Source organism: Maridesulfovibrio sp., assembly GCF_963677005.1.
Classification (GTDB): Bacteria; Desulfobacterota; Desulfovibrionia; order Desulfovibrionales; family Desulfovibrionaceae; genus Maridesulfovibrio.
In genome coordinates this window covers 1720339-1772500 of the sequence record NZ_OY781616.1, presented here as the reverse complement: position 1 = coordinate 1772500, position 52162 = coordinate 1720339, and the positions used below count along the sequence as shown (strand labels likewise).

The following is a 52162-nucleotide window of genomic DNA, read 5'->3' as shown; positions in this document are numbered from 1 at the left end:
ACATAGGTCTCTGCTAAGTCGTAAGACGATGTATAGGGACTGACGCCTGCCCGGTGCTGGAAGGTTAAGAGGAGGTGTTAGACTTGTTCGAAGCTCCGAATCGAAGCCCCAGTAAACGGCGGCCGTAACTATAACGGTCCTAAGGTAGCGAAATTCCTTGTCGGGTAAGTTCCGACCTGCACGAATGGCGTAACGATCTCCCCACTGTCTCAACCAGAGACTCAGTGAAATTGAATTACCGGTGAAAATGCCGGTTACCCGCGGTAAGACGGAAAGACCCTGTGCACCTTTACTATAGCTTGACATTGGGTTTAGGGCTATCATGTGTAGGATAGGTGGGAGGCTTTGAAGCGGGCACGCCAGTGTCTGTGGAGCCATCCTTGAAATACCACCCTTGATATTCTTGAATTCTAATCCAACGCCGTTATCCGGCTTGGAGACAGTGTCTGGTGGGTAGTTTGACTGGGGCGGTCGCCTCCCAAAGAGTAACGGAGGCTTGCAAAGGTTCCCTCAGGCTGATTGGAAACCAGCCGTCGAGTGCAAAGGCATAAGGGAGCTTGACTGTAAGACAGACATGTCGAGCAGGAACGAAAGTTGGTCTTAGTGATCCGGTGGTCCCGCATGGAAGGGCCATCGCTCATAGGATAAAAGGTACGCCGGGGATAACAGGCTGATCGCATCCAAGAGTTCACATCGACGATGCGGTTTGGCACCTCGATGTCGGCTCATCACATCCTGGGGCTGAAGCAGGTCCCAAGGGTTCGGCTGTTCGCCGATTAAAGTGGTACGCGAGCTGGGTTTAAAACGTCGTGAGACAGTTTGGTCCCTATCTACCGTGGGCGTAGGAGAATTGAAAAGGGTCTGTCCCTAGTACGAGAGGACCGGGGTGGACGAACCTATGGTGTTCCTGTTGTCGCGCCAGCGGCATTGCAGGGTAGCTAAGTTCGGAAGGGATAACCGCTGAAAGCATCTAAGCGGGAAGCCTGCCTTGAGATTAGTTCTCCCTATGCTTAACGCATCTGAAGATTCCAGGTAGACCACCTGGTTGATAGGCCGGAAGTGTAAGTGTGGTGACACATTCAGCTGACCGGTACTAATAAATCGTGCGACTTATCTTTCTTCTCTTCCCTATAACTTTAATTTCGCGTATTGCACGCCATCTGCGAATTTTTAAATTCAAGATCGACTGCTCGTGTATTAAGGATACACTTCGCATCCGGTCTCGAATCGAAAAATCCACATCTGACGCACACTACGCAAAATTAAGGAAGTAGGTTCTCTATTCGACATATATTTCGATCCTTACGGATCAACATATTTGTCCTTGCGACCATTGAGGAGGGGCCACACCCGACCCCATTCCGAACTCGGAAGTTAAGCCCTCCTTCGCCGATGATACTGCCAGGTAGCTGGTGGGAAAGTAGGTCGTCGCAAGGACTTTTTTGTTTCTGCAAAAGCCCGCACTACGAAAGTTGTGCGGGCTTTTCGGCGTTTGGAGCATGGGGGGCAGTTGACAACCCATTAATATAAGGATTAAAAATTTAACTTCATGTGAAACTGATTTGCGTTTTCATATACGTTCATGCCTGTCACTATCTATATAAATTTTAACCTTGTACTGATGCTTGATAAAGTAGTATAAGCTCTTTTCTGATAGAAAATTAGTATAAAAAAGAGCCCACACGGGCGTTTTAGTTATATATATGATTGAAAAGATAACAGATTGCCTTGTGCAGCCGCTGAAAGTTCTTATTGTTGAGGACAGTCTTACATTTTCCGGGATTCTCAAAAGAAGGGTACAGGATACTCTGGATATTGAGTCTGTAGTGTTTGCCAGTTATGCAGAAGCAGAAAAGTATCTTGAGGTTGCCCGGTGCGAGTTTTTTGCTGCCCTGCTTGATCTTAACCTGCCTGATGCTCCGAATGGTGAAATTGTCGATCTCGTTGTCTCTCATCACATTCCCTCCATAGTTTTTACCGGAGAGATGAGCGATGACCTTCGTGATATCATGTGGGCCAAGCGTATAGTGGATTATGTCCCTAAGGATAACCTTGGAAACATAGACCATGTCGTCAATCTTGTGGACCGGTTGCGCAAAAATATTTCAACAAAAGTGCTGGTTGTCGATGATTCCAGCACCAGCAGAAATCTCTGCCGCAGTCTGCTTGAAGTCTGGAATTTTAAGGTTGTGGAGGCCAAAGACGGGTTTGAAGCGCTCCAAATTATACAGAATGATGATAACATCAGCCTTGTCATTGTAGACCATTACATGCCCGGCATGGATGGACTCACCCTCGTGAAGGAACTGCGGCGTAATTATTCGAAGTCCAGATTGCCTATAATCGGCCTTTCCGGTGTCGGCGGGGCTACGACTTCCGCCTATTTCCTTAAGGCCGGAGCAAATGACTATATCCACAAGCCTTTTCTCACAGAAGAATTTTACTGCCGAGTGACCCATAACATTGAGAATGCCGAATACATAAGCATGATCAAGACCCTATCCGATAGGGATTACCTCACCGGCATCTATAACAGGCGTTCCTTTTTCCAGTATGGGGAAAAGCTTTTTGCGCAGCAGAAACGTTCCGGTTCCGATATGGTTTTGGCAATGATCGATATTGACCATTTCAAACGCTGTAACGATTCTTTCGGCCATGATGTCGGTGATGAAGTAATCCAGAAGGTTGCCCGTTCCCTTGCCAAGCGTTTTCGAAAATCGGATATAGTATGCCGATACGGCGGTGAAGAATTCTGCATTCTGTGCGCAGATATAAATCTCTGCGAGGTTCAGGGCGTTTTTGATCTCATCCGCGAAGAGATAGGACAGTCGCCTATTTATGTCGGTAAGAAAGAGATAAGCATAACCATAAGCATCGGGTTGTGCGGTACTCAGGCTGCATCCTTGAATGAGATGATATCAATCGCCGATGATATGCTCTACCGGGCCAAAAAGAGCGGACGCAACAAAGTCTGCTTTTCCGGGACTGAGTTGAATTGAGATAGTCTTTACTCACCCTATTGAATTCTAATTTTCCCCTACACATTACGTATTATGAAAACAGATCTTAAAATTCCCATTATTCCTCACGTTGCTTTTTGTCGGACTCCTGAACAGGAGGAAATTGATACGCTTGCTGCCGGGCTGGCCGCTCCTGAAAACAGGATGGTCGAAATTGTGGGTGCGCTTATAAATGTTCATAAGAACGATGTGCACCATACTCGCGAAATCAGGGATAAATTCTCTGATATGCAAATTGAACTCGCTCAGACCAACGGTTCTTTATCCCTGAAGTGCAGTCGTGTACCTATGGATTGCCTTTATGATGGCCGCAATGTCATCTGGCAGTCGGTGGAGCACGTGTCCTCCGTTATACGCGATGTGATTTTCGCTCCCGAAATCCCGGAAACAAATGGAATCTGTCCTTCCTCATACGTCAAGAAATTCGTGGAACATTCGGGATTGATGTATAGAGGTGAACGCGGATTGGTCATGTTCACATGGGGCGGACATCGTGTCCCCCATGATGAATACAGCTTCGCAAAGGAGCTCGGATACTGGACCGCGCTGTTCGTGCCGGATATGGAAAACATAACCGGTTGCGGTGTCGGGATCATGAAAGCCCCGTTCAAGGGAGCACAGGTTGCCTACGGCAAACAGTGTACGTATGAGCGGTTCGGACGTCGCGATTTCATCGGTTTTTCGGAAAAGCAGATTCTTGCGGCAGAAGCCCCGAACGAACTTGTTACCAGACTGCTAACATTTCCCACTATTGAAGAGCGCATGGAAGCTTTCATCAGGGCTTCTCATCGCGGCAAGGTTCATCCCGGAGGACCCGGAACAATCGAAGAGATAATGACCATGCTAGCTCTGCTGTCTACCCCGGAGAATAAGGATATACCTTATTCCTTTGATCTGGTTGAAAAGGGCGGAGGTGTATATTTCAAGGAGTTGGTGGAATATCTTAACATCTGCTTCGGGGATGCTCTGGATGGTCTTTATAATGTTCATGTGGGTACGGCGCGCACTTATGCCAATTTTCTGGCCCACGATATTCAGAAACTGAACACCCGCTATCTCTGGAACGATGATCTGACTTTTGATCCGCGTATGCAGGAAGCCTTTGAGGTTACCTTTGAGTCAATGGAGGAACTGGACCTTTCGCGTGATCAGGAGGTGTTTTCCCTGCTGATCAATTTGCGGCGCTTTTTTTCCTCTGTCGTGCATCTCACAGTCAAGGACCCGGATTTGCTCGATTCATGGGGAGACGACCGTCCGCTGGTGCGCGGTGACAGTGATATTGTGCGGGCAACCGACGAATTCGTGCGTAAGCTGGTCCGTCAGGGCAGGATTCACCCCGGAAAGAACACCTCGCCGGTCTATAGAATAGAGTAATTCTGCAGGGGCGGTTTATCGTTCGGCTGGTAGCATAAGGGTCAGTTCATTCCTGCCCTTATCAGGCGCAGTGTTTCAAATGAGTAGTTGCCGAAAAGCGCGTTATGGACAGGGCTCAACTGAAGAAGTCCCTCTTCCTTGAAAAAATGAAGTGTATCCAGAATACATTCTATCTCGTCCGGCTCGTAATCCAGAACATCGGTCAATTCCAGTTTTCCGGCCTGCACACAGGAAGTCAGATGGGAGTATATCGTGGTTGTCTTGACTCCCCTTGTTTCGGCTACTTTTTCAATGTCCTGCAGGTCTTCGAAAAGAGCCAGTGTTTCCAGAGCCGAAGCCGAAACGGCAGAGGGAGCGTTGCTGGACAGTTTCTGCGGTGGGGTCTTGATTTTGTCGTCAGGAATGGGGAAGAGATCGTCCGGTCTGCCGTGTTTTCCCTGATGGTCGATCAGCACATCTATGATCGCCGTTCCGTAACGGAATATTTTCTGGTCGCCAAGCCCGCTGACTGCGTACAGTTCCCCGGTTGACTGCGGACGGTAGCAGGCGAGTTCAAGCAGCGTCTTGTCCGGAAAAATTGCATATGCCGGGACCTGCTGTTCCTTTGCCAGTGTATTCCGCAGCCCGCGCAGTGAATCAAGAAGTTCCTGTGCGTCCGGTGAAGTCAGGGAAGGACAGTTCTCATCTCCCATGACCAGCTTGCGTTCCCGGCGCGGTCTCTGTGATTTTGCCAGTACCGGATCCTTGCGGAACGCCACTGTGCGCTCCTTGCGCAGTACCTGCCAGCTTCCACCGTTCAGCTTCAGCGAACCGTAGCCTTCCATATCAACATCAAGAAGACCCTGCGAGACCAACTGCCGGTGTATGGAAAGCCATTCGTCAGCCGTGAACTCTCCGCCTATGCCGTAGGTCGAGAGTTCATTGTGCCTGAAGTCGGAAATACGTTTATTTTCCCTGCCGGTAAGGATGTCCACCAGATAGTTGGCGCCGAACATTTCGCCGGTCCGGTAGACGTTGGACAGGGCCTTCTGGGCTGCAACAGTTCCATCGAAAGTGGAGGGGGGATTGATGCAGGTGAAGCAGTTGCCGCAAGGTTCTTTCAGTTCCTCGCCGAAATACGAAAGCAGGGATCTGCGCAGGCATCCTGGTGATTCGCAATAGGCCAGCAGGGCGTTAAGTTTGCGCAGTTCAAGCCTTTTGCGCTCGTCAGGAGCGTTCCCGGACATGATCATGCGTTTGAGCGCCCCGATATCCTGAATGCCGACAGCCATCCATGCCTCGGCCGGAAGTCCGTCCCTGCCTGCTCGGCCGGTCTCCTGATAATATGCTTCGATGGTCTTCGGAAGGTCCAGATGCGCCACGTAGCGCACGTCCGGCTTGTCGATCCCCATGCCGAAGGCAATGGTCGCCACCATTACCAGACCGTCCTCAGCCATGAATCTGGCCTGGTTGGCCTCGCGGGTGGCTGCGTCCAGCCCTGCGTGGTAGGGCAGGGCGTTAATCCCGTTTTTGCACAGCCATTCGGCGGTGGTTTCAACTTTTTTCCTGCTCATGCGGTAGACGATACCGCATTCGGCAAAGTGCTCGTGTTTAATGAAGTCCAGCAACTGGCGCTTTTCGCGGTCCTTGGGGACTACCGTGTAGCGGATGTTGGGCCGGTCGAAGCCGGTGGCGAAGATATCTTCCCGGCTGAATCCAAGCCGGTGCAGGATTTCCTTGCGGGTGGGACCGTCAGCCGTGGCGGTCAGCGCAAGTCTGGGAACCTGAGGAAACCGCTCGGCAAATTCGGAAAGCCTCAGGTAATCCGGCCGGAAATCGTGGCCCCACTGGGATACGCAATGCGCCTCGTCGATGGCGATGAGCGCTACGGCCAACCCCGAAAGCATGTCCATGAATCCGGGCTGGGCCAGCCGCTCCGGGGCCACGTAAAGCAGGTCCATATCACCGGCGTATAATTCGTGGATGATATGGTTTGCCTCGGAAGGCTGCACAGTGGAATTCAGGCAGGCCGCACGCACCCCCATCTGCCGCAGGGCGGCAACCTGGTCGCGCATGAGTGCTATGAGCGGGGATATGACAATCCCGACTCCCTTGCGCAGAATGGCGGGAATCTGGTAGCAGGCCGATTTCCCGCCCCCGGTGGGCATGAACACCACGGCATTGCCGCCGCCCATGACGCGATCTACAACCTGTTCCTGAATTCCCTTGAAATACTCGTAACCGTATGTCTGCCTGAGAACATCAAGCGGGGTGCGCGGGCTGTCCGGCATGGCTGCCGGATTTGTCTCGCAGGGTATGCTCATGATCAGGCTACATGGCCCAGCCTTCTCCGTTCGGTCCGCAGGTAAGCACCTGCGCTCCGGAAGCGGTAACGGCGATTGTATGTTCGAAATGGGCGGAGGGTTTGCGGTCCTTGGTTACAACTGTCCAGTGATCGGCCAGTGTTTCCGTGTTTTTGACCCCGGCATTGATCATCGGTTCCACAGCAATGACAAGCCCCTGTTTAAGCTTGAAATCCCTAAGTACCCTGCTGTTGTAGTTGGGAACCTGCGGATCTTCCCAGAGTTCTTCCCCGATACCGTGTCCGACGAGATTTTCAACAACGGAAAAACCTTCGTTGCGTGCGTATGTGGCCATTTTCTTGGCAATCTTGCTCCACTTTACACCCGGTTTGATTTCGCGGATGGCCATACGCAGGCATTCTTCGGTCACGTCCATGAGGTGCACTTTTTCTTCATCAACGGAGCCTACGGCGTGGGTGCAGGCGCAGTCCGAGCACCAGCCGTTGAGTTTTACGCCGATGTCTATGCTCAGGATGTCACCGTTTTCCAGTTTGCGCCCCGAAGGGAAGCCGTGCACGATTTCCTCGTTTACGGACATGCAGCAGGCTGCCGGAAAAGGAACCTTGCCTGGAACACCCTTGAACAGCGGAATGGCATTGTTAAGGGCTATGAATTTTTCAACTTCGGCATTGATGTCATGTGTGGTGACCCCTGCTTCAACCATACCGGCTGCAAGCATGTGCACCCGGTGCAGCATGAGGCCGGCTTCGCGCATAAGGTCGATCTGCTTTTTATTTTTGAGAATCATATGAATTGTCTCCGGAAATGTTGTCGTAAAAAAATAGGGATACTCTTTACCTTGTGCTTGTCAACCCGGATAGGCGGTTTGGCAGGCAGGGTATTGGTGAGTGGGAGAAAAAAACTACAGTTTTCCCCGTCATATTACGCAGAGCTGTTCAGAGGGTGAAAAAATGCGTTTAATTCAAAAATTCTGGACTTCATCTGCCGTTTCCGTATTCTATAGGAGGTATAAGGATTCCAATTGCCTGATTGTTTTCAATTTGAGGTTGGTGCCGTGGTTTCAGCAGACAGCAAATATGCCGGAGAGGTCGTTTCCGTTCGTGGCAGCGTGGTCGATGTTCGTTTTCCCGAAGTCGTGCCTCCTCTGCAGGCCGTGATGTATTCACAGACGGCCCGCCGTGTGGTGCTTGAGGTCGCGGATCATCTCGATTTGAACACTGTCCGGGCCATAGCCATGACCCCTACCGGTGGACTGGCCCGTGGAGATACGGTTGTATCCGAAGGAGAGCCGCTGACAGCTCCGGTTGGCGAGGAACTCCTGGGGCGGGTACTGAATGTCTTCGGTGAACCCGTGGACGGTCGTGATCTGTCCGAGGGCATCGAACAGCGTTCCATACATAATCCCCCCATCGCACTTTCCCGGAGGGTTGTTTCCGAGGAAATATTCATGACCGGTATCAAGGTCATCGACCTGCTGATGCCGCTTGAAAAAGGAGGCAAGGCCGGGTTATTCGGCGGAGCAGGCGTTGGCAAGACTGTGCTCATCACCGAACTGATAAACAACATGGTCGGAGCCCACAGCGGAATCAGCATCTTCTGCGGCATCGGGGAACGCTGTCGCGAAGGGGAGGAACTGTACCGGGAGATGGGAGATGCCGGGGTTCTGGATAATACCGTCATGGTCTTCGGCCAGATGAACGAGCCGCCGGGTGCCCGTTTCCGCACCGGCCACACCGCGCTTACAATTGCCGAGTATTTCCGTGACGACTGCGGCAAGGACGTGCTGCTGCTGATCGACAACATCTTCCGTTTCATACAGGCCGGGATGGAACTTTCCGGACTGCTGGGCCGGTTGCCTTCCCGCATGGGCTACCAGCCGACACTTGGTTCGGACCTTGCGGAACTGCAGGAGCGCATTTCCTCAAGCCGTTCCGGGGCCATCACTTCCATTCAGGCGGTCTACGTCCCGGCCGATGACCTGACCGACCCTGCCGCCACGCACACTTTTTCACACCTATCTTCTTCCATCGTTCTTTCCCGCAAGCGTGCCGGGGAAGGATTCTATCCTGCCGTGGACCCGTTGGAATCCCGGTCCATGATGCTTTCCCCTGATATTGTCGGGCGCAGGCATTACGAAGTTGCGCGCGAGGTGCGCCGCACGCTGGCCCAGTATGAAGACCTCAAGGATATCATAGCCATGCTGGGGCTGGAGGAACTGGCCCGTGAGGACCGGCTGATTGTTTCCAGAGCCCGCAGACTGGAGCGGTTCATGACCCAGCCGTTCAACACCACCCGGCATTTCACGGGCATGGATGGGCGCGTGGTTTCCCTTGAAGATACTGTGGAAGGGTGTGAGCGCATTCTGAATGATGAATTTCCGGATGCGTCCGAGAGGGACTTTTATATGATAGGTTCCATTACGGAGGTCGGTTCATGAGGCTGAAGATTATTTTACCTTCGGGAATCTTTCTGGACCGCCGGGTGGACAGGATAAGGGCCGAGAGCAGCCGGGGCGGATTCTGCCTGCTGCCGCGGCATATCGATATCGCTTCGGCGCTGGTTCCGGGAATACTGACCTATTTCGAGAATGGAAAGCCGGTCCATCTTGCGGTGGACAGCGGTCTGCTGGTCAAGCAGGGAGATTTGGTGCGGGTTTCCGCGCGGGCGGCCGTGGCCGGGGAACTAGGTGAATTGCAGCTTGAGGTGGAGCGGATGCAGACGGATGCGTCCGAAGCCGAGAAATCCGCCCGGAGCGCTGTGGCAAAACTTGAGGCCGGTTTTGTGCGCGGTCTCATTGAGGTGGAGACTAGGTAATGCACGCTCAGGGACAGCGCAAACCTAAATCCGAAGAATTCCGCTGCCGGGTCGGGAGCAGTGAACGGCGCAGGATTCTGGCGGAAAAACAGGGTGCCGTAGGCATCTGGACCGCGTTCGGCTCCATGGGGGCCGTTGGCTGGTTTGTGGCCCTGCCTGCAGTGCTCGGCTGTCTCCTTGGCGTATGGATTGATCATGTCTGGAATTCGCCCATAAACTGGACACTGACCATGCTGGGCGCGGGATTGTTTTTCGGCTGCGTGCTTGCCGGAATATGGATGAACAGGGAGAGGAATCGCATCATCCGGGAGCGGGAAGAATTATGTATCAGGGAATCAGATTCGAAAGGAGACAGTGATGCAGCCGGTGAGTAGCCTGATGATAACCTTTGCCGCTTTCGGAATAGGGCTGCTGATAGCGGCCTTTCATTTCGGCGGACTCTGGTTGACTCTGCGCATGCTGCCCGTCTGTGCCAGACCGCGCATCTTTTTCTGGTCCAGCTATCTGGCCCGGTACGCTGTCACGCTGTGGGGATTCGCGCAGGTCATGGCTTTCGGAGGCTATGCCTGGATTGCGTCTTTTCTGGGGTTCTACCTTATGCGGGCATTCATGCTTTCCCGCGCCAGTTGCACCGGATTCCATGAATTCTTTGTTTTCAAGAGGCCGTCATGGAAATAAGCCCCGACCATATCGTTTACCTCCGCTTCGGGAATTTCAATCTGAACGCGACCATCGTGTTCACATGGCTGGTTATGGCTTTGCTGGTCTGTTTTGCGTGGCAGGTCACGCGCAGGATATCGTCTTCATCGCGGGTCACGGTGCGACAGAATCTGCTGGAAGTGCTTGTCGGCGGGCTTCTTGCCCAGATTCGGGATGCCACTTCCCGGAAGCCGGAAGAGTTTCTGCCGCTGCTTGGAACCCTGTTCATATTTATCCTGACTTCAAATCTGCTTTCGGCTGTTCCCGGTTTTCAGCCGCCCACAGGATCTCTTTCAACCACCACGGCACTCAGTCTGATCGTGTTTTTAGCTGTTCCGTACTACGGCATAAGGGAGAACGGACTGCTCAATTATCTGAAAAGTTATATTCAACCCTCGCCGTTCATGCTGCCGTTCAACGTGATCGGTGAGATCAGCCGCACCTTCGCCCTTGCCGTGAGGCTGTTCGGCAATATTTTAAGCGGAACCATGATGGGGGCCATCCTGCTGGTCATCATGCCGCTGTTCATCCCGGTCATCATGCAACTTCTCGGTCTGCTGATCGGCGTGGTGCAGGCTTATATTTTCACGGTTCTGGCCGCGGTATTCATCGCTGCCGGGCTTGAGGCGCATTCATAACCCGAAAAGGGGGAAAAGTATGGAGACGTTAGGTTGGATTGCTTTCGGTTCGATTATCGCGGCCGGACTCTGCATGGGAATTGGGGCAATCGGTCCCGCTATCGGTGAGGGCATGGCCCTGTCGCGGGCGCTCAGTTCCATTGCCCAGCAGCCGGACGAGACCAACACCATTGTGAAGTTCCTGTTCGTGGGCATGGCCATGGTGGAATCAACGGCCATTTATTGCTTTGTGCTGGCCATGATCCTGCTCTTCGCCAACCCGTTCTGGTCCTATTTTCTTGAGAAGGCCGGGGGCTGATAATGCTTCTGGACTGGTTCACGGTCCTTGCGCAGGTCCTGAATTTTTTTGTTCTGCTGGTTCTGCTGCGTGTTTTTCTGTACGGCCCGGTGGTTCGGGCCATGGAAGAACGCAGGCAGCGGGTGGCGGAGGAGATGGATCAGGCCCGTAAAGCCCGTGCCGAGGCTGAAAAAGCAGCTACGGACCTTGCCGCCCGGCGCGAGGAGCTGGACAGGGAGACTGCGGAAGCAATGGCGCAGGTGCATGCCGAGGCCGAGAATTGGCGGCGGCAGATAATGGAATCCGCAAGCGAGGAGGTCGAGACCCTGCGCGGAGAGTGGCTGGCCGCGCTCGACCGTGAAAAGGAGGCCGTGTCCCTTGAATTCCGCAAACGGTTGACGCATGAACTGGCTGAATCCGCCGCGCGCATGGTCCGGGACCTTGCCGACAGCGATATTGAAGATATGGCCCTGTCCGGATTCCTTAATCGTATCGCTGATGAAGCCGGCGATGTGGATTGCGGAAACAGCGATATTGTTGTCCGTACCGGATTCGGGCAGAGCGCCGCACAGCAGGAAAAGCTGGACCGAGTTCTGAAAGGGCTGTTTCCGGGAGCAGGGAACCTCGTTTACATGCAGGTCCCGGAGCTGGGGCTGGGTATTGAACTTGTTGCCGGGGACCGCAAATGGGAATGGAATCTTTCTTCCTATGTGAACGAGCTTGAGCAGAAAATATGGGCCGGTCTGGGTGAATAGGGAGCATCTATGGGCTTTCTTTCTGAAAATATGGAAAAAGCGTTCGACGCTTATGAAAATGGCCGTGAAAACATGGAATACAACCCCGAATCGCGTGAAGTGGGGCGGGTGATTTCGGTGGCGCGCGGCGTGGCCCGTGTTGAGGGGCTGGGGTCGGTGCGCTCGGAAGAACTGATTATGCTCGGAACCGGTGTACCGGGAATGGCGCTGGACCTGTTGCCTGATTCCATCGGCGTGGCCCTGCTGGGCGCAGGAACGGAACTTCGGGCCGGGGACGAGGCGGTTCCGTCCGGAAAGGTGCTCAGTGTGCCGGTCGGGGATGCTCTTCTCGGACGTATTGTCGATCCGCTGGGCAATCCTCTGGATGAAGGGGCCAAACCGGAAACATTTGAAACCAGAGCCGTGGAGTCCGATGCCCCGCAGATTCTGATGCGTGCCCCGGTTGATACTCCCATGGCCAGCGGCATCAAGGTTGTTGACGCGCTGATTCCCATCGGCCGAGGACAGCGGGAACTGATCCTCGGCGACAGGCAGACCGGGAAGACCTCCATCGCTCTGGACATTATCCTCAATCAGCAGGACCGGGATGTAATCTGCGTCTATTGCGCCATCGGCCAGCGCAGCACTTCCGTGGCCAGAGTGATAGACACCCTGCGCAGCCGCGGGGCCATGGCCTATACCTTTGCCGTTGTGGTCGAGGGGGACGCTCCTTCCGGAATGCAGTACATAGCTCCTTACGCGGCAACGAGCATGGCGGAATATTTTATGGAACGCGGACGGGATGTGCTCATTGTCTACGATGATCTGACCCGGCATGCGCAGGCCTACCGGCAGTTGAGCCTTCTTCTGCGCCGCCCGCCGGGACGTGAAGCCTTTCCCGGTGATATCTTTTATATCCACTCCAGGCTGCTGGAGCGGTCCACAAGGCTTAAGCCGGAACACGGAGGTGGCACTCTTACCGCCCTGCCCGTGGTGGAAACCGAAGCCCAGAACATCTCGGCCTATATTCCGACCAACCTTATTTCCATAACCGACGGGCAGATTTATCTTTCCCCGGTCCTGTTTCAGAAGGGAATGCTTCCGGCCATAGATGTGGGCCGGTCCGTTTCCCGCGTGGGCGGCCGGGCTCAGCCTGCGGCCTACCGCAAGGTTTCCGGCGACCTGCGGCTGACCTATTCGCAGTTTCAGGAACTGGAGGCGTTTGCCCGTTTCGGCACCCGGCTGGACGCGGATACCCGTAAGCGGATCGAACACGGTCTGCGGGTGAGGGAGCTTTTCAAGCAGGGCCGCTTTTCGCCTCTTTCTGCCGCCGAACAACTGGTCATACTTTACACCGTCTCCATCGGTCTTCTGGATGAAATTGAGCTTGAGCGTATTGCCGAAGTTCAGGACTTTCTGCTGGCGCGGATGAACGAAAGTTTCGAAGGCATGGCTGTCCTTCCGCAGGCCGGACCGGATGACGGTATCTGGACCGAGCTGGAAAAGACAGTTGCCGCCCATGTGGCCGCATGGAGGGAGTTGGGTGCAACAGCTTGAGGCCGTAAGACGCAAGATATCCACGACATCGGACCTGCTTTCGGTGGTCAAGACCATGAAGGCCATGGCTGCGGTAAACATCCGTCATTTCGAAGATGCCGCCGAGTCCGTGGGAGAGTATGCCGATGTGGTGGAGCAGGGCTGGGCCGTGTTCTTCCGCAATGCCGGAATCCTGCCCCGTGTTCCGCACGGCGGGTCGGCTGTGGTCCTGTGCATGGGGTCCGATCAGGGCATGTGCGGTCAATTCAATGAAATGGCCGGTGCGAGGACCGTGCGCACGGTTGAAAAACTGGGCAGCGAAGGGCTGAAGGTTTCCTGCTGGACCTGCGGGGAACGGGTCAAGGGCGTGCTGGAAGATTCCGGCATCGCGGTGGACCGTAACTTCCGTGTGCCCGGAAGCATGCGCGGCGTTAATTCTGTAGTGGAAGAGATAGAGCTTGATCTGGAGGACTGGAAGGACAATCGCGGAATGAGCCGGTTCAGCGTGGTAGGTAATCTGCATTCCGGAGAAGGCGAAAGAGTGGCGGTAAATCACGTTCTGCCGCTGGGCAGGAACGGCGGGAGGTTGGCAAAGCCCGAAGGGCGTTGTCTGCCCATGGTCAATGTTCCGGTAGAGGATCTTTTTTCGACTCTGTTTCATGAACATCTCTATATCGCGGTATACGGAGCCATCCTGCAATCGCTCGCGGCTGAAAACAGCTCGCGTCTTGCAGCCATGCAGGTTGCGGAGAAGAACATCATTGAACACATTGATGTGCTTGAGTCCGAATTCCGCACCACGCGGCAGGGAAACATCACCGGGGAACTGCTGGATATTGTCTCCGGAGTCGAAGCGGTTTTCGGGGGAGAATAAAGTCAAAGCCCGCCTGCTTGCGCAGACGGGCTTTTCAGGGTGTGGTATGTGATTCTTCGTGAGGAAGACTTTTAGCGAATTTCCTGAGCAGCCTTGGGCTGCACGAACTTCACGAGGAAGACGACCATGGCGGCAATTGCGGCTGCCACACCGATCAGGATGGAGATGTTCATATCCAGTCCGAAACCGATCTTGGCCTGGCTGATGAAGGTTACTACAACAGCGGTCATGAAGGTTGCGGGGATGGATGCGATCCAGTGCAGCTTTGCGCGCTGGGCGAGGTATACTGCAGAGGTCCAGAGAACCAGCATGGACAGGCACTGGTTTGAGAATCCGAAGTATCTCCAGATGGCGGAGAAGTTCTGGGTGGAGATGATGTATCCGAGAACGAACAGGGGAACGGCGATCAGCAGACGCTTGATTGCGGGGCCCTGATCCATCTTGAAGGTTTCTGCAACTATGAGTCTGGTGCTGCGGAATGCGGTATCACCACTGGTGATGGGCAGGATTACAACTGCGATGATGGCGAATACTCCGCCGATGGGGCCGAGCAGAGAGTTGGCAACCTGAGAAACAACCGCAGAGGGGGAACCTGCAGCGATAACGGAGTTGAGCGCTTCGGGGGAATCGTAGAAGGAAAGTCCGAGAGTACACCAGATAAGCCCGATGATACCTTCGATGATCATTGCGCCGTAGAATACCGGGCGGCCTTCTTTTTCATTTTTCACGCAGCGGGCCATGAGCGGGGACTGTGTTGCGTGGAAACCGCTTATGGCGCCGCAGGACAGGGTGATGAAGAGCAGGGGCCATATGGGTTTGCCGGTGGGGCTGGTATTTACTGCGAAATCGAGGTTGGGGAGAATGGTATGCCCGCTGAACATGAGGGCCACTGCCAGCGAAATGGTCATTACCAGCAGAAGCACTCCGAACAGGGGGTAGAGCTTGCCGATGAGTTTATCGATGGGCAGGATGGTTGCAAGGAAATAGTAGCCGAAAATACAGGCCACGAGGATGCCGGTGTTGATTCCGGTAAGTTCAGTCAAGAGCTTTGCGGGTGAAAGGACGAATACGACTCCGACCAGCATGAGCAGGACGAAGGCGAATACGCGCATGACCTGGCGGGCGCTCATGCCGAGGTATTCACCGACAAGTTCGGGAACGGATGCTCCGTTGTTGCGGATGGAAAGCATGCCGCTGAAATAGTCGTGCACAGCCCCGGCGAAGATACAGCCGAAAACTATCCAGAGCAGGGCCACGGGGCCGTAGAGAGCGCCGAGAATGGGGCCGAAGATGGGGCCGATTCCGGCAATATCCAGCACCTGGATGAACATGAGTTTCCACATGGGCATGGGCATGAAGTCCACATCGTCACGCAGTGCGTATGCGGGAGTGGTCTGCTTTTCGTCCGGCGCGAACACCGTGTCCACAAATTTACCGTAAATCATGTAGCCCACGATAAGGGCTGCAACACAGGCAAAGAAGAATAGCATTGTAAGGTCCTCCGTCCTTTGAGCTTTTAAAAAAGATGCTCTCTTCTGACATGGAGGAAGGATTAAGTTCTACACTTTGTGTCTGAATTGACTTTTTCGATGTCTCAAATGACCTTGCGATGTGTGACAATGCTTCAGTTGCGGCTTTTCAGTTCTTCCACGACTTCATCAACAGCCCTGCTGAACAGTTTCATCACCTGACCTTCGGTCTGCGGACGTCCCTTCTTGAAGATGTAGATCGGGACGGCCTTGTCCTTTTTTTCCGAGTAGAAGTAGAACAGCCGCAACCCCTTGCGGGCAGAGATGCGCAGCATGGAGATTGCTACCCTTACCTTGCGCAGCGCCAGTGTGTTCAGCCCCCGGTAGACGACCCCCCGGTCAGGTCTTCTGAGAATCTGCTTTTTTGCTTTGGTGATGTCCTTTTCGGCCTGGGGGTATTTTTTCAGCAGGTTCTTTTCGTAGCGAAGGTAGGCGGATGTTTCCTGAAGCCTGGTCACGGCTAGAGAACCTCCTCAAGTTCCGAAAGGGAATTCTGTATCTCCGGACTGAAGGCAATGGACAGGTCCACGACAAGGTCATTCCAGTCCAGCACCGGCCCGGTCAATCTTCGCCCGGCCCATCTGGCAAAAGGAGAGGGTAGCGTGCACAGGGTTGCGTGGGCGGAAACAAGACGGTCCTTCAGGGCTACGGCCTTGCCGAGAACATCAGCGCATTCCGATCCGGCACTTATGTGGCAGGATGCGTTATACCAGTCGCTGGAAAAATTTCTGATCACCAGTCTGCTGAGGCCTTTGATGGCAAAAATGGTCCTGATGGTGGAAAGCAGGTGAATTCCGGACGGCGATGCTGAATTAACTGTGTCTGCCAGTGTATCGATACGTTCAGCGAACGAATCCAGAAGACGGGTGTGGCAAAAATTTCTGCATCTGCTCATGGCTGAACTCTCCGGAAGAGGTTTAACTTTAAGATTTAATCAATCTTATCTTACAGTACCTTTTCAGTTATTAAAACTACTTGTTAAAGCTCATCGTTTTAATTAGGTGGCAGCCTCCTGCATCTGAATTCCCTCCCTGAGCTTGGGAACCCGGAAGTATATTTCCGTCCCTGTGCCCGGCTCACTTGTTATCTCCATGGAATACTGCGGGCCGTATATCTGCTCCAGCCTGCGGATGCAGTTGCGCACACCTATTCCTTTTCCTCGTGAATCTATTTTCTGGCGTTCATAAATCTGTGCCAGACGGGAGCTGTCCATGCCGACACCGTCATCAGATATGTTGATGTGCATTTCGTTTTCTTCGCAGCGGATTCTGATTGATACGGTTCCGCCTTCTTCCTTGCCGAGGATTCCGTGTTTCACGCTGTTTTCGACCAGCGGCTGTATGATCAGCGGCGGTATGGGCCATTCCCTGCAGCTTTCCTGAACGTTGAGATCCACCCGGATGCGGTCCCCGAAACGGGCCTGTTCAATAGCCAGATAGCTGCGCAGTTGTTCAAGCTCTTCATGCAGGGGAACATAACCTCTGCTGCTGTCGAGGTTTCTACGCATGTAGCGGGACAGTTCCTGCAGAAGTTCGCGGGCCCGGTCCGGGTTTGTCCGGCAGAAGGACGTGACAGTGTTCAGGGAATTGAAGAGAAAGTGCGGATTTATCTGGGCCTGCAGGCGGCGTATTTCAGCATGGGCCAGCATCTGTTCCTTGATCTGGATTTCTTCCAGCTCAAGCTGGGTGGAGCAGAGATTGGCCAGCCCCTTTGCCATTTCAAAGGAGAGAAGGTCGAGCTGGTTCTTGCGCGTACCGTAGAGCTTGAGGGTCCCGATAACCTGTCCGCTTTTATGCAGCGGAACCACTGCGGCGGAGGTGAACGGGCAGCTTTTGTGGTTGCAGCCGATTTTTTTTCCGGAATCAAGGAAGATCGGTTCCCCTTCGGACAGGACCCGGAGGGTGGATTCGGTCATTATTTCCCTGCCTGCCAGATGATGGTCCGAACCTGCTCCCACATGGGCAAGGACGTTTACCGTGTCTGTAATTGCCACCGCCGCAACGGACAGATGAGCGTGTATTATCTTGGCCGTTTCCTGGGCCGAATCCATTGTAAGCCCGGAACGGAGGTGACTGACTGTCAGGTTGGCGACGTCCAGAACGTGCTGGGCTTTTACCGAGTCCTGCTTGGTGCCGTAGCGAAAGACCATGTTAATGACCTGCGCGAATATTGCAGCACCGAAGGTGTTTAGAATTATCATGGGCATGGCGATGAGTTTGACCAGTTTCATGGCCTCGTCGTACGGGTGCGAAAGGTAGAGGACCATCACCATGTGGATTATTTCGCCCATGAAGGCCAGTCCGGCGGCGGCACGCCAGTCCATCCTGTGAGTAAGTTTAAGAGAAATCAGTCCGGCGGCCAGTCCTTCCAGCATGGTTGCCAGCCCGCAGGGGATGGCGCTGAATCCGCCGAAATCAATAAGGATACGGTGCCCACCGGCGATAAGACCTGCTCCGAGGCCGACCAGAGGGCCTCCGAAAAGTCCGCCGGTAATGACGGCCATGGCCCGCAGGTTGGCCACAGACTGGAAGACGAAGTTTCCGCCATATGTACCGAGGATTCCGAATACTCCGAAAATGAGTATCTGGATGATCAGGTTGCTTTTTCCGTACTGCTTTCCCAGACCTATGCGGTGAAAAGGGGTGATGGTCAGCAGCAGGAACGAACCTGCTATGATGAGGCCGAATCTTTCGGCAAGTGTTATGATCAGTGTTTCTGGGTTCATGTTTATTCTTGTTTGCGTGAGTAGTTATGCCAGCCCCAGCCTTTCCCGGAAGGCTTTTACCCGTCCCTTGCTGATTATGATTTCCTCTTCCCCGATATGTTTCATGGTCAGTACGTATTTTCCGTTGAACCACGGGGCAAAGTCCCGCACATGTGACAGGTTGACCATTTCTCCCCGGCTGGTGCGGAAAAAAGGTTCTCCTGCCAGACGCTCCTCAAGTTTGTCCAGAGTTTTGTCGCCGTGGCAGGTAAAGACTCCCTTGGCTGTGTGGACCATGATTTTACGGTCCTCCATGCGGCAGAGTATCACATCATCCGGTTCCAGAAGCATTATTCTGCCGCCGTGTTCCACGGAAATGCGCAGCACCTTCCTGCAGATTCCCATGCTGTCGAGCAGGGATTCCATGTCCGGGCGTTCAACCTTTTCCTCGCAGTTGGCGTTGATCAGGCAACGTGCCCGGTCAATGCTTTTTCCCAGACGTTCGGCCGAAAGAGGTTTCAAGATGTAGTCTACCGCATTCTCCTCAAAGGCGCGCAGGGCGTATTCATCATAGGCTGTGGCAAAAACTATCAGGGGCGGTTCAGGATTTTCCATTATCTCCTGCAGAACATGAAAACCGTTTTTTCCGGGCATCTGGATATCCAGAAACACAAGGTCCGGTGTTTTTTCCTGCACCAGAGCGATACCCGAGCTGGCGGATGTAGCAGTGCCTACTATCTCAACATCGTCGAAATCCGAAAGCAGAAAGGCCAGTTCATCAATGGCGGGTAGTTCATCATCTATAAGTACACATCGTATTTTATCTGGAGAGTTCATCGCTGCGGTCCTTTGCAAGTGGAATCTTCGTCATTCATCAGGCAGTTCTACTCCGTGATTGAGGTGATCGGTCTACCATTTTTCATTATGCGGTTTCCGGGGTTTTGCGTTTTTTTCTTTTTCCGCCTCATTCCCTTTCCCTTTTTGGGTGTCCCCGCTTCGCAATGTTGTTCCCTGGGTTTCGTCAAGATCGTATCTTGGGGAAAAGATGTTCAGTTTGTCATAGACGTTCTGCCAGAACCCGGGTTCATCATCCTGCTGACGGCAATAGACCCGCGTGGAGCTGTTCACCCTCGTTCTAGGACATTCGTGTGAAATATATTCGATGATTACGCAGTCATGTTTTTTGGGTATCAGCAGATCGTTATTGTATACAGGCATATCCTGATAGAGTGAGCTTATTATCATTCCGTCCCGGTGCAGTTCGTAAGCTTCTGCCGGAGAAGTGTCCCAACTGTCCACATGCACGTAACCTACGACAGGTTTTGCATATGCTTCGCCGGTAAGGACGATACAGAAAGCGGATAAGATTAATGCAATCAGCAGTCTCGTTTTCATGTTCTCTCCCGAGTCGCCACTCGTTCAATCAGATATTCACTGACGTTGTTAACGTAGTCAAAAAAACTGATTCCCGCCAGCAGGAGCAGGAAATTGAAAAAAAGTCCGTAATTCATGAAAAGATAGATACTTAAGGGATGAAAAATGAAAAATGCCAGCACCAGCAGCAGGAGATCGAAAATGGCCGGAAGATGGGCAACGCCTAAGGATACGAGGAGTACGGTCAGTATCTTGATCACATAGCTTATGACTGCGTCCGAATGAACCTGATCCCCGTTCAGAAACATGTTAACGGCGTTGGCGATAATATATACTCCGGGCATGCGGCCGATAGGGGTAAGGTGCATGTCGCCAATTTCCTCGTAGTCCGAGCCTATGATTACGATCTTCCCCGCCAGAGATGCGGGGTCGGCATACCTGATGCCGGTGGCGGAACTTGTGTGGCTGAGCAGTCCGGCACTTACTGCACCTGTCTTGCGCAGATAGATATCCTTCGGGGCCAGGCTGAACTTGAGTCTGGCCTCAATGTCATCACTGCCGTTTTCCTGCCTGAAAAGAGTAATGTCCGTACCCTTGAAAAGTTTAACCCTTTGGCGCTCTGTTTTGCCGGCTTCAATGTCGCGGATACTGTTTACGATCCGATCGCGGTGGATATCTCCTTCCTTTGTCCCGTTGGCATAAACGGCTGCAAGCATTGCAACGGAAAGCAGTATTTCATCTCCGGAACCCTTGTCTTCCGCCCGGTAGTAACGCAGATGCCTGATGCGCTTGTCCTCCGGATTGCGGATGATTCCGGCATCGCCTATTTTTACTACATCCGGGAAATCTTCGGTAAGATTCCAGAATTTTTTTGAGAATTCAGTTAATGCCAGTCCCCGTTCTCCGGCCAGCCGGGGGATGATTATGACCGCGTTTTTTTGGCGTGCCAGTTCAAGTGTCTTTCTGAAAGCGGACATGAACTGGAGGTTTTCCTTTTCAAGCGGCACCGGACGGTCCATTCTGCAATCGATGAGTATTTCCCGTGCTCCGCAGCCAAGTGCGAAATCAACCGTTTCCAGAAGTCGCAGTTTCGGTGTCCAGTACCCCATGCCGGGGCTGCTTTCGTAAAATGTCCTGTCCAGCAGCAGGAGCTTGATGTCCTTATGTGCAGCCCTGCCTTTGATGGCGTTTTCCTTGAAGGACTCGGCGATCAGGAAGTCGTGGTTTTCATTGATCATGTTTTGCCCCAGCTTGCAGAGGGGCATCAGTTCAAGAATCAACAGGAGGAGAAAGCCGAATCCGACATTCAGCAGGAAGAGCCTTTTGGTTTCGGGTGGCCAAAGGCTGTAGCAAAAAATTTCGCGCAGCCCGGAGAGTCGGCTTTTCTTTTTTTGAGCCGATGAGGTCTGGAGCAGGGCGGGGATCTGCCGTATAAGGGCGGGGTGTACGAGTTTCATCGGTTAGCGGTCCGTTGGCAGGATGAACGTATTTGTTCCAGTATAACGGTACCAGCCGCCGCTTGCAACCCGGAACTTTCCGGGCTCTGGACTCAGCCGCCCAATCTGACCTTGTAGAAGTCCGTCACAGCCAGTCTTATTCCTTCCATATTCTCGGCGAATCGTCCGCATTGGGTGATTGAGTTGAATATGATTTCCATTTCGCAGTATTCCTGATCTTCGACAAAAGAAATATTTACCACTTTTCCTGCTCCTTCCATTTTTCCGAGGATTGCGAACAATTGGGCAGGGCATGAAAATCCGGACGCATCAACTTTAAACCGCAGGTCTTTTCCCCAGTCTGCGGCGGTATCCCATTCTACATTGTATATTACATCGCCTTCACTCATTTTTCGAGCCAGTTCCATGCAGCCGGCCCTGTGCAGCGATACTCCTCTGCCGCTCAGGGCCGCCACCAGCCCGCGCTCTCCTGGGAAGGGGTTACAGCAGTTTGAAAATTTGTGAATTCCCGGGATCACTTCGTTCATGGTCAATGTGTACGGCAGTTCTTTCTCTCCCACGGCAGCGGTCCTTTCGCCTTCATAGAGATCAAGAATGTAGTAGATTACGAGTTGGGACTTCAGTTTTCCCCGTCCTATGAGAGAGTAGAGCATGTGCAGGGATTCAACGTTGAGAATAGCCAGAATTTCTTCCTGAAAACGTTTTTCCAGAAAATCCTGTGGAATACCGTTGCGCTGCTTAGCCTGTTCCATGATGGATCTGCCTAGCTCGGCTGCATAATCGGCCAGTTTCTTTTTCATCAGACGGGCGACATGGGATTTGGCCCGGTGGCTGTGGCAGAATGATTCCAGATGCGGAGATGGATCGAGAGGCGTTTCCGACTGGATGATTTCGACAGTTGCGCCCTCGGTGATTTCATGTATCGGTGAAACCCTGCGTCCGTCCACGATGGCATGGCTGCATCGTTCGCCCAGTCTTGTATGAACCTTGAAGGCGAAGTCCAGAACAGTAGAGCCCTTGGGCAGATAGAATTCATCCCCGGCCGGAGAATACGCGAAAATTTCTTCCTCTTCGGAAATGTGCAGCAGAGCGCTTTTGCTTGCCGAATTGCCGGCGTACAGCGCTGCGCTTTCCAGCAGAGTGCTGACTTCCTCCCAGTGATTTTCGTTGAAGGGGTGTTCCTCCTGCCACTGGTTGAACATGCCGAAATTGGCCCAGTCGTCCATTTCGGAACTTCTGATTTTTACCAGGTAATTTACTTTGTCTCCGCGGATACGCACGTGCAGGCTGCGGTAACCGTTTGTTTTCGGGTTGGTGATGAAGTCGCGCATGGTCCGTGGGACGACCTTGAATCCCGTATTTATGATTCCCAGAACCCGGTAGCAGTCGAGCATGGAATTTGTGTCCAGCACTATGGTGAAGTCCGCAACGTCGCGGGAATTGCTCAGGTCCAGCCTTTCGGTGATCGGGTCATAATAATTTGAAAGTCCTTTGGGCCGGAAGCGAACGTCTCCGCCGGGAATTTCTGCCTGTACCCTCTGTTTTATTTCATCCAGCAGCCCCAGGGCCTCTTTCGAGTTGCCTACATCCCTTATGAACTTGAGTATCTTTTTGCTTTTCCTGCTGTAAAAATGAATTAGCGAAAGCTCATACATCTGGCGTTTCAGGGGAAACATATTCAGGGCCGTGGTCAGGGGAGCGTACACGTCGATTGTTTCTCTGGCTATGCGCTGGCGTTTTGCCGGGGGAAGGTGGTGCAGTGTGCGCAGGTTGTGCAGTCTGTCGGCCAGCTTGATGGTCAGCACACCTATGTTGTGTCCGGATTTTAGAAAAATTTTGTCATGGGTCAGGTTTTTCAACTGCTTCTTTTCTATCTTCGAACTGCTCAGTTTTGTGCACCCGTCCACCAGTTCTGCAACTGTTTCGCCGAATTCGCGCCGGATGATACCCAGAGTGATTCCGTCCACATCTTCAACAACGTCATGAAGCAGGGATGCTGTAAGAATATCAGGAACATGTACATTGAATTCATCGGCAAGTATCCGCAGTACCGCAACAGGGTGCTCAATGTACGGTTCACCTGAGCGCCTTTTTTGTTCGCGGTGCAGTTCGTATCCGAAAGAGAGGGCCTTCAGCACTTGCTTGCGTCCGGGGTCGTTTTCCGCCGGTAGACAGTCTTCTATTCTTTTTTCGTATTCACTAAGTTCCGGCATCTCTTTTTTACAATGTGCCATAAAAGTATCCCCTGATTTTAGAAAATAGCTGGTCGTTCCATATCCTTTATATTTCGCCGGCGAAGTCAAGGAGAAATAAGGACCGGTATAATGAATCTTGTCTTTTTAATGGCTTAGGGTGCGTCTGAATGAAACTTCCTTGATTATATTGCCGCAGGGCATTGAATATGATTAGTATACGATCCATAAATACAAATATATGCGTTGATCAATAACAGACCGGAGGTTCAGATGGCCTTTATTTTCAGACGAAAGCCTCGTGAAAGGGCACGGACTCCGCTCCTGTTTGTTACAGACATGCGCCGTGAGTTCCTGATTACTGATATTTCCCGCAACTCCGCTCCCCACGGCATGTATTATCTGCTGATGAGCGTTGCGGTTTTTATTGCCGCTTTCGGACTCATGGCCGACAGTCCTGCGGTCGTTATCGGCGCAATGCTTGTCTCCCCGCTGATGACACCTATTTTCGGACTTTCTCTTGGACTTGTCCGCGGGGAACTTCCGCTGATCAGGTCCTCCATGTTTTCGCTGGTGGCAGGTATTCTGCTTGGTATCGGCGGCGGATATGTCATAGGAATACTGCCTGTCTTTTTTGATGTCACCCATGAAATAGTCGCCAGGACCACTCCAAACCTGCTGGACATGGGGGTTGCGGCTTTTGCGGGAATTGCCGGAGCGGTGGCGCTTATAGACGAAAAAGTCAGCCCGGTAATGCCTGGAATAGCTATTGCCACATCGCTTGTACCGCCTTTGAGCGCCAGCGGTTTATGTCTGGCGCTTGGTCAGTATTCCGATGGATGGGGAGCATTTCTGCTGTTTTTCGCCAACTTTCTGGTCATATTGACCGTGGCGAGCGCCCTTTTCTGTATAACCGGATTCATCCCCGTTTCCGAGGACCAGCCTCTTCCCCGTCTGATAAAGCATTTTTCCATAACCACTCTGGGGCTTATTCTCGTTGCCGGGTTTCTCACTCAGGCTCTGGTGGAGGTTTCCGTTTCCCGCAGAATAGACAAAAGCCTGCGAACTGCTGCCAACGTTGCCATCGCGTCCATGCCTAATACGGTGATAAAAACAGTCACTCACGAGACCAATGACGGTGTGGTGGAAGGCTTTATCGCCTTGCGCGGGCCGCGGTCCATGAAGGCTTCGGATGTTGAAAAAATGGAGAAGATGTCTTCCGGTGAGCTTAAAATGCCGGTTAGAATCATTGTGCGCACGGGCATAACACAAAGCATATCTTCCATGGCTGATTCAAACATAAAAGCGGCAATTGACGCCCATGCAAAAAGGACAAAGATTAAAAAGGACAGGAGCGCTGTAGTACTTGCGCAGGCGGAGATCATACTGCGAACACTCATTTCTGAATATCCATGGTATACTCTGGTCGGGGTGAATTATATGGAACTGAAAAGCGGTCCCGGTCTTATTGTTGAAATAAGCGGCCCGGAAAGGCCGCATCCTGATACCGTGCGGAAGCTTGAGGATCTGATCCGAAGGAAGACAGAGGTTAAGGACCTCGGCCTCATAGTAAGGTACTACAAGTGTAGCGATATCACCCGTAACGGCCGAAATCTGTTCGGCACAGGATACACCGGGGTTTATTCTAAAAATGCGAATCTTATTGAAGCTGACGTGACTGAGTTACTAGGAAATATCCGCAACGTCTTTCCAATTTATGTTGAGGCCCAGTTGGAAAAATCCGGTTGGAAAGTCCTTGCGGACGTGACCGGAGAAAAACTTGTAACCTCAAAGGAAGTGGAACGAATAGAGGATAAGCTTTCCGAGAAATTCAAATCTCCGGTAAGGTTGTTTGTTTATTCCAAGACGGAAGCTCTGGTTGAGCGTGGCGGATTTATGCCCGTGGAACAGTTTTCCGATCAGGACGGCATCAAGAGGCTCACAGTCGGGCAGTAGGAGGGGCGGTATCCGTTTTATTTAACCTCCGGTTATAAAGTTCTCGCCATTTTGCTTGTAGTTTGTCAAAACAGATTCCTGATTCCGGTCCTTTTTTCCGGGCCGGATACATTTTACTCGATGTGCGTGCAGTACATCAGGTTTTGCAGGAGAGGAAATGGCTGATTATCTTGTTGCCGGACTTGGCGAGATTCTCTGGGATGTGTTTGGGAGTTCCGAGGAGCTCGGCGGTGCCCCGGTTAATTTCGCTTACCATGCCGGAGCGCTCGGAGCCGATTCCATAGCGGTTTCCACGGTAGGTTCTGATGAACGTGGAAGACGGGCGCTGCTGGAATTGCGGAATCGGGGGCTCAATACCGAGGCTGTAAGCGTTGATGAAGAGCATCCGACCGGATACGTGAAAGCCGATGTCGACGGACAGGGGGTAGCCAGCTACCTGTTTCCCGATGATATCGCCTGGGACTATCTGACCCTTAACGCCATGGCACTCAGCCTTGCGCCGCTGGTGGACGCCGTATGTTTCGGAACTCTGGCACAGCGTTGCGAGAAATCGCGCAATGCTATTCAGGCTTTTCTGGATGCGAGCCCTCAGGCCCTCAAGGTTTACGACATGAATCTGCGCCAGGATTTTTACAACCCGGAAATTATAAGGTCCTCCCTGAGTCGCGCGGATATCCTGAAACTCAATGACGAAGAACTGGAAATAGTCTCCTCCATGTTTGCCCTTGAGGGCGGGGAGGAGGAAATGCTCAAGGCTCTGCATGACCAGTTCAATCTTCGGCTTTCGGTTCTTACAAGAGGCAGCAGGGGAAGCCTGCTCATAACTGACGCTGAAGTTGTGGACAGCCTCGGAACAAAGGTCGAAAAGATTGAAGACACAGTCGGGGCCGGTGATGCCTTTACCGCATCGGTTGTTATCGGGACTCTTTTGGGGCTGGGGTTGAATGAAATATGTGAGCATGCCGGAAGGCTTGCCGCTTATGTCTGTACATGCCGGGGAGCAATGCCGGAAGTTCCGGACGAGTTCAGACTGATCCGTCAGGATCGCATTTATGGAGCAAAGATATGAAGAGAAGTGAGATAAACGCGCTTATCATCGAGGCGAAGGAATTTTACGCACGCCATGGATTCAATCTACCCAAGTGGGCTTTCTGGGGGCCGGATGACTGGAAGGGCAAAGGGGACAGTGAGGTAGTTCGCAATCTGCTCGGATGGGACCTTACCGATTACGGTAAAGGTGATTTTGCCAGTCTCGGGCTTATCCTCTTTACCCTGCGCAACGGCAACCTGAAGACAGGTGATCCTAAGCCATATGCGGAAAAAATAATGATTCTCAGGGAAGGCCAGCTCTGCCCCATGCATTTTCACTGGTCAAAGCGCGAGGATATAATAAACAGAGCAGGTGGAAATCTGGTCATCAAACTTTACGGTTCCGATGACAGTGAGCAGTTTTCAGGCAAGCCTCTTGATGTCAGTGTAGACGGATTTATCCGTTCCGTTGAGCCCGGAGGAGAGGTTGAACTTGAACCGGGCGAGAGCGTCTGTCTGGAACCCGGTATGTATCACTGTTTTTATGCCCGTGAAGGAACCGGTGATGTGATGGTAGGGGAGGTAAGCGCTGTTAACGACGATAACACTGACAACCGTTTTTACGATCCCATGCCCCGCTTCCCGGAAGTGGAGGAAGATGAACCTCCGGTCCACCTTCTCGTGACCGATTATGCTGAATACGTATAACGCTGATTTTTTGTAGTGTGACGCCGTATAATAAAATGTTTAACGGCCCGAGAAACAGGTTCGCGGGCCGTTTTGTTTTATAGTGAAATCGCCGGACTATTCGGCCCGGTGAACCACAAGCTGGTTGAAGGGTATGTTCCAGCCGTATTTTGTGCATGCTTCCACGCTGTAGCGTTGCAGTGCTCTTTCCAGCCTGCCGTAGAGTTCCGCCACCTCGCCGCTGAAATCCGCGATAATTACCATGTTGAGAGAAGAGGCTGCTGCGGATTCGAATTCTACATTCAGGTTGAGCAGATGCTTTCCGTAGCCTTCTTCTACCAGCCTGCCGGATATGAATTCTTTGGCCTGTGCCGGTATTGCAGCTGTCGAATTTTCCTGAAGGGCATAGTCCACGCCGAAAACTGATTTCAGTCTGAAATTGCGGGAAAGGTTTTTCGGGGTCAACCCCAGAAAGTCTGTGGTCTGATAGGTGACGTAGGCCCCTCCGCGCTGAATGAGTTCCACGGTATCCGGTGACTGGCTGATAACCTTTCCGCGAACACCGTCTGCAAGGATGACCCAGTCCCCGGCATTGCACGGAAACCACGGCTCATTATTGCCGAGCGGGCGGGAGTTTACTTCGGCGAGTTCCGCAATGGGCAGTCTTATTCTGCTTGGGCTGAGGGCCGGGTTCTTTATTTTGCAGAACAGTTGCAGGCTTTCCACCATCCAGGGAACTCCGTTGTAGGTGATTCTTTCACCTTCACGGGCGGAGCCCAGATTCAGAATCAGTTTGACCTGCTCGTAATAGCGGGTGAAACCTTCACGGGCTGTCCAGAGTGCTCCGATGATAAAAATTATGGCGATGCTGAGCAGGAACCAGTCCCCGGAAATATAGAGGGTGAACAGGGATGCCGACGTTGCCGCGATGACCGTTAAAAACAGCAGGAGCACTTCTATCAGCCTGATATAGAAGGGACGCTCTCTGGTCATGAAAGACGGATGCAGTTTTTTAATCCCCCGGTCAATCAGCCGGAACAGCAGAAATACACCTGCGAACGCCAGCATCGCGATAAGGATGTTCTTGCCGCGGCTTTTGAAAAAAACGGCCATGATTTTTTTGGTTGATTCAAAAAAAGACTGGTCGTCTTTCATCAGCTCATTTAGCTCGAACCTTGCAACATCACGCTGGTTGCTTATATCAGCCCTTCTCTTGACGAAATTTTCCCGCAGTTTCTGCAGTTCAGCCTTGAGGATAGGAGAATCAGAAGTCTCTATCAGGGTGTCTATGTTGGTGACAGCTTCATCAGCTCTGGGAAGCTTGCTTTCAAAATATGCAACGCGGCTTTTCAGTCTTTCTATCAATCTCGGCCGCTTGGTCATTTCCTTCAGTTCCTGAAGCAGCGGCCTTACGAGGGTCTCAATTTCCTCCTGCCATACGAAATCATGCTGCTCCTCTTCGTTGAATACAGAAATATCAAGCCCTGTGGCTACCTTGACGAAGTTGTGCTCAACGTGTGTCAGTTGCGCCTGCATCTCCTTTATTTCTTCCTCAAGGGTTTCCTTGTCCACGAGATGAGAGGAGCTTTTCAGTTTGTTTCTTGCAATTCTGATTTGAGTATCAAGTTCAGATTTGTAACGCAGAAGGTTTACAAGCGTTTCAGCCTGTGCCGGCGCTGTAGATTGGATTTCGGCCTTATTTTTATCCGCTTCAGTCGATTTTTCTGCTGCTGCGCAGCAATTTCCTGCCTGCAGCATGGCCGAAAGGACCAGTAGGCATATAAGAACAAACGTTTTTGATCTGGGTACGATCATTAATTTCTCCGGGATATTCTGAGTATAGATTTAATTTTACGTGAATTGCTTTGCGGATAAGTACGGCGGTCCGACAATTGCATTTCCAACAATAGCTTATCAGGGGAGGCTTCACAAGGTTACGGAGTGGAAATGCTTTCCCCTGAATTGCGTCCGGGGCAGGGTATGGGGAACTTGCAGAAAAATCAAGGAAGCCCTCCGGGATTAATCCGGAGGGCTTCTAAGGGTGGAGGGGAGAGTCTTTTTCCTGTGGCGGAACAGGTTGTTATGCTCTCATGGTTTCCTCGGTTAAAGTCGGAAACGGATTACCCTGGTGTTCCAGTTCTCCGTTCTGCATGAATTCCTGGCGGACTTTTGAGAGGTCTATGACTTTGGGGGGAACCAGAGTAAAACCCTGGGCCTCACACCAGTCGTTTCTGTCGGCGAATTTTCCCTCATATCTCGCGTCATCAAGAATGAAATAATTGTCTTCGCCCATTATGCGGTCCCACTGATGGACCATGAAGTCGAACTTCTGCGGATCGAATTCCTTGATGTTATCCCATTCCCAGGTGAATCTGCAGATTTCATTATCAAAACCGAGGACTGCAAGATATTTGGCGTTGCTTTCCAGAAAAAGGCGGCGCCTGATTTTGACCGGTGATTTAGTGATGCTGCTGAAATCGAATTTTACCGGTTTATCATCCAGTGTAACCTGCAGCGCGCAGTCAGAATCTATTTTCATGCCCCAGGTGGTCGTCTTTCCCTTACGCCACCAGTTCATCATCTTCATGGAGTATACCTTTGAGCCGCACTCTTCGATTTTCTTGGCGGTTTTTTCCGAGACGGGGTGCAGTGCCAGATCGCATGAGCGGCCATGTGCGGCAATCTTTAGTTTCATTATCCTTCCTCCTGATAATAGAAATTAAATTAAAAGTTATGCTCAGCTTGTCTGCATAGCATGTGCCATTCAGGAGTGAATGTAATTTCAGGGAATTAAAATATGTTTTTACAGTGGTTTATGCGTAGAGTTTTGTGTTCGAATATTTCGCAATATCAAGCAAAAAATAGAATATATTGATTGCTTGATCAAGTACGAAGGCGTGAATGAGCCGCAGAATATTCTGATTGCAGTAGGAGGGCTGGGTCGGATATCATGCAGTATAAGCATGTTCTTGCAGGAGATTTATGAGCCGGATTATTTATAAAAACTTTGAACAGAGTCATGCGTATCTCATGATACAACTTCGTAGCGTGTGGAGGGGCCGCGGCCCTTCTTGCAGAGTTTTCCAGCTTTTACGAGAGCCTGCAGGTCATATATGGCTGTTCTGGAAGGAAGCTTTCCACCGACAATTTTCTGGTATTCGGTTCTGGTGACGGTTTCTCTGCTGCGGATGATTGCCCAGGCTTTCTTTTGGCGGTCATTAAGTTCTTCTGCTGGTGCAGCCGGTTCACCTGTTTCACCGATGTCTTCAATTTTTTCAGCTTCACTCTTCTGTCCGTTCGGTTCAACTTCAGATTCCGGTTGTTCAGCTATGTCCAGTTGCTGCAATGGTGCAGCACTGTCGGCTTCAAGCCGTATTTCATCTGCCTGAATAACCTTTCCATTGGCCATGACCACTGCTCTGGTTATGCTGTTTACAAGTTCCCTGACGTTTCCGGGCCAGTTGTATGAGTTTAGTTTGGCCACAGCGCCTCTGCTGAGTTCCATGCCGGACTTGCCGGTAAGGTTCTCGGCCTGCTTCATGTAGTAGAGGCTCAGCAGGGGAATGCTGTCCGGGTGATCCCGCAGGGCCGGAGTTTCAATCATGACTACTTTCAAGCGATAATACAGGTCCTCGCGGAACTGTTTTTCCTTGATCAGGGTCGGAAGGTCCGCGTTTGTGGCCACTATGATTCTTATATTGAATGGAGTCTCGCTGTCGCTTCCAAGCGGTTTGATCCTGCGTGAAGCAATGGCCCGCAGCAGTGACTGCTGAACCTTGAGAGAGGCGGATTGAATCTCATCCAGAAACAGTGTGCCTCCGTCCGCTTCTATGAAAGCTCCTTTGCGGTCCGTTCTGGCATCCGAAAAAGCCCCTTTCACATGGCCGAAGAGTGCATCCAGCAGCAGGTTTTCGTCCAGTGCCCCGCAGTTTATGGAAATGAAGGGTTTTTCACGGCGCTCGCTGCTGTTGTGTACTGCTTCAGCCACGAGCTGTTTGCCTGTCCCTGTTTCGCCGTAAATCAGTACGTCTACGTCTACACCTGCCGCTTTGAGGATCTCCGTTTTGAGCTCTTCTATCTGCTTTCCGAAACCGATAATCTCCGGAATAATCGCATCTTCAAGCTGTTCCAGCGCTCTGGTTTCCCTGCTCAGGTCGGCCCGTTCCTGGCTGTTGATAGCCACCAGGGCTTTGTCCTTGGCTTGAATCTGCACAACCTGGCTGTTCACATGCCTGATTATTCTGTTCAGAGCTTTTTGCAGGACCTGAAGATCGTAATCACGATACGGCAGATCGATTTCCTTCAACTGGTCAAGAGAGGTCTGCCTGCCTACAACAGCGGCGAATTCTCTGATCGGTCTGGTGAGAGCACGGCCGAAAAAAAGTACTACGAGAACGGTGGCCGCAAGTGCGATGCCGGAGACTACCAGCATTATGTTCAGAAAATCGTATCCGGCAATTTTGGGAAGGACGCTTCTGTCAGTATAAATTATACCGCCGTACAGCGTGCCGGGGGTGTCCGCCCGGCTTTTAAACATTACCGGAGCATAGGCCAGAGTCGGAATGGATGAGGATTTGCTGTCAGCATTATGGTACAGAAATTCCAGCCCCTTCTCGCCTTTTTTGATTTTATCGATTTTTTCCCAGTAATCGGCGTGAATTTCACTCGGGCGGAAGGCTATGTCGTGGTCTGCCTTGCCAAGTGTGCCCTGAAATCCCTGTCTGGCCAGAAATGTGGTCAGTTCCGGAGATTCTTCACTTTTGGGGGTGGACTGGAACAATATCCAGCCGTTGGGGTCAACGAAATAACTGAACCGCAGTTCGTTACTCCGTGGAAAAGACCAGAGCGGGGAATCCTTGGAATCGTAAATGGAAAGGTAATTTCTGAGTTTCTCCGCCTTGATGGACAGCATCATGATCCCGGAAGGAGCTCCTTTGCTGTCCACTGTCCTTATGTAAAACCGGATCACCTTGATCTTTTTCAATAGGTTCGGAGCATTATCGTCAAGTTGCGGGTATGTGATTTCCCTTATGTATGAAGGCTGTACCTCTCCGGTCTTCAGGGTGGACATCTTATCAAGCTCAAGCAGCGGTGCCGGCTGAATTTTGCGGATGGATTCATCGTCCAGACAGACAACCCGGCCCTTTTTGACAAGAAAAATAAGCGGTGACCCTGATGCGGCCGGAAGATAAGCCAGTTCTAGATATGGCGTTCCGCCAGCATCAAGCCGGTCCTGAAAAAGTTGTTCCAGATTTTTTTTATCCGGCGTTTCTCTGGCGAAAAATCGCAGGTCCGTTGCGCAATTTTTCATAAAGAGTTCGATGTCATGGACCATGGCCAGATTCTGCATGGATACGGTCCTGCCAAGCGCAATCCGGATATAGTTTTTGGAGACCTTGTACGAAGCTGTTCCGACTACCAGAATAATTATGAGAATTGTCGGCAGGAGAGAGATAAGAAGTCTGCCACGCAGTCCCGTGCTGTTCCACAGGTTGAAAACAGGAAAGGATCTTCGTGAATTTGAATTGGAAGTTGCAGAATGTTCGGACATGGATACCTCTCTCTTCCTTGTTCAGCTTTACTGTTATTATCGTTAGAGTTCGGCTGGAAGGTTTGTCAAGAGAAATCGGTATGGCATTTGCTTTGTTTTGCCTGGAGTCGTGGCGCAAGGAATGTTTTTCGTTAATATGTCAGGTAATAGCTTGAAATTAAAATATTTTATTTGGCAATAAACAGGCAAGGGAAAGTTGTGGAAAGAAAACGCAGATACCATGGAATAAGAAGGGTTCTTTTATTGTCCATGATTGTGGTTCCGGCAATTCCGCTGATAGTGGCCGCTACAATCGGCTATTATTCATATGTGCAATCTACTGAGCGGCTGGCCTTTTCGGCCATCAAACAGGCCGCAGTGGACCACGGAGACATGATCACATCTTTTCTGAGAGAACGCAGGTCGGATTTGAGTGAGGCTATGGACCTGGTTGGTACCAGCATTGCCGATGTTTCCAAGGACCGCAGGATTCTGGCGCTTGTCAGGAGTTCCAGAATGGAGACCTATTCGGATGTAGGGCTGATCTCGCCGGAAGGGGTGCAGGTCGCTTATGTCGGCGATTTCCCGCTTGAGGATAAGAACTATTCATCCTCCCCGTGGTACCGGAGTACATTGAAAAACGGTTATAATGTAAGCGATTTTTATCTGGGCAAAAGGGGAGTTCCGCACCTGAACATTTCCGTGTGCAAGCTTGTCGATAACCAGCCGTGGGTGCTGCGTGCAACCCTTCGTCCCGAGGCGCTGCGTGCGCTGATAGAAAATGTGAATATCGGGGATACCGGCGAAGCATACATCATAAATTCCGAAAACCGGTTCCAGACAAACCGCAGGACCGGTGGTGATATTTTCGACCGTGATGAATCCGTCTACCCGGCTCAGGACGGACGGGAAATGACTTTCAGTGCGCTTGAAAACGGCGAACCGTACATATTCGCCTCTGCGTCTCTCAATGCCGGAAAGTGGCGGCTGATTGTCCGGCAGAAAAGAGCGGATGCCTTTCGCGGCGGCAGCAATGCCGTATACCTGATAATCGCCATTCTGCTTTGCGGAGGATCTGTTCTTGTAGCCCTTGCTTTTCTGGCCAGCAACAGGGTTTACGATATGCTGACCAGGCAGGCTGATACCGTCTGCGATTTGGAAACGCAGTTCCTACGCGCTGCGCGGCTTGCTGAACTGGGGCAGATGTCCGCCGGTTTTGCTCACGAGATTAACAATCCCCTGCAGATAATGAAAAGCGACCTGGCATTGCTTGATATTCTTCTGGAAGAAGAAACGGCCAAGTTCGGGAAAAGTGACAACAGCGATGAGATTGCTGAAATCAACCGGCAGCTGAAGATACAGATTGATCGTTGTGCAGGAATTACCAGAGAGATTCTGAATTTCGGGCGCCAGAACAAGCCTGAGCTTAAGCAGGTTGATCTGGCTACCTATCTGCCGGAAGTTGCCGGACTGGTGGAAAAAAAGGCGAAACTCAGCGGTATCGATCTTGATTTCAGAATTGATCGCGGCACTCCCTGCGTATTTGCCGATCCGGGCCTTCTGCAGCAGGTTATGGTCAATCTGCTGAATAACGGCATTCATGCCGTTGAGGAACTGCACGGTTCTGAGGGCGGTTCCATAGTCGTTTCATCCGGAGTTGACTCAAACGGTGATGCCGTGATCCGGGTTTCCGATAACGGAATCGGCATCCGCAGCGAAGATCTGGACAGGATTTTTCTGCCTTTCTACACCACCAAAAAGGACAGGCAGGGAACCGGACTGGGACTTTCCGTGTGTCATTCGGTTATCGATTCGCTTGGCGGATCACTCAGAGTCGACAGTGTACGCAGGAAAGGTACACAGTTTACCATTGTTCTGCCTAAGGCGAACGGAAAACTGCCCAAGGCTGATAGACAGGGATAGCTCCATCTCTTTCGGCGGTTGAATCAATTGACCGTTGCCATCAAAAAGGAATCCACCTTCAGCGGTAATTTCGGACCTGAAGGTGGATTTTTATATTTTCGGATACACCGTTTCAAAACAGCGTGTGTGATCAGCTCCTTCAAAAGGTCTACATGGTTTTCCCTGCCGGAATCAGCCGGTCAAGTTCCTTTAGATAGTCTTCGTGTCGGCGCAGGTAGAAGGACAACGGGCGGGAAAAGTTGTTGCCCACGAGTCCGTCCACTATGATGTGTGATACCGATTTCATTTCCCGGAGAATCTGCTGCGAAAACTTGAATATGATTTTCTCATCGGGAGACATGCGGGTAATTGCCTGTTGCAGTGCCTCTTCGGACCTCGGCTGGAACATTCTCAGGTATAGAAGGTCGAGCGCATTGGCCATCAGGATTGAGGCATCGCTGCAGTTTTTTGTCCGGCATCGCTGGATGAACTCTTCCGGATGATTCATAAGATGCAGAAGGTCTGCGTTGGGGTGCCGTATTTCCATTTCAGAGAAAAAGTCCAGAACCTGCCGTACTTTTTCATCATAATCCCAAGATCTTGCCCTAATGTTTTCTCTGCGGTCGGCCAGTCCTTCCAGAAAACCGGCAGCACAGTCCGAGGCCAGTTTTGATATGACCGCCGCCCATTGCTGTATAATGCCGTCTATCCCCGTTACTCCTAAAATACGCAGCAAAAGTCCGACTGTTCCGCTGAAGGCGATTGCTATGGGGATGGAAATCACGCTCCGGAAGAGGTTTCCGGCTGCCGCCGCCTTGGGCAGTTCCCGCCAGAGGTTATGGCTTGATATGTAGATGCCGTTTGTAAGTGCCATTATGGTGTAAAGCAGAGTCGGGTCTGTTGTGGCATTGATTCCGAACATTCTGTCCAGAACAACGGACTTACAGAGCCAGTCGAGCAGGGGGACGGAAAAACCGGTATATAGTAGCGAATCAGAGATGCGGTTCCAGTTAACAAAATCATTCCAGGCCAGGTATGGGGACCTTTTGAGCCCGCCACCGCCAAGTACTGACTGGATAATGTTACGCACGCCGGTAATTGAAAACCAGATCAGGCCGCCGAACGAGGCCAGAACCCACCAGTCTTTGGTAAGATAGAAGGTCAGAAAGGCCGGAATGAATCCGATAATAATCTTGATTATGTTTTTTATGGTGCTGTTGACGTACATGTAGTCAGGCTTTGTTCCACTTGAGCTTCCGGCCTTTTCAAGCTGGAAACCATTACCGGAATGTTGCGATATGCCTCCCAGAGGACTGATGTTTCCGCAGCATCCGGAATCGATTGAGTAGCTTATGATTTTCCACTTTTTTTTGCTGTTTAGAAAAATATCGCGCAAGAGCGGTAATGATTTTATTCTGAAGGGAATATCTCCAATCCTGGAGGGGGCTGAACAGGCCGGTTCTGAGCGTTTTGATTGCGCGGTGTACTCCAGCCGTTGCGCAATATTGGCTGAAATAGGCAAGCATTTTCTGTCCGGCACGTTTACAATTTCCTGCTGTGCTTTCAACGGGAGTGTTTCGGCAACGGCGAAACCCATACCTATTGCCCTAAGCGATCCTCCGGTAGAGCCGCTGCCTATTCTTGTTTTTATCTTTCTGTGCTTATAGGCGTTTTTCAGCTCGTCAATATCCTTTTGAATGTTCAGGAGTTTTTCCACCCTTGATCGGTCTTCTCCACCTGATGCGGATACTCGTTCAACACAATCCCTTATTATTCTTTTCAGGACAATTACGTTGCCGGAATTGAGCGCATCCTGAAACTCGTTAAATGCTTCTCGGCTCAGCAGGCTGTTTTCACTTATGTTTTTCAGGTTAATGAGTTCGAAGTGAGTGATGAGTCCTTGTCCGTCATAGACCAGTTCGACTGCGTCTTCGATCTCTATGTCTTCAAGAATCATGGTTATCGCGCTGGACGGGTATGCCTCGTTTAATATTTCGGCCAACTGTGCCGGAGCGGGATTGAGGAATTCCGGCCTGTCTTTGGAATATGCCGGAACATCGGGGTTTTCGAGTTCCGGGTTTGCTTCCGGGGATAGATATCTGGCCGTAATGGTGTCCGGATCAAGTAGATTTATGGAATCGAATTGTTTTTCGATCCTGCGTTTTTCATCGGAATCCGCACGGTGATACCTGTCCGCCAGTTCCTGCGCATGTCTTTCGAAATAGGGCATGGCTGTTTCATGGATGTATTTCCCGAGGTGGGTGAGAGCGGGAGTGCGTGATTTTATACTGGTAAGCATTTCCTCGTACGATATTTCGGGCAGTTGCACGCCGATCTCTTTTTCAATTGACTTGCGATGGACCTGATTGAATCTGTCCGCCACCTTGCGTATGTACTTTGCTCTGAATTCCTGGGCCTTCCTGCCGTTTGCCATTATTTCAATGACTTTTTCCCTGCTGAAAAAATCGTCAAGATCCTTCTGGTCCAGAATATTTTTGGGGTTCCAGATCAACTTTACGTAGCGTCCGTACATAACCGCCCTGAATTCAATTCCGAATTCAACGTCAATTCCGAGAATGGCGGCAGCGGAGTACAGTTCTGTGGCTATTTCCGGGGTTACGAAATCATAATAGACCACGCGTAGGCTGCGGATACCTTTTATCCATGCGTCCATTATCAGGTGCGATGCGGATTTGCGTCCTTTACTGTTTGCATCGTGAACTCTGTCGTCAAAGGTAAGCTGGTTCCATTCCTCAGGCATTTCCAGCAGGTGGTATTTCTTCAACTGCTCTCTGATGAAGCTGCTTTTCCCGAAAGATGTGGACCGAAAATTATGGGCCAGACGTAATTGCTTCTGTTCATCTCCCCTTGCCCGGATTATTTCCTTTGCAATCTGTATGAGCACCCTTGCCCTGTTGTTCCGCATGCTTGTCTTTGAAGATGCCAGTACTTCATTCCGCAATGCCGTAAGGGCCTTGAGGCGATCGTCAACTCCTTCCGATTTCAATGATTCAAGCAGGTTGAATGCGGCATAGGCGACCCTGATTCCGTAGGGCGCAGCAAGCTCCTTTATTCCGTGAGGTTTAAGGTACGGGCTCAGCAGGTTCCTGAAACGGGTCTGATCTTCCTTGCGGGATATGATGTCGTTGAACAGTTCAACCAGCCTGTAGTCGTTGCGGTCAAAGTATATGGATTCGTAATTCAGCATGATTTCTCCTCTTTTCGCGTTCCCGCATGTATCTGCATTTCCGGTGCCATTTTTTCGGACTCTATTCAAGTATTCAGTTCAGGCTGAGACGGACCGCTCAAGCTGAATCTGGTTTTTTCGCAGAATCGTTTTTGCTAGATTGTTGCTTGATTTTATCCATTAAAAACAGTGTGTTGAATGTTGGCACACTGAGTGCATAGTACGGGTGTTTTCATTGATCTGCCCGTGCAACCGCAATCAATTTTATAAGGATGAACTCCAAATGAGTAACACGAGAATTATGCTTGTAGACGACGAGGAACGCCTGCTCAGCACCACGAAGAAGCTCTTCGAGAAGTTGGGATTTGACGTTTTTACCGCAACTTCCGGGAAGGACGCTCTCGACCTTCTGGATCGCGAGGAGGTCCACGTTGTCTTCCTGGATATAAAGATGCCGGGCATGGACGGCATTGAGACTCTGCAGCAGATCAAGCAGAAGTTCCCGTTTGTGGAGGTTATCATTCTTACCGGCCATGCGTCCATGGAGGTTGCGGTTGAGGGCTTGAAACTGGGGGCATTCGATTTCCTCATCAAACCGGTAAGCATGAAAGAACTGCTTGAAAATGTGGAGGAAGCATCGGCCAAGATACAGCGACAGAAGCAGCGGATCATTTCTGCCCGGCAGGGAGCCTGAGCAGGGTCCGCCGGGATAAAAGTGGTAATTTAAGGAGGTTAATAATGAGTATTATCAAAGTCCTCATGGTTGACGATGAGGAGCGCTTTCGTGAAACAACGTCAAAGATTCTTTCCCGCAAAGGATTCGAAACGATCCTGGCATCCAGTGGGGAGGAAGCCCTTGAAAAGATCTCGGAATCTCCTGATGTCATTATCCTTGATGTCAGAATGGGCGGGATTGACGGACATGAAACTCTGGAAAGGATCAAACAGGTGGCACCGGATACTCCGGTTATCATGCTGACCGGCCATGGCGACGTGACCGGGGCGAAGAAAGCCTACCGCACAGGTGCATTCGACTATCTTGCCAAGCCCTGTGACATCGATATTCTTACCGCAAAAATCAATGATGCCTACCATAGTGCTTCAAAGAAGCCGCAGCCTGAGAAGCTGGTCAGGGATATAATGATTCCTCTCGCGGAATACACCGAGATTTCAGCAGACAGCACTGTGCGCGAAGCCATTGCAGCCCTTCAGAAATCAATGCAGGGGCTTGTTGCCACAAACAGAATAATGGAATCCGGACACCGGTCCGTGATTGCGAGAAACTCGGACGGATCAACTGCCGGGATACTGAGCCCCAGAGACCTCATCACTGCGGTTCTGCCTGATTACCTGTCGGCGCCCAAGCCTTCCACTGCGGACAGTCTTCAGTATTCCGTAATGTTCTGGGAAGGACAGTTTACCTCTCAGGTAGCCAGGCTTGCAGACCGGTCCGTGCGCTCTCTGCTGTCTGGAGAGTTCCTGACCATCGAATTCGATGCAAATCTCATGGAAGCGGCCAATGCCCTGACCGCAAACGGAAAGAGACGCATCATTGTCCAGGAAAAAGGCAAGGACATCGGAATCGTCAGGGAGCAGGAACTCTTTTACGAAATAACACGAATTATTTCGTCCAGATAGTTACAGCAGATTTGAAACACAGAGGTATATTATGTCCAATTCAAAGAAAAAAGCAACCGGATACGATAAGTACGTCAACTGGAAGATGCTTATTATTCCAGTGATTTTGTTCGCGATAATCCTCATTCTTCCTACTTCGGAGGGCATGAAAAAGGTCGGTATGCAGTATTCTGTAGGGCCCAAGGTTGTCACCAATTACATCAGCCAGCAACTTTTCGGAGCAGGCAGTGCGGATGTGGAGCAGTGGCAGGTTCTTACCGCGCGCATGATGGAACAGAACATGCGTATGGGCGCACTGACCAAGAAAAGGTTCATGGCTCGTAATGAAAAGTGGGCCAAGAAGTATAAGATCCCGGTGGACTCCGCAAACCTTGCCAAGGCTAAGGGGTATATTGAGAAAAGTGTGCCGGATGAAGAATTTCTTAAGATAATGAAGAGTGCGTACGAGTTGCGCAGCCAGAAGCTGTCCTATTCCGACCTGACCAATAAGGACAAGAAGAAGGCGGATGAAGGGGCCTGGAAAATCAAGGTCGCAATTGCAATGGTTGTGTTCGTGGTCTTCTGCTTCATGACTGAATGTATGCCTCTTCCCGGCGTCGCTTTCTGCATCGGTTTGATTCTGGTGTTCACCGGCGTGGTAACAAGGAGTCAGGTGGCCGGACTGTACTGGGATGACGCGGTCTGGTTTATCATGGGTTCTCTGATGTTTGCCGCAGCGTTTGTAAAAACCGGTGTTGATAAGCGCATGTGCATGATAATGTTCAAGAAGCTTGCCGTGCCTAACGTCCGCTGGATCACCTTGATATTCTTCATAGTTATCAGTCCTCTTGCGGCGTTTATTTCCGACCACGCCCTTGCAGCGATGTTCCTGCCCATCGGTATGCTGCTCTACCAGAACAGCCTTACTGATGAAATTCCCGAGGACAAGGAACTGGCTAAAATGCTCATGATTTCAATCGCCATGGCTTGTAACATCGGCGGCCCCGGCGCACCTTCCGGCGGTGCCCGAAACGTAATCATGATGACGTATCTCACCGACATGTTCGGCATGGATATCGGTTACGCCCAGTGGATTATGTACTGCATGCCCTTCGTTATAGTCATGATTCCCCTTACCTGGATTGTGTCCAACATGCTTTTCAAGCCGAGAATTACTTCTCTGGCACCGGCTATGCGCCATCTGGAAAGTGAAATCAGCAAGATGGGCAAGTGGAACAAGCACCAGATCTGGGCGATGGTTATCTTCCTGGTAATGGTTTTCGGATGGTTCACAGAAAAGGCCTTCTATAACATCGGCATCTATCCCATCAGGCTCGGCATAGGCGTCATTGCAGTTGCCGGTGCAGTTGCTTATCTGCTCGCAGGTGTTGTCAACTGGCGTGACTATCAGGAAAAGGTCGACTGGGGTGTTGTCTGGCTGTACGCGGGTGCCATCATTTTCGGGCGTACCCTTGACCAGACCGGCGCAGCCTACTGGCTGGCACAGTCCTGCATCAATATGCTCGCACCGCTCGGTATGAGCGAAGGGTTGCCGCTCATGCTGACTTCAAACGGACTTACCGCCGTGCTGACCAACCTGATGGCTGACGGACCTGCCGCTGCCGCAGTCGGTCCCATCACCCTGAATATGGCCAGCATCGTACATCCGGGCACGACCTTCCTGCCCTTCATGGCCATGGCCACCGCAGTTGCTTCTTCGTTTGCATACTGCCTCATCATCGGAACCCCTCCCAACGCGATTGTCTACGCTTCCGGTTATCTGGAACCCAAGGATTATCTCAGGGTCGGAATTCCCATGTGGTTCATAGCCAACATTCTTATCATCGTGCTGACGGCTGTCTACTGGACCGGAATCGGGTTCGGCGGATTGCCATCCTTCTAACCGCTTTGCATGACCGCGGCCGGCCTGACCGGCCGGCCGCACCCCGGGGGGACAAGAGAATGACACAGGACGAACTCAACGAAAAGAAATTCATATTTGAAAACGGCACAACATATTTTTCCAAGAAGACCGAGCGGAAGATTCTTTTTGTGATGACTTTCGCCATGCTGGTGTGGGGCATTGTCGAAGGACTCACGGACTTTCTGAACTAGGAGCTTATGATGGAAACTGCAAATTATCAGGCACCGAGGATGGGAGTGCGGGAATACATGGATTCCCTGATTTCCATTGCGCGCTCACCTGCTTCGTTTTTCGGTGAGGCCGCTGCGGAAAACGGAAGCAGGAGAGCTCTCATCTTTCTTATGATTTCCGGGCTTTTTTACTGCTCCGTGAGCATGACCTACTTTTTTGAAAACTCTTTGCAGATGGGCTTCATAATGATGCTCAACGCCCTGATTATGCCCGCGCTTGGAGCATGCTTCTCCTTCTGCCTGATGCGGATGATGACAGTGAGCATGGTTTCGTACTCCCGCGTATTCAATGTGTACGCATACGCAAGCGGGGCCGTGATGGTGATTTCGTGGATTCCGGGGCTGGCCATATTGATGGAACCTGTCCGGGCGGTGCTTGTGACAGTTGGGCTGTACAAAACCGGAACGCTCGGCAGGGTGCAGGCCGTTATGGTTGTGCTGCTTACCGCCGTCCTGCTGCTTATGTTTTTCTGGACCCTTGCCCCCGTAGTCTCGGCGATTCACGGATAGCCGGATCCTGAATGCGCTCTAAAGTTTATGTACCACCGGCATACTCTACCCCCTCACACTGCGCAGGCCGGGAGGACTGGCCCGGCCTGCCTGCAGGGAGATTTTAGGAAGAATTGCGATGAAACAGATCAGGTTGCTTTTAGTGGATGACGAAGGTGATTTCCTCAAGGCCTGCGAACGGCGACTTGTGAGGCGTAATGTCGATGTCTCGCTGGCCGGGAGTGGTCGCGAAGCGCTGGAAATGATCGCAAAGGATGATTTCGATGTGGTTGTGCTCGATATCATGATGCCCGAAATGTCCGGGATTGAAACCCTGAAGAGGTTGAGGGAAATCAATGCGGACATCCCCGTGGTTATCCTCACTGGGCATGCCAATACAGAGGCGCTGATGCAGGTGATCGGGGGCGGTGCTTTCGACTACATGCTTAAGCCGGTAGGGGCGGACGAGCTTTATTTCAAGATAGTAGATGCCGTCAGGGACGCCAGGTTCCGGGTCGGTTGAATCAGGGAAGGTTGTCATGCGAAATCTGATTGATGCCATTTCGAGATTTGTACGCAAGCCCGCCGGAAAGGATAAGAGTGTATCCAGACGGTTTCTGGAACGGTGCGAAAATTTCCGCCAGCTTCTTTCCGCCAATAACAGTGCTCTGAAGCTGATGGGTGAAATGACGGAAGTCTCCAGGGTGTTGCGTCCCGTGGGCATGACCTACATCCGCGGCGGTACGCTCAGAATTTCTGCTGACGTGCGTAACATGATTGAGCGGCTTTGTCGCATAGCTCCCGGAAAACATGATGCGCTCAAGGAATCCTTCAACCGGATCGTGGGAAAAATGAATGAGGAACTTTCTCCTCCGCAGATAGAATCTGACGGATCATTTGTGCTCGATATTTCGGAATTGAGTATCGATTCGATGCATGAGTCCGGGTCCAAGATGTCCATGCTCGGAGAGATTTACTCTCTCGGAATAAACGTTCCCTCAGGTTTTTCAATCACCGCATCCGCTTTTCGCTTTTTTTTACGTGAATCCGGGATGGACGAGGAACTTAAAAGAATTTCCCAGATCTGCGGCGAGGACAACTACGCCTCTCTCAAGCTTCTGGAAAGAAATGCCCGGGAAGCCATTTCCCTTTGTCAGATTCCATTGGAACTTGAGGAATCGATACGCAGTGCCGTGGAAAGGCTTGAGTCCGGGCGTAGAATCTCTTTGGCGGTACGCAGCAGTGCTCTTGTGGAGGACACTGCGGGTACCGGCTTTGCCGGACAGTTTCGTACGGAACTCGGAGTAGCGCCCTCGGATGTTCTGGAAGCCTACCGGAATGTGGTGGCTAGCATGTATACGGCTGCAGCCGTTACCTATCGGCTCAACCACGGATTGCGCGATGACGAGATGGTCATGTGCGTAGGCTGCATGGAAATGGTCGATGCCGTTGCCGGTGGGGTTGTCTATACCTGTGATCCGTCCGGTGCGGTCGAAGGGATGATGGTTGTTTCATCTGTTTCCGGTCTTCCGTGCAGTGTTGTGGACGGATCGACCTGTTCGGACCTGTGGCTTGTGGATAGGGACACTCTTGAAATCAGGAGCGAAAATATCGCGGCTCAGGAATGGGGTAATTTTCTTGCCATGAGCGGAGAAGTCGTGTCCCGGATGCTGCCTGACGGCCGGGCCGACCAGCCTTCGATAACTGCGGATACGCTTTCTGAACTGGTGCGCACGGCAATGCGCGTGGAAAAACATTTCGGCTCCCCGCAGGACATTGAATGGGCCCTGGCCGAAGACGGAACTTTGTATATCCTCCAAAGTCGTCCTTTAAGTGTCTCCAGGCGGCATACCCGGAATAAGAGGCAGGAGCGTGAGGAGTCCAGGCACATTCTCATGGACTCCTGCGTTCCTGCCAGTCCGGGTATGGCTTCAGGGATTGTTCGTTATGTTGACACGGACGAGGACATGGTCACTTTCCCGGAAGGGGGAGTACTGCTTGCAAGAGTCGCCAGACCCGAACTGGCGGCTCTGCTTCCGCGGGCTGCTGCTGTCATAGCCGAGTTCGGCAGCAGCACTGGGCACCTTGCCAATGTCGCCCGTGAGTACGGGGTTCCGGCTCTCATCGGTGCAAAATCATCAGTTGATATCCTTAAGGAAGCCGGAGAGGTTACCGTGAATGCCGACATCGGTGTTGTGTACAGCGGACTTTCGGATGTGGAAAGCTCAATCCGTTCCGGGATGAACGGCAGCGCTGTATGCAGAGTCCTGTCCTCTGCCTTGAGCCACATCACTCCATTGAATCTTACGGACCCGAAAAGCCCTCTGTTTATCCCTGAAGAATGTTGCACCCTGCACGATATCACCCGCTACTGCCATGAAATGGCTGTCAGGGAAATGTTCAGCGGCAGTGTCGGGCTTAAGGAATCGGCCCGTCAGGTGGTCTCCGGATCACAATTGCAGTACTGGCTCATAGACCTGGGCGGCGGAACAGAGATTTCAGAAGATGATCAGTATGTCCGCATCGAGGATATAAGGTCCAATGCCATGAAGGCACTGTGGACCGGGATGATGGCTTTCGATTGGGAAGGCCCGCCGGATGTTTCCGCCGGAGGATTCATGTCCGTCCTGTTCGGGGCCACCTGCAACCCAGCCCTTGTTCCCGGCATGCGCAACAGCATGGGTGAGCGTAATTATTTTATAGTAGGCAGATTCTATTGCAGTCTGCAGTCGCGCATGGGCTTCCATTACAGCACAGTCGAAGGCTTCGCAGGCAGGGACCCGGATATGAATTATGTACTTTTCCAGTACAAGGGCGGTGCTGCCGATATAGGCCGCCGTACCCTTCGCGTACAGCTTGTGGCCGAGATTCTGGCCTGTCACGGTTTTCTTACAAGTGTGAACGGGGACGTGCTTTATGCCCGCATGGAAGGAATATCCGCCGCTGATGCCGAGAACGGTTTGAAGGTGGCCGGCTACCTGCTCATCCACACTCGTCAGCTGGATATGGTTATGGACGGCGATGCCGTTGCAGACGGATATCGGAGCAGGTTTGAGGAAGACATAGAACTTCTTCTGACCGATGGGGTCCGGGCTGATGCTTCTTCAGCTACTTCTTCAGGAGCAGGACAATGAAAAAGTCATCGTACCACCAACTCAGATGGAAGCTGACTTCCATCACCCTGCTGTTTTCGCTTATCCCGCTGTTCCTTCTGGGCTTTGTTCTTCATGATCAGTTTCGCAAATCCTATGAGGAGAAGTTCACAGGCAACCTGCGCATGACCGTTCTCAATAAGGCGGACGCCATAGACATGTTTCTTGAAGAACGGGTCGTACAGCTTCAGAATATAGCCAATACGAATACGTTCGCCGAACTCTCTAATCAGAAGAATCTGAACCGTATTTTTGATGCCGTCTACAGTACAACCAAATCATTCATAGATTTCGGCGTGTTCGACAGCAAAGGCAATCATGTGGCCTATTGCGGTCCGTATGATCTGAAAAATATCAACTACGGCGAAGAGAGATGGTTCAATCAGACCATGTTAAAAGGCGTCTATATAAGTGATGTCTTCATGGGATTCAGGAATTTTCCCCATTTCGTTATCGCTGTTAAGCGCCGTGAAGCAGACCGTACCTGGGTGCTCCGGGCCACAATCGATTCCGATGTGTTTGATTCTCTTGTGGGTAACGTGCGGTCCGGTAAATTCGGTGATGCCTATCTCATGAATGCCGAACTGCTGCTGCAGACATCTTCGCGGCGTGGCGGAAAGGTTCTGGATAAGGCCGGACTGCCTGCATTTTCCTCGGGAAGCGATGTGAGCATCATGCGTTGGGACGATCACGGGACAATGATGATGGCCGGTGTACTGCCTCTGTCCATGGTGGACTGGCGGCTGGTTGTGCTGGAGAGTCCCGGAGAGGATCTCTCTCCCGTGCTGCGTGATCAGTATCTGGTTTTCCTGCTTCTTGTTGTCTGCGCACTGATGATATCCCTAGGAACTTTTCTGGCTATTACTTCCGTTGTCCGCAAACTGGTTCTGGCGGATCGGGAAAAATCCATGATGGATGCAACCGTTATGCAGTCTTCCAAGATGGCTTCCCTGGGCAAGATGGCTGCCGGAGTCGCTCATGAAGTGAACAATCCTCTGTCCATAATCCGGGAAAGCTCGGGCTGGATACGGGATATGATCAATGACGGCGAGTTCGACGGTGTCGCGGCCCGCGCAAATCTGGAAGAAGCTTTGGCCGACATTGAGCGCCATGTGGAGAGGGCCCGGTCCGTAACCCACAGAATGCTCGGCTTCGCCCGCAGTATGGAGCCCGCACAGGATGACGTGGATTTCAACATGCTGATCCGTCAGACGGTATCCTTTCTGGACAATGAAATTCTGTATCGGAATATCAGCGTAAGCTATGACCTCAGTCCCGATCTTCCCGGTCTGCGGACCGATTTCAATCAGGTGCAGCAGGTTGTGCTCAATATTGTGGAAAACGCCATAGACGCCACCGGGGAAGACGGCCGCATATCCCTTTCTACCAGACGATTTAAAGACTTCGTTGAATTGGAGGTCAGTGATTCCGGTCCCGGCATCCCTCCTGAACTGATAACGAAGGTCTTCGACCCGTTTTTCACCACCAAGGCCGCCGGGGAAGGAACGGGGCTCGGGCTTTCCATAACCTATTCGATTCTCCGTAAACTCGGCGGAAATATCAAAATGGACAATAAGCCGGACGGGGGGGCTGTTTTTACCATCAGCCTGCCGCTGGTAATGTCGGAACTCAGTGAAAAGGAGGAAATATGCCCAGAATAAGACTCCTTGTTGTCGATGACGAACCTGATTTTCTGAAGCTGATACAGCGGCGTCTGGGACGGCGCAATATGGATGTGGCCGTGGCCGGAAGCGGGGCAGAGGCTCTTAAGTACCTCGGCGAACATGATGTCGATGTAGTCATACTTGATGTCAAGATGCCCCGGATGAGCGGAATGGAGACTCTGAAGCATATCTGCCGCAGGCATTCGGATGTGGAGGTAATAATGCTTACCGGGCACAGTTCCGTTGCGTCCGGGCTGGAAGGCATAAGCCACGGGGCTTACGATTATATTCTCAAGCCGTTTGATATTGATGACCTGATTGAAAGAATACGCAACGCTTATGAGCATGCCGTTCTTAAGAGAAGGGAAGGGGGCGGAGATGATTCCCGTTGATCTGCACCGTTTCAATCAATTGCGGTACGTCTTTTTCACTCTGGTTGTGTGCGGGTGTGCAGTTGCGTTGAAGCTCAGGACCCCCGGTCTTGTTCTGGTCGTGGCCGCTGCTGCGGGCAGCCTGTATCTGGACGGCGTGCTCATGAATTGCCTGCGGCTGTGCCGTGTCCGGGAAGATGATCTGGAGCAGCGGCTGGTCCGCTCTCAGCGCAATTCCGCGCTTGGAGAAATCTCCACCGGGATTGCCCATGAGATCAATAACCCCCTGAGCATAATCCTTCAGGAATCGGAAATAATCAGGGTGTCTCTGGACGCCGGAGATGAACTGAATATTCCTGCCGATGTCTATGAAAGCCTTGATGTCATAGCCGATCAGGTCGGCAGATGCTCGGAGATCACTCACAAATTTCTTGATATGGCCCGCAACAGGCTTCCGGTTATTCAGCAGGTGGACATAAACAAGTTGCTGGCGGACCTGCTTTCCCTGCTGGAAAGAGAATCGGAAACCAGACACATAGTTCTGACCCGTAATCTGGGAGAGGGGCTTCCCGGAGTGAACACGGACCCACCGCTGCTCAGACAGGTTTTTCTTAATATTCTCAACAATGCGGTCCAGGCCGTTGCTGAAAATGGCGAGATAACGGTTTCAAGCAGGTATGCGGACGAAAATGTTTTTGTGGATATCCGGGATAACGGTCCCGGTATCCCCGAAGAATATCTGCGCAGCATTTTTACCCCTTTTTTTACCACAAAGGGGCAGGGAGGAGGTACCGGGCTCGGGTTGGCCCTGAGTCTGCGCATCATGAATCAACTGGGTGGAAGCATACGCGTAAGTTCCGATCCGGGGTTGGGGGCGACTTTCACTGTATGCATTCCGGCTAACCGAGCGGAGGTGTGAGCCATATGAATGGAAGGATACTTATTGTCGATGACGAATCGCGTTTTCGCAAGTCCCTGATGCAGCTTCTCAGGAGGTTTGAATATGATGTCCGGGATGCGGCGGACGGAATGGCCGCAGTGCAGATACTTGAACAGGGAAAAACGGACGTTGTGCTGCTTGATGTGGATATGCCCGGCCTGTCCGGGAAGGAGATATTTTCAATAATCAGAGAGCAGGGGCTTTCAGTCGAGACCATCTGTCTGACGGGCGCTCCTGTAATAGAAGATGCTCTGTATATGATGCGAAAAGGAGTGTTCGACTATTTGGCCAAGCCCGTATCGATTGAAGACCTGCTTCGGGTCCTCGGACGGGCTGTTAAAAACAGGCGGATCAGGAATTGGGATACGGATGATGCGGGCATGCTCAGCAGATATGTCCGCGGACCAGGGAACCGGATTCTGAACTGTTAAAATTATTGGGTGCCGAAAGGAAGTGGAGTTCTTATGAGTATCAAAGGCAAGCTGATACTGATTTTCGTGACGTCCGTTCTTGGGCTGGTTGCGATTTTCGGGGTAGACTACTGGGGAAAAGGCCGGCTGGAAAACGGCCGGGAACTTGAAATGCTGGCGAACGAGGGAGTGGAGGCATTCCTGCAGGCCCGGCGTGCAGAGAAAAATTTTTTGCTGCGGATGCAGTCCGAATATATAGACAAGGCATTGAAGAGTTCCGGGGAAGCGGAAAAATTTCTTGCCGAACTCAAATCCAGGGCCCCGGAGTTGGGGGCCAATTGTGAAAAGGCCGAAAAGCTGATCGGGAATTATGAAAAATTTCTTACCGAAATTCACGCGCTGAATGTTTCGAAAGGGCTGACCATGAATGACGGGCTGCGTTGGCAGTTCATCAAGGCGGCCCGGAATATGGAGGCCGCATTCAAGGGTAACGCAGTCAATTCCGAGCTTCTTATTCTGGTTCTCCAGATGCGCCGTCAGGAAAAGAATTATATTATCCGCGGCGGAGATTCTCCGGTGCAGCGTGTTGATTCCATGATTGGCGACATACACAGGATGGTTTCCGCCAGATTTGACAGCGACACGGCAAAGACAATGCTCAAGGCTCTGGATGAGTACGGAAAGGCCTTTCACCGCTATGTGGAGGTTGAAGCTTCCATTGCCGGGCTTAAAGGTGAACTGATCAAGTCCGCCCGGGCTGTGGAACCGGTTTTTGCCGATATTTCGAATCAGAGTAAGCTGAAAGTCAGAGAAGATTCCAGACTGGTCAGTTATGCCGTGGCCGGAATAGAACTCTGCGTGGCTTTCGTAACTCTTGTTATCCTGCTTTGGGTCATGGTGACGGTTACCTCCTCCTTCAGGATGCTGGGAGCCTATGCCAAGGCCGTTGCCGGTGGAGATCTTGATTGCAGGCCGGAAGGGTCTTTCACCGCTGAGCTGCTTGAACTTCGCAATGTTCTGGTCGGAATGGTTGGAAAACTGAAAGAGGTTATTACCGAGGCCAAGCAGCTTGAACAGGACGCTCTTGTTCAGGCAGAGGAAGCCGGAAAAGCCAGAGATGAAGCCGTCTCCAGACAAACCCGCGTTCTGGCGCTCATGGAGAAGATCTCCGGGGCTTCCAGCCGGGCCGAAGAGATTGTGCTGCGCCTTACCGGGGCGTCAAATGAACTGAAGGTTCGGACCGAAAAAATTGCCGAAAGCGCCATGTCGCAGCAATTGCTCATGACCGAATCCGCAGCCGCCGTTGAGCAGATGCATGCCGCTGTCAACGAAGTCGCCAGAAATGCGGAAAGCGCTTCAACAACTGCTGATGAAGCCCGCAAGGAAGCTCTTGGCGGCATAGATGTAGGCCGGCGTTCGCAGGATGCCATGGTCCGTGTTTCAGATACGGTCCAGCACCTTGAATCTGATATGATAACGCTTGGAAATGAAATAGATTCCATCGGCAAAGTCGTAAACGTGATTAACGAGATTGCCGATCAGACCAACCTGCTGGCCCTCAATGCCGCTATTGAGGCGGCCCGGGCAGGTGAAGCGGGCAAGGGATTCGCCGTGGTAGCGGACGAAGTGCGCAAGCTGGCCGAGAAAACAATGGTAGCCACAAAAGAGGTCGATGACTGCATTTCAAATATCCAGAACCGCACCACTCAGAATATTGACGGCGTCAAGGAAGCGTTGTCGTTTGCCAGATCTGCAAATGAAGAAGTAAATAATTCCGTTAATGTGTTCGGGCAGATACAGGGTCTTTCGGATAATGTGGCCGAGAGGATAGGAGAGATAGCCCTTGCAACCGGCCAGCAGACTTCTTCGTCGAAAGAGATAGAGAATACTGTGTCCAATGTTGCGCGTCTGGCTTCGAATTCCAGCGATGCTGCACGAGAATCCGCTGCATCCATAGCGGAACTTGCTGACATGGCGGAAAAACTTAAAGACACGATCATGTCTTTGAATTCCGAATTGTAAGGCCGAATAGTTTCTGCCGATAAATGATTCCTGAAGAGCCTTTTGCAGGCCATCCTTATAGTACGGCCGCAGGGGAGTGTTTATGCACCCCTGCGGCCGTTTGCCTTTAAGCCGGTCACCCTGTTCTGTTTAGAGATATCTATATAAAACCTAATAAAACTTTCTTTGAATATTCGCGCATGAGCGGCTTCTAATAATCGGAGCCGATCATGGCTATATTAACACTGGAATCCAGTTCAAGGAAAAGTCTATGAGCATTCTTTCTTCGGATATTTTATTTTACCATATCCCAAAGGCGGCAGGAAACAGCCTTTTTCAGAGACTCGGGCGGGATTGCGGAACCGTGCCGGTCAATTTCCGGTCCATGGATGTTAATTCCTTTCAGCATTGCCTGGAAAGACCTGAGCATATGATCTGGACATCACATCCGTGCGGAGGTTTTGAATGCTGGGACCGTCTGTGCAGAGTCCGGCCGAAGCACAGAAAGATTACCATGTTGCGCAGACCGTTGGACAGGTATGTTTCCCACTATTACTACAATGCCCACTGGCTGGAAAAACAAAATGTTTCGCTGGAGGATACCATTACAAAGCCGGTAAGCGAACATTTCATGGTTGATAACCTGCAGACTAAGATTATTGCTGCTGATGCTGCGAGTTTTGATTACAGCCTGCCGGCCACAGGTGAACTTCTGGAGCGCGCAAAGGAAAAACTGCTCGGAAGTTTTGTCTTTTTCGGGCTGGTTGAGTATTTTGAAGTAAGCTATCGGCTTCTTGCGAATGTACTGGATTTCAGGCCCTCAACTCCTCCGGTCAGAGCTAATGAGGGTCCTGTGAACAATTATATGGATCTGGTCCCGAAGAGTTTGAAAGACAGAATAGAGGCCTATAATATTTATGACCTTGAGTTGTACCGTTTCGCATGCGACCATTTTGCCGCAACCTTGGAAAGAGCTCTTACCGGGCGGAGGGTGGGGCAGATGGAACATGCTGTGTCTCTTACCGATCATTAGAACACTCTTTTGCAACCAGTCTTGCGGAAAACCGACATGGTTTGACGTTATTTCTCGAAGATACCTTTTATAATGACGTGCTTATGTTCATGCATGTATGTATCGAGCCGATTGCGCATACTTCCCTCCTTTTTAATTCCCTTCTGTGAACAATTCTTGTGTTTTTTGTTTGGATACCTGTTCAGCTAAAAGAACAAACAGGTATGCAAGGCTGGTTTAAATTTGTCCGATATAAAAAAATAATTGCCGTTCAAAGAAATCCGAGAATATCGTTTTTCATGAACATTTAATTATGTTTTGTTTGACTGTTTTATTTTTTTGTCATTTCTTTATTCTTATTGAATGTATATTCAATGTCGGGCGTATTGTGATTCATCATCATTCCTTGTTCAGGCATCTGATATGAATGTCTGGGGACAATTCAGTAGCACTTATGTAAAAAAAACAATTTATCAAATCGCCTTGTTGCTCTGCCGATGCGATGGAGATAAGCAAAATGCCGGTTTGTTTTGAAC

Annotated in this window: 42 protein-coding genes and 2 rRNA genes (1 of these 44 cut by a window edge); 30 read left to right on the top strand and 14 right to left on the bottom strand. The window is 51.5% G+C overall.

Annotation, left to right across the window (positions count from 1 at the left end; all coding sequences use genetic code 11):
• From ACKU4E_RS08075 to ACKU4E_RS08060, 4 genes are all read left to right on the top strand, one after another.
• Positions 1–1118 (top strand): 23S ribosomal RNA (locus ACKU4E_RS08075) (it extends 1817 nt beyond the left edge of the window).
• Between the two features lie 204 nt (positions 1119–1322).
• A 5S ribosomal RNA gene (gene rrf, locus ACKU4E_RS08070) occupies positions 1323–1437 on the top strand.
• 266 nt (positions 1438–1703) lie between these two features.
• Positions 1704–2999 (top strand): diguanylate cyclase, encoded by a 1296-nt coding sequence (locus ACKU4E_RS08065; RefSeq protein WP_320170564.1) that lies wholly within the window; start codon positions 1704–1706, stop codon positions 2997–2999.
• 54 nt (positions 3000–3053) lie between these two features.
• Entirely contained in the window at positions 3054–4394 is a 1341-nt protein-coding gene (locus ACKU4E_RS08060) for a PpnN family nucleotide 5'-monophosphate nucleosidase (protein ID WP_320170563.1), read from the top strand.
• A 41-nt stretch (positions 4395–4435) separates the two neighbouring features.
• Here ACKU4E_RS08060 and recQ read toward each other — a convergent pair whose 3' ends face one another.
• Both recQ and map read right to left on the bottom strand, forming a co-directional pair.
• Complete coding sequence (recQ, locus tag ACKU4E_RS08055; protein ID WP_320170562.1) at positions 4436–6697, bottom strand: DNA helicase RecQ; 2262 nt, start codon at positions 6695–6697, stop codon at positions 4436–4438.
• A 7-nt stretch (positions 6698–6704) separates the two neighbouring features.
• Complete coding sequence (gene map, locus ACKU4E_RS08050) at positions 6705–7484, bottom strand: type I methionyl aminopeptidase (RefSeq protein ID WP_320170561.1); 780 nt, start codon at positions 7482–7484, stop codon at positions 6705–6707.
• Between the two features lie 267 nt (positions 7485–7751).
• Between map and atpD the strand changes: the two genes are divergently transcribed.
• The 9 genes from atpD to ACKU4E_RS08005 are packed head-to-tail and all read left to right on the top strand — an operon-like array spanning position 7752 to position 14269.
• Positions 7752–9134 (top strand): F0F1 ATP synthase subunit beta, encoded by a 1383-nt coding sequence (gene atpD, locus ACKU4E_RS08045; RefSeq protein ID WP_320170560.1) that lies wholly within the window; start codon positions 7752–7754, stop codon positions 9132–9134.
• Positions 9131–9511: a F0F1 ATP synthase subunit epsilon gene (locus ACKU4E_RS08040; protein ID WP_320170559.1), complete on the top strand. Its 381-nt coding sequence runs from the start codon at positions 9131–9133 to the stop codon at positions 9509–9511. The genes atpD and ACKU4E_RS08040 overlap by 4 nt, the downstream gene beginning before the upstream one ends.
• Positions 9511–9885: an AtpZ/AtpI family protein gene (locus ACKU4E_RS08035; RefSeq protein WP_320170558.1), complete on the top strand. Its 375-nt coding sequence runs from the start codon at positions 9511–9513 to the stop codon at positions 9883–9885. Before ACKU4E_RS08040 ends, ACKU4E_RS08035 begins: the two co-directional genes overlap by 1 nt.
• Positions 9869–10189 carry an ATP synthase subunit I gene (locus ACKU4E_RS08030; protein WP_320170557.1) on the top strand — a complete coding sequence of 107 codons (321 nt, stop codon included), beginning with the start codon at positions 9869–9871 and terminating at the stop codon, positions 10187–10189. The genes ACKU4E_RS08035 and ACKU4E_RS08030 overlap by 17 nt, the downstream gene beginning before the upstream one ends.
• The gene (locus ACKU4E_RS08025) at positions 10180–10848 is read left to right on the top strand and encodes a F0F1 ATP synthase subunit A (RefSeq protein ID WP_320170556.1); all 669 of its coding nucleotides are present in this window, start codon (positions 10180–10182) and stop codon (positions 10846–10848) included. The genes ACKU4E_RS08030 and ACKU4E_RS08025 overlap by 10 nt, the downstream gene beginning before the upstream one ends.
• Before the next feature lie 19 nt (positions 10849–10867).
• On the top strand, positions 10868–11146 hold the full coding sequence (locus tag ACKU4E_RS08020) for a F0F1 ATP synthase subunit C (protein WP_015852105.1): 279 nt from the start codon (positions 10868–10870) through the stop codon (positions 11144–11146).
• Positions 11147–11148: 2 nt separating this feature from the next.
• Positions 11149–11880 carry an ATPase gene (locus ACKU4E_RS08015; protein WP_320170555.1) on the top strand — a complete coding sequence of 244 codons (732 nt, stop codon included), beginning with the start codon at positions 11149–11151 and terminating at the stop codon, positions 11878–11880.
• A 9-nt stretch (positions 11881–11889) separates the two neighbouring features.
• Positions 11890–13416 carry a F0F1 ATP synthase subunit alpha gene (locus tag ACKU4E_RS08010; RefSeq protein ID WP_320170554.1) on the top strand — a complete coding sequence of 509 codons (1527 nt, stop codon included), beginning with the start codon at positions 11890–11892 and terminating at the stop codon, positions 13414–13416.
• Positions 13403–14269, top strand: a complete 867-nt coding sequence (locus ACKU4E_RS08005) for a F0F1 ATP synthase subunit gamma (RefSeq protein WP_320170553.1) — start codon at positions 13403–13405, stop codon at positions 14267–14269. Before ACKU4E_RS08010 ends, ACKU4E_RS08005 begins: the two co-directional genes overlap by 14 nt.
• A gap of 71 nt (positions 14270–14340) precedes the next feature.
• On the opposite strand, the gene ACKU4E_RS08000 is transcribed toward ACKU4E_RS08005, so the two are convergent.
• The 8 genes from ACKU4E_RS08000 to ACKU4E_RS07965 form a co-directional block, all read right to left on the bottom strand.
• Positions 14341–15759 carry a carbon starvation protein A gene (locus ACKU4E_RS08000; protein WP_320170552.1) on the bottom strand — a complete coding sequence of 473 codons (1419 nt, stop codon included), beginning with the start codon at positions 15757–15759 and terminating at the stop codon, positions 14341–14343.
• Positions 15760–15893: 134 nt separating this feature from the next.
• The gene (locus ACKU4E_RS07995; protein ID WP_320170551.1) at positions 15894–16256 is read right to left on the bottom strand and encodes a hypothetical protein; all 363 of its coding nucleotides are present in this window, start codon (positions 16254–16256) and stop codon (positions 15894–15896) included.
• A gap of 2 nt (positions 16257–16258) precedes the next feature.
• Positions 16259–16693, bottom strand: a complete 435-nt coding sequence (locus ACKU4E_RS07990) for a hypothetical protein (protein WP_320170550.1) — start codon at positions 16691–16693, stop codon at positions 16259–16261.
• Between the two features lie 102 nt (positions 16694–16795).
• Complete coding sequence (locus ACKU4E_RS07985; RefSeq protein WP_320170549.1) at positions 16796–18523, bottom strand: LytS/YhcK type 5TM receptor domain-containing protein; 1728 nt, start codon at positions 18521–18523, stop codon at positions 16796–16798.
• Positions 18524–18547: 24 nt separating this feature from the next.
• The gene (locus ACKU4E_RS07980) at positions 18548–19339 is read right to left on the bottom strand and encodes a LytTR family DNA-binding domain-containing protein (RefSeq protein WP_320170548.1); all 792 of its coding nucleotides are present in this window, start codon (positions 19337–19339) and stop codon (positions 18548–18550) included.
• A 72-nt stretch (positions 19340–19411) separates the two neighbouring features.
• Positions 19412–19897: a hypothetical protein gene (locus ACKU4E_RS07975; RefSeq protein ID WP_320170547.1), complete on the bottom strand. Its 486-nt coding sequence runs from the start codon at positions 19895–19897 to the stop codon at positions 19412–19414.
• Entirely contained in the window at positions 19894–21333 is a 1440-nt protein-coding gene (locus ACKU4E_RS07970) for a CHASE2 domain-containing protein (RefSeq protein WP_320170546.1), read from the bottom strand. Before ACKU4E_RS07970 ends, ACKU4E_RS07975 begins: the two co-directional genes overlap by 4 nt.
• A 92-nt stretch (positions 21334–21425) precedes the next feature.
• Positions 21426–23567 carry an HD domain-containing protein gene (locus ACKU4E_RS07965; protein ID WP_320170545.1) on the bottom strand — a complete coding sequence of 714 codons (2142 nt, stop codon included), beginning with the start codon at positions 23565–23567 and terminating at the stop codon, positions 21426–21428.
• Between the two features lie 231 nt (positions 23568–23798).
• Between ACKU4E_RS07965 and ACKU4E_RS07960 the strand changes: the two genes are divergently transcribed.
• From ACKU4E_RS07960 to ACKU4E_RS07950, 3 genes are all read left to right on the top strand, one after another.
• The gene (locus ACKU4E_RS07960; protein WP_320170544.1) at positions 23799–25481 is read left to right on the top strand and encodes a DUF389 domain-containing protein; all 1683 of its coding nucleotides are present in this window, start codon (positions 23799–23801) and stop codon (positions 25479–25481) included.
• Between the two features lie 157 nt (positions 25482–25638).
• Positions 25639–26550, top strand: a complete 912-nt coding sequence (locus ACKU4E_RS07955) for a carbohydrate kinase (RefSeq protein ID WP_320170543.1) — start codon at positions 25639–25641, stop codon at positions 26548–26550.
• Positions 26547–27218, top strand: a complete 672-nt coding sequence (locus ACKU4E_RS07950; protein WP_320170542.1) for a D-lyxose/D-mannose family sugar isomerase — start codon at positions 26547–26549, stop codon at positions 27216–27218. Before ACKU4E_RS07955 ends, ACKU4E_RS07950 begins: the two co-directional genes overlap by 4 nt.
• Positions 27219–27314: 96 nt before the next feature.
• Here ACKU4E_RS07950 and ACKU4E_RS07945 read toward each other — a convergent pair whose 3' ends face one another.
• From ACKU4E_RS07945 to ACKU4E_RS07935, 3 genes are all read right to left on the bottom strand, one after another.
• Positions 27315–29012, bottom strand: a complete 1698-nt coding sequence (locus ACKU4E_RS07945; RefSeq protein ID WP_320170541.1) for a hypothetical protein — start codon at positions 29010–29012, stop codon at positions 27315–27317.
• Positions 29013–29277: 265 nt separating this feature from the next.
• Positions 29278–29892 carry a hypothetical protein gene (locus tag ACKU4E_RS07940; RefSeq protein WP_320170540.1) on the bottom strand — a complete coding sequence of 205 codons (615 nt, stop codon included), beginning with the start codon at positions 29890–29892 and terminating at the stop codon, positions 29278–29280.
• A 333-nt stretch (positions 29893–30225) separates the two neighbouring features.
• Positions 30226–32748: a sigma-54 dependent transcriptional regulator gene (locus tag ACKU4E_RS07935; protein ID WP_320170539.1), complete on the bottom strand. Its 2523-nt coding sequence runs from the start codon at positions 32746–32748 to the stop codon at positions 30226–30228.
• A gap of 198 nt (positions 32749–32946) precedes the next feature.
• On the opposite strand from ACKU4E_RS07935, the gene ACKU4E_RS07930 reads away from it, so the two are divergent.
• Entirely contained in the window at positions 32947–34650 is a 1704-nt protein-coding gene (locus ACKU4E_RS07930; protein WP_320170538.1) for a sensor histidine kinase, read from the top strand.
• Positions 34651–34798: 148 nt separating this feature from the next.
• On the opposite strand, the gene ACKU4E_RS07925 is transcribed toward ACKU4E_RS07930, so the two are convergent.
• Positions 34799–37837: a hypothetical protein gene (locus tag ACKU4E_RS07925; RefSeq protein ID WP_320170537.1), complete on the bottom strand. Its 3039-nt coding sequence runs from the start codon at positions 37835–37837 to the stop codon at positions 34799–34801.
• Positions 37838–38099: 262 nt separating this feature from the next.
• Between ACKU4E_RS07925 and ACKU4E_RS07920 the strand changes: the two genes are divergently transcribed.
• The 13 genes from ACKU4E_RS07920 to ACKU4E_RS07860 all read left to right on the top strand — a co-directional run bounded on the left by ACKU4E_RS07920 (position 38100) and on the right by ACKU4E_RS07860 (position 51647).
• Positions 38100–38510, top strand: coding sequence for a response regulator (locus ACKU4E_RS07920; RefSeq protein ID WP_320170536.1), 411 nt, complete (start codon positions 38100–38102; stop codon positions 38508–38510).
• 44 nt (positions 38511–38554) lie between these two features.
• The gene (locus ACKU4E_RS07915) at positions 38555–39454 is read left to right on the top strand and encodes a response regulator (RefSeq protein WP_320170535.1); all 900 of its coding nucleotides are present in this window, start codon (positions 38555–38557) and stop codon (positions 39452–39454) included.
• Positions 39455–39485: 31 nt separating this feature from the next.
• Positions 39486–41336, top strand: coding sequence for a DASS family sodium-coupled anion symporter (locus tag ACKU4E_RS07910; protein WP_320170534.1), 1851 nt, complete (start codon positions 39486–39488; stop codon positions 41334–41336).
• Between the two features lie 59 nt (positions 41337–41395).
• Positions 41396–41548: a hypothetical protein gene (locus ACKU4E_RS07905; protein ID WP_320170533.1), complete on the top strand. Its 153-nt coding sequence runs from the start codon at positions 41396–41398 to the stop codon at positions 41546–41548.
• A 9-nt stretch (positions 41549–41557) separates the two neighbouring features.
• Positions 41558–42097: a hypothetical protein gene (locus ACKU4E_RS07900; protein ID WP_320170532.1), complete on the top strand. Its 540-nt coding sequence runs from the start codon at positions 41558–41560 to the stop codon at positions 42095–42097.
• 118 nt (positions 42098–42215) lie between these two features.
• Positions 42216–42599 carry a response regulator gene (locus tag ACKU4E_RS07895; protein ID WP_320170531.1) on the top strand — a complete coding sequence of 128 codons (384 nt, stop codon included), beginning with the start codon at positions 42216–42218 and terminating at the stop codon, positions 42597–42599.
• A 16-nt stretch (positions 42600–42615) separates the two neighbouring features.
• Positions 42616–45210: a PEP/pyruvate-binding domain-containing protein gene (locus tag ACKU4E_RS07890; protein ID WP_320170530.1), complete on the top strand. Its 2595-nt coding sequence runs from the start codon at positions 42616–42618 to the stop codon at positions 45208–45210.
• Entirely contained in the window at positions 45207–46889 is a 1683-nt protein-coding gene (locus ACKU4E_RS07885; protein WP_320170529.1) for an ATP-binding protein, read from the top strand. Before ACKU4E_RS07890 ends, ACKU4E_RS07885 begins: the two co-directional genes overlap by 4 nt.
• Complete coding sequence (locus ACKU4E_RS07880; protein ID WP_320170528.1) at positions 46877–47284, top strand: response regulator; 408 nt, start codon at positions 46877–46879, stop codon at positions 47282–47284. The genes ACKU4E_RS07885 and ACKU4E_RS07880 overlap by 13 nt, the downstream gene beginning before the upstream one ends.
• Positions 47271–48182: an ATP-binding protein gene (locus tag ACKU4E_RS07875; protein WP_320170527.1), complete on the top strand. Its 912-nt coding sequence runs from the start codon at positions 47271–47273 to the stop codon at positions 48180–48182. The genes ACKU4E_RS07880 and ACKU4E_RS07875 overlap by 14 nt, the downstream gene beginning before the upstream one ends.
• 5 nt (positions 48183–48187) lie before the next feature.
• Complete coding sequence (locus ACKU4E_RS07870) at positions 48188–48634, top strand: response regulator (protein ID WP_320170526.1); 447 nt, start codon at positions 48188–48190, stop codon at positions 48632–48634.
• A gap of 33 nt (positions 48635–48667) precedes the next feature.
• The gene (locus tag ACKU4E_RS07865; RefSeq protein ID WP_320170525.1) at positions 48668–50635 is read left to right on the top strand and encodes a methyl-accepting chemotaxis protein; all 1968 of its coding nucleotides are present in this window, start codon (positions 48668–48670) and stop codon (positions 50633–50635) included.
• Positions 50636–50885: 250 nt separating this feature from the next.
• Positions 50886–51647 carry a sulfotransferase family 2 domain-containing protein gene (locus tag ACKU4E_RS07860; protein WP_320170524.1) on the top strand — a complete coding sequence of 254 codons (762 nt, stop codon included), beginning with the start codon at positions 50886–50888 and terminating at the stop codon, positions 51645–51647.
• Positions 51648–52162 lie beyond the last annotated feature (515 nt).

What these genes read in the sequence shown, in the direction of transcription:
- ACKU4E_RS08065 (WP_320170564.1), top strand. Translation starts at nt 1,704, where the DNA reads ATGATTGAAAAGATAACAGATTGCCTTGTGCAGCCGCTGAAAGTTCTT.
- ACKU4E_RS08060 (WP_320170563.1), top strand. Translation starts at nt 3,054, where the DNA reads ATGAAAACAGATCTTAAAATTCCCATTATTCCTCACGTTGCTTTTTGT.
- recQ (WP_320170562.1), bottom strand. Translation starts at nt 6,697, where the DNA reads ATGAGCATACCCTGCGAGACAAATCCGGCAGCCATGCCGGACAGCCCG.
- map (WP_320170561.1), bottom strand. Translation starts at nt 7,484, where the DNA reads ATGATTCTCAAAAATAAAAAGCAGATCGACCTTATGCGCGAAGCCGGC.
- ACKU4E_RS08040 (WP_320170559.1), top strand. Translation starts at nt 9,131, where the DNA reads ATGAGGCTGAAGATTATTTTACCTTCGGGAATCTTTCTGGACCGCCGG.
- ACKU4E_RS08035 (WP_320170558.1), top strand. Translation starts at nt 9,511, where the DNA reads ATGCACGCTCAGGGACAGCGCAAACCTAAATCCGAAGAATTCCGCTGC.
- ACKU4E_RS08030 (WP_320170557.1), top strand. Translation starts at nt 9,869, where the DNA reads ATGCAGCCGGTGAGTAGCCTGATGATAACCTTTGCCGCTTTCGGAATA.
- ACKU4E_RS08025 (WP_320170556.1), top strand. Translation starts at nt 10,180, where the DNA reads ATGGAAATAAGCCCCGACCATATCGTTTACCTCCGCTTCGGGAATTTC.
- ACKU4E_RS08020 (WP_015852105.1), top strand. Translation starts at nt 10,868, where the DNA reads ATGGAGACGTTAGGTTGGATTGCTTTCGGTTCGATTATCGCGGCCGGA.
- ACKU4E_RS08015 (WP_320170555.1), top strand. Translation starts at nt 11,149, where the DNA reads ATGCTTCTGGACTGGTTCACGGTCCTTGCGCAGGTCCTGAATTTTTTT.
- ACKU4E_RS08010 (WP_320170554.1), top strand. Translation starts at nt 11,890, where the DNA reads ATGGGCTTTCTTTCTGAAAATATGGAAAAAGCGTTCGACGCTTATGAA.
- ACKU4E_RS08000 (WP_320170552.1), bottom strand. Translation starts at nt 15,759, where the DNA reads ATGCTATTCTTCTTTGCCTGTGTTGCAGCCCTTATCGTGGGCTACATG.
- ACKU4E_RS07990 (WP_320170550.1), bottom strand. Translation starts at nt 16,693, where the DNA reads ATGAGCAGATGCAGAAATTTTTGCCACACCCGTCTTCTGGATTCGTTC.
- ACKU4E_RS07985 (WP_320170549.1), bottom strand. Translation starts at nt 18,523, where the DNA reads ATGAACCCAGAAACACTGATCATAACACTTGCCGAAAGATTCGGCCTC.
- ACKU4E_RS07980 (WP_320170548.1), bottom strand. Translation starts at nt 19,339, where the DNA reads ATGAACTCTCCAGATAAAATACGATGTGTACTTATAGATGATGAACTA.
- ACKU4E_RS07975 (WP_320170547.1), bottom strand. Translation starts at nt 19,897, where the DNA reads ATGAAAACGAGACTGCTGATTGCATTAATCTTATCCGCTTTCTGTATC.
- ACKU4E_RS07970 (WP_320170546.1), bottom strand. Translation starts at nt 21,333, where the DNA reads ATGAAACTCGTACACCCCGCCCTTATACGGCAGATCCCCGCCCTGCTC.
- ACKU4E_RS07965 (WP_320170545.1), bottom strand. Translation starts at nt 23,567, where the DNA reads ATGGCACATTGTAAAAAAGAGATGCCGGAACTTAGTGAATACGAAAAA.
- ACKU4E_RS07960 (WP_320170544.1), top strand. Translation starts at nt 23,799, where the DNA reads ATGGCCTTTATTTTCAGACGAAAGCCTCGTGAAAGGGCACGGACTCCG.
- ACKU4E_RS07955 (WP_320170543.1), top strand. Translation starts at nt 25,639, where the DNA reads ATGGCTGATTATCTTGTTGCCGGACTTGGCGAGATTCTCTGGGATGTG.
- ACKU4E_RS07950 (WP_320170542.1), top strand. Translation starts at nt 26,547, where the DNA reads ATGAAGAGAAGTGAGATAAACGCGCTTATCATCGAGGCGAAGGAATTT.
- ACKU4E_RS07945 (WP_320170541.1), bottom strand. Translation starts at nt 29,012, where the DNA reads ATGATCGTACCCAGATCAAAAACGTTTGTTCTTATATGCCTACTGGTC.
- ACKU4E_RS07940 (WP_320170540.1), bottom strand. Translation starts at nt 29,892, where the DNA reads ATGAAACTAAAGATTGCCGCACATGGCCGCTCATGCGATCTGGCACTG.
- ACKU4E_RS07935 (WP_320170539.1), bottom strand. Translation starts at nt 32,748, where the DNA reads ATGTCCGAACATTCTGCAACTTCCAATTCAAATTCACGAAGATCCTTT.
- ACKU4E_RS07925 (WP_320170537.1), bottom strand. Translation starts at nt 37,837, where the DNA reads ATGCTGAATTACGAATCCATATACTTTGACCGCAACGACTACAGGCTG.
- ACKU4E_RS07920 (WP_320170536.1), top strand. Translation starts at nt 38,100, where the DNA reads ATGAGTAACACGAGAATTATGCTTGTAGACGACGAGGAACGCCTGCTC.
- ACKU4E_RS07915 (WP_320170535.1), top strand. Translation starts at nt 38,555, where the DNA reads ATGAGTATTATCAAAGTCCTCATGGTTGACGATGAGGAGCGCTTTCGT.
- ACKU4E_RS07910 (WP_320170534.1), top strand. Translation starts at nt 39,486, where the DNA reads ATGTCCAATTCAAAGAAAAAAGCAACCGGATACGATAAGTACGTCAAC.
- ACKU4E_RS07905 (WP_320170533.1), top strand. Translation starts at nt 41,396, where the DNA reads ATGACACAGGACGAACTCAACGAAAAGAAATTCATATTTGAAAACGGC.
- ACKU4E_RS07900 (WP_320170532.1), top strand. Translation starts at nt 41,558, where the DNA reads ATGGAAACTGCAAATTATCAGGCACCGAGGATGGGAGTGCGGGAATAC.
- ACKU4E_RS07895 (WP_320170531.1), top strand. Translation starts at nt 42,216, where the DNA reads ATGAAACAGATCAGGTTGCTTTTAGTGGATGACGAAGGTGATTTCCTC.
- ACKU4E_RS07890 (WP_320170530.1), top strand. Translation starts at nt 42,616, where the DNA reads ATGCGAAATCTGATTGATGCCATTTCGAGATTTGTACGCAAGCCCGCC.
- ACKU4E_RS07885 (WP_320170529.1), top strand. Translation starts at nt 45,207, where the DNA reads ATGAAAAAGTCATCGTACCACCAACTCAGATGGAAGCTGACTTCCATC.
- ACKU4E_RS07880 (WP_320170528.1), top strand. Translation starts at nt 46,877, where the DNA reads ATGCCCAGAATAAGACTCCTTGTTGTCGATGACGAACCTGATTTTCTG.
- ACKU4E_RS07875 (WP_320170527.1), top strand. Translation starts at nt 47,271, where the DNA reads ATGATTCCCGTTGATCTGCACCGTTTCAATCAATTGCGGTACGTCTTT.
- ACKU4E_RS07870 (WP_320170526.1), top strand. Translation starts at nt 48,188, where the DNA reads ATGAATGGAAGGATACTTATTGTCGATGACGAATCGCGTTTTCGCAAG.
- ACKU4E_RS07865 (WP_320170525.1), top strand. Translation starts at nt 48,668, where the DNA reads ATGAGTATCAAAGGCAAGCTGATACTGATTTTCGTGACGTCCGTTCTT.
- ACKU4E_RS07860 (WP_320170524.1), top strand. Translation starts at nt 50,886, where the DNA reads ATGAGCATTCTTTCTTCGGATATTTTATTTTACCATATCCCAAAGGCG.